General features: G+C 56.2%; 47 protein-coding genes, 4 tRNA genes and 1 riboswitch. Of the genes, 38 read left to right on the top strand and 13 right to left on the bottom strand.

From position 1 onward, the window contains the following. Nucleotides 1–251 precede the first annotated feature (251 nt). The 4 genes from GMST_RS21430 to GMST_RS21415 form a co-directional block, all read right to left on the bottom strand. Complete coding sequence (locus tag GMST_RS21430; protein ID WP_246399994.1) at nucleotides 252–542, bottom strand: transposase; 291 nt, start codon at nucleotides 540–542, stop codon at nucleotides 252–254. Between the two features lie 139 nt (nucleotides 543–681). After that, on the bottom strand, nucleotides 682–1,281 hold the full coding sequence (locus tag GMST_RS21425) for a hypothetical protein (RefSeq protein ID WP_183356752.1): 600 nt from the start codon (nucleotides 1,279–1,281) through the stop codon (nucleotides 682–684). Between the two features lie 106 nt (nucleotides 1,282–1,387). Continuing rightward, entirely contained in the window at nucleotides 1,388–1,855 is a 468-nt protein-coding gene (locus GMST_RS21420) for a hypothetical protein (RefSeq protein WP_183356751.1), read from the bottom strand. A 110-nt stretch (nucleotides 1,856–1,965) separates the two neighbouring features. Next, nucleotides 1,966–2,463 (bottom strand): hypothetical protein, encoded by a 498-nt coding sequence (locus tag GMST_RS21415; RefSeq protein WP_183356750.1) that lies wholly within the window; start codon nucleotides 2,461–2,463, stop codon nucleotides 1,966–1,968. 532 nt (nucleotides 2,464–2,995) lie between these two features. Here GMST_RS21415 and GMST_RS21410 point away from each other — a divergent pair. Beyond that, nucleotides 2,996–3,694 (top strand): transglycosylase domain-containing protein, encoded by a 699-nt coding sequence (locus GMST_RS21410; RefSeq protein WP_308936507.1) that lies wholly within the window; start codon nucleotides 2,996–2,998, stop codon nucleotides 3,692–3,694. A 182-nt stretch (nucleotides 3,695–3,876) separates the two neighbouring features. Here GMST_RS21410 and GMST_RS21405 read toward each other — a convergent pair whose 3' ends face one another. From GMST_RS21405 to GMST_RS21395, 3 genes are read right to left on the bottom strand one after another with little or no spacing between them, the layout of a single operon-like run. Further along, nucleotides 3,877–4,170 carry a hypothetical protein gene (locus GMST_RS21405; protein ID WP_183356748.1) on the bottom strand — a complete coding sequence of 98 codons (294 nt, stop codon included), beginning with the start codon at nucleotides 4,168–4,170 and terminating at the stop codon, nucleotides 3,877–3,879. A gap of 41 nt (nucleotides 4,171–4,211) precedes the next feature. Beyond that, nucleotides 4,212–4,514, bottom strand: a complete 303-nt coding sequence (locus GMST_RS21400) for a hypothetical protein (protein ID WP_183356747.1) — start codon at nucleotides 4,512–4,514, stop codon at nucleotides 4,212–4,214. Further along, nucleotides 4,495–7,527 carry a tetratricopeptide repeat protein gene (locus GMST_RS21395; RefSeq protein ID WP_183356746.1) on the bottom strand — a complete coding sequence of 1,011 codons (3,033 nt, stop codon included), beginning with the start codon at nucleotides 7,525–7,527 and terminating at the stop codon, nucleotides 4,495–4,497. The genes GMST_RS21400 and GMST_RS21395 overlap by 20 nt, the downstream gene beginning before the upstream one ends. Before the next feature lie 227 nt (nucleotides 7,528–7,754). On the opposite strand from GMST_RS21395, the gene GMST_RS21390 reads away from it, so the two are divergent. Next, the gene (locus GMST_RS21390) at nucleotides 7,755–7,892 is read left to right on the top strand and encodes a hypothetical protein (protein WP_183356745.1); all 138 of its coding nucleotides are present in this window, start codon (nucleotides 7,755–7,757) and stop codon (nucleotides 7,890–7,892) included. A gap of 121 nt (nucleotides 7,893–8,013) precedes the next feature. Here the strand turns inward: GMST_RS21390 and GMST_RS21385 are convergent, their stop codons facing one another. Together GMST_RS21385 and GMST_RS21380 are read right to left on the bottom strand one after the other, a co-directional pair. Then, nucleotides 8,014–11,163 (bottom strand): rhomboid family intramembrane serine protease, encoded by a 3,150-nt coding sequence (locus GMST_RS21385; RefSeq protein WP_183356744.1) that lies wholly within the window; start codon nucleotides 11,161–11,163, stop codon nucleotides 8,014–8,016. Between the two features lie 247 nt (nucleotides 11,164–11,410). Further along, entirely contained in the window at nucleotides 11,411–11,776 is a 366-nt protein-coding gene (locus GMST_RS21380; protein ID WP_183356743.1) for a DnaJ family domain-containing protein, read from the bottom strand. Between the two features lie 212 nt (nucleotides 11,777–11,988). Next, a riboswitch (cyclic di-GMP riboswitch) is annotated at nucleotides 11,989–12,065 on the top strand. Nucleotides 12,066–12,133: 68 nt separating this feature from the next. Between GMST_RS21380 and GMST_RS21375 the strand changes: the two genes are divergently transcribed. The 15 genes from GMST_RS21375 to GMST_RS21305 all read left to right on the top strand — a co-directional run bounded on the left by GMST_RS21375 (nucleotide 12,134) and on the right by GMST_RS21305 (nucleotide 26,110). Then, a complete protein-coding gene (locus GMST_RS21375) occupies nucleotides 12,134–12,808 on the top strand; it encodes a hypothetical protein (protein ID WP_183356742.1) in 675 nt (224 codons plus the stop codon). Between the two features lie 201 nt (nucleotides 12,809–13,009). Further along, entirely contained in the window at nucleotides 13,010–13,597 is a 588-nt protein-coding gene (locus GMST_RS21370) for a DNA-3-methyladenine glycosylase I (protein ID WP_183356741.1), read from the top strand. Between the two features lie 1,104 nt (nucleotides 13,598–14,701). Beyond that, nucleotides 14,702–15,262 (top strand): hypothetical protein, encoded by a 561-nt coding sequence (locus GMST_RS21365; protein ID WP_183356740.1) that lies wholly within the window; start codon nucleotides 14,702–14,704, stop codon nucleotides 15,260–15,262. 376 nt (nucleotides 15,263–15,638) lie between these two features. Next, complete coding sequence (locus GMST_RS21360; protein WP_183356739.1) at nucleotides 15,639–16,079, top strand: hypothetical protein; 441 nt, start codon at nucleotides 15,639–15,641, stop codon at nucleotides 16,077–16,079. A 50-nt stretch (nucleotides 16,080–16,129) separates the two neighbouring features. Continuing rightward, nucleotides 16,130–17,860: an ABC transporter substrate-binding protein gene (locus GMST_RS21355; RefSeq protein ID WP_183356738.1), complete on the top strand. Its 1,731-nt coding sequence runs from the start codon at nucleotides 16,130–16,132 to the stop codon at nucleotides 17,858–17,860. A 275-nt stretch (nucleotides 17,861–18,135) separates the two neighbouring features. Beyond that, complete coding sequence (locus GMST_RS21350; protein ID WP_183356737.1) at nucleotides 18,136–18,768, top strand: hypothetical protein; 633 nt, start codon at nucleotides 18,136–18,138, stop codon at nucleotides 18,766–18,768. Continuing rightward, nucleotides 18,765–19,949 carry an ABC transporter permease gene (locus tag GMST_RS21345; protein WP_183356736.1) on the top strand — a complete coding sequence of 395 codons (1,185 nt, stop codon included), beginning with the start codon at nucleotides 18,765–18,767 and terminating at the stop codon, nucleotides 19,947–19,949. Before GMST_RS21350 ends, GMST_RS21345 begins: the two co-directional genes overlap by 4 nt. A 1-nt stretch (nucleotide 19,950) precedes the next feature. After that, nucleotides 19,951–20,661: an ABC transporter ATP-binding protein gene (locus tag GMST_RS21340; protein ID WP_183356735.1), complete on the top strand. Its 711-nt coding sequence runs from the start codon at nucleotides 19,951–19,953 to the stop codon at nucleotides 20,659–20,661. Continuing rightward, a complete protein-coding gene (locus tag GMST_RS21335) occupies nucleotides 20,658–21,122 on the top strand; it encodes a nitrous oxide reductase accessory protein NosL (RefSeq protein WP_183356734.1) in 465 nt (154 codons plus the stop codon). The genes GMST_RS21340 and GMST_RS21335 overlap by 4 nt, the downstream gene beginning before the upstream one ends. Before the next feature lie 486 nt (nucleotides 21,123–21,608). Then, nucleotides 21,609–23,072 (top strand): pyruvate kinase, encoded by a 1,464-nt coding sequence (pyk, locus tag GMST_RS21330; protein ID WP_183356733.1) that lies wholly within the window; start codon nucleotides 21,609–21,611, stop codon nucleotides 23,070–23,072. A gap of 217 nt (nucleotides 23,073–23,289) precedes the next feature. After that, the gene (locus GMST_RS21325; RefSeq protein WP_183356732.1) at nucleotides 23,290–23,646 is read left to right on the top strand and encodes an ArsR/SmtB family transcription factor; all 357 of its coding nucleotides are present in this window, start codon (nucleotides 23,290–23,292) and stop codon (nucleotides 23,644–23,646) included. 114 nt (nucleotides 23,647–23,760) lie between these two features. Next, complete coding sequence (gene hgcA / locus GMST_RS21320) at nucleotides 23,761–24,924, top strand: mercury methylation corrinoid protein HgcA (protein WP_250697419.1); 1,164 nt, start codon at nucleotides 23,761–23,763, stop codon at nucleotides 24,922–24,924. 12 nt (nucleotides 24,925–24,936) lie between these two features. Next, complete coding sequence (gene hgcB / locus GMST_RS21315; protein WP_183356731.1) at nucleotides 24,937–25,227, top strand: mercury methylation ferredoxin HgcB; 291 nt, start codon at nucleotides 24,937–24,939, stop codon at nucleotides 25,225–25,227. Between the two features lie 160 nt (nucleotides 25,228–25,387). Continuing rightward, on the top strand, nucleotides 25,388–25,684 hold the full coding sequence (locus tag GMST_RS21310; protein WP_183356730.1) for a DUF1540 domain-containing protein: 297 nt from the start codon (nucleotides 25,388–25,390) through the stop codon (nucleotides 25,682–25,684). A 237-nt stretch (nucleotides 25,685–25,921) separates the two neighbouring features. Further along, on the top strand, nucleotides 25,922–26,110 hold the full coding sequence (locus GMST_RS21305) for a ferredoxin (RefSeq protein ID WP_183356729.1): 189 nt from the start codon (nucleotides 25,922–25,924) through the stop codon (nucleotides 26,108–26,110). Between the two features lie 497 nt (nucleotides 26,111–26,607). Here GMST_RS21305 and GMST_RS21300 read toward each other — a convergent pair whose 3' ends face one another. Together GMST_RS21300 and GMST_RS21295 are read right to left on the bottom strand one after the other, a co-directional pair. Then, entirely contained in the window at nucleotides 26,608–27,093 is a 486-nt protein-coding gene (locus GMST_RS21300; RefSeq protein ID WP_183356728.1) for a ferritin-like domain-containing protein, read from the bottom strand. A 517-nt stretch (nucleotides 27,094–27,610) separates the two neighbouring features. Next, the gene (locus GMST_RS21295; RefSeq protein ID WP_183356727.1) at nucleotides 27,611–29,848 is read right to left on the bottom strand and encodes a vitamin B12-dependent ribonucleotide reductase; all 2,238 of its coding nucleotides are present in this window, start codon (nucleotides 29,846–29,848) and stop codon (nucleotides 27,611–27,613) included. A 241-nt stretch (nucleotides 29,849–30,089) separates the two neighbouring features. Between GMST_RS21295 and GMST_RS21290 the strand changes: the two genes are divergently transcribed. The 16 genes from GMST_RS21290 to GMST_RS21215 all read left to right on the top strand — a co-directional run bounded on the left by GMST_RS21290 (nucleotide 30,090) and on the right by GMST_RS21215 (nucleotide 44,096). Next, complete coding sequence (locus tag GMST_RS21290; protein ID WP_183356726.1) at nucleotides 30,090–31,157, top strand: sensor domain-containing diguanylate cyclase; 1,068 nt, start codon at nucleotides 30,090–30,092, stop codon at nucleotides 31,155–31,157. Beyond that, entirely contained in the window at nucleotides 31,154–32,299 is a 1,146-nt protein-coding gene (locus GMST_RS21285) for a right-handed parallel beta-helix repeat-containing protein (RefSeq protein ID WP_183356725.1), read from the top strand. Before GMST_RS21290 ends, GMST_RS21285 begins: the two co-directional genes overlap by 4 nt. Before the next feature lie 167 nt (nucleotides 32,300–32,466). Then, complete coding sequence (gene rph / locus GMST_RS21280) at nucleotides 32,467–33,183, top strand: ribonuclease PH (protein ID WP_183356754.1); 717 nt, start codon at nucleotides 32,467–32,469, stop codon at nucleotides 33,181–33,183. Next, entirely contained in the window at nucleotides 33,180–33,785 is a 606-nt protein-coding gene (locus GMST_RS21275; protein WP_183356724.1) for an XTP/dITP diphosphatase, read from the top strand. The genes rph and GMST_RS21275 overlap by 4 nt, the downstream gene beginning before the upstream one ends. A gap of 208 nt (nucleotides 33,786–33,993) precedes the next feature. Next, nucleotides 33,994–34,071: transfer RNA gene (locus GMST_RS21270), tRNA-Pro, on the top strand. A gap of 12 nt (nucleotides 34,072–34,083) precedes the next feature. Next, nucleotides 34,084–34,160: transfer RNA gene (locus tag GMST_RS21265), tRNA-Arg, on the top strand. A 12-nt stretch (nucleotides 34,161–34,172) separates the two neighbouring features. After that, nucleotides 34,173–34,248: transfer RNA gene (locus GMST_RS21260), tRNA-His, on the top strand. Between the two features lie 45 nt (nucleotides 34,249–34,293). Further along, nucleotides 34,294–34,378, top strand: a tRNA-Leu gene (locus tag GMST_RS21255). A gap of 108 nt (nucleotides 34,379–34,486) precedes the next feature. Further along, complete coding sequence (locus tag GMST_RS21250) at nucleotides 34,487–35,935, top strand: site-specific integrase (protein WP_183356723.1); 1,449 nt, start codon at nucleotides 34,487–34,489, stop codon at nucleotides 35,933–35,935. 904 nt (nucleotides 35,936–36,839) lie between these two features. Further along, the gene (locus GMST_RS21245; protein ID WP_183356722.1) at nucleotides 36,840–37,313 is read left to right on the top strand and encodes a hypothetical protein; all 474 of its coding nucleotides are present in this window, start codon (nucleotides 36,840–36,842) and stop codon (nucleotides 37,311–37,313) included. Nucleotides 37,314–37,487: 174 nt separating this feature from the next. Further along, nucleotides 37,488–37,844, top strand: coding sequence for a hypothetical protein (locus tag GMST_RS21240; protein ID WP_183356721.1), 357 nt, complete (start codon nucleotides 37,488–37,490; stop codon nucleotides 37,842–37,844). 243 nt (nucleotides 37,845–38,087) lie between these two features. Next, complete coding sequence (locus GMST_RS21235; RefSeq protein ID WP_183356720.1) at nucleotides 38,088–38,342, top strand: helix-turn-helix transcriptional regulator; 255 nt, start codon at nucleotides 38,088–38,090, stop codon at nucleotides 38,340–38,342. A 99-nt stretch (nucleotides 38,343–38,441) separates the two neighbouring features. Continuing rightward, complete coding sequence (locus tag GMST_RS21230; protein ID WP_183356719.1) at nucleotides 38,442–40,487, top strand: bifunctional DNA primase/polymerase; 2,046 nt, start codon at nucleotides 38,442–38,444, stop codon at nucleotides 40,485–40,487. Nucleotides 40,488–41,028: 541 nt separating this feature from the next. Then, nucleotides 41,029–41,649 carry a plasmid pRiA4b ORF-3 family protein gene (locus GMST_RS21225; protein ID WP_183356718.1) on the top strand — a complete coding sequence of 207 codons (621 nt, stop codon included), beginning with the start codon at nucleotides 41,029–41,031 and terminating at the stop codon, nucleotides 41,647–41,649. A 173-nt stretch (nucleotides 41,650–41,822) separates the two neighbouring features. After that, the gene (locus GMST_RS21220) at nucleotides 41,823–42,095 is read left to right on the top strand and encodes a hypothetical protein (RefSeq protein ID WP_183356717.1); all 273 of its coding nucleotides are present in this window, start codon (nucleotides 41,823–41,825) and stop codon (nucleotides 42,093–42,095) included. Between the two features lie 99 nt (nucleotides 42,096–42,194). Then, entirely contained in the window at nucleotides 42,195–44,096 is a 1,902-nt protein-coding gene (locus tag GMST_RS21215) for a hybrid sensor histidine kinase/response regulator (protein WP_183356716.1), read from the top strand. Nucleotides 44,097–44,187: 91 nt separating this feature from the next. Here GMST_RS21215 and GMST_RS21210 read toward each other — a convergent pair whose 3' ends face one another. After that, complete coding sequence (locus GMST_RS21210) at nucleotides 44,188–44,970, bottom strand: ParB/RepB/Spo0J family partition protein (protein ID WP_183356715.1); 783 nt, start codon at nucleotides 44,968–44,970, stop codon at nucleotides 44,188–44,190. A gap of 375 nt (nucleotides 44,971–45,345) precedes the next feature. Between GMST_RS21210 and GMST_RS21205 the strand changes: the two genes are divergently transcribed. Genes GMST_RS21205 through GMST_RS21185 form a run of 5 tightly spaced genes read left to right on the top strand, consistent with a single transcriptional unit; the run spans nucleotide 45,346 to nucleotide 49,081 of the window. Then, a complete protein-coding gene (locus tag GMST_RS21205) occupies nucleotides 45,346–46,596 on the top strand; it encodes a DNA cytosine methyltransferase (protein ID WP_246399992.1) in 1,251 nt (416 codons plus the stop codon). Further along, nucleotides 46,557–46,937 carry a very short patch repair endonuclease gene (locus GMST_RS21200; protein ID WP_246399990.1) on the top strand — a complete coding sequence of 127 codons (381 nt, stop codon included), beginning with the start codon at nucleotides 46,557–46,559 and terminating at the stop codon, nucleotides 46,935–46,937. Before GMST_RS21205 ends, GMST_RS21200 begins: the two co-directional genes overlap by 40 nt. Further along, the gene (locus GMST_RS21195; protein ID WP_183356712.1) at nucleotides 46,934–47,806 is read left to right on the top strand and encodes an NgoMIV family type II restriction endonuclease; all 873 of its coding nucleotides are present in this window, start codon (nucleotides 46,934–46,936) and stop codon (nucleotides 47,804–47,806) included. The genes GMST_RS21200 and GMST_RS21195 overlap by 4 nt, the downstream gene beginning before the upstream one ends. Before the next feature lie 36 nt (nucleotides 47,807–47,842). Further along, nucleotides 47,843–48,676, top strand: coding sequence for a dCTP deaminase domain-containing protein (locus GMST_RS21190; protein ID WP_183356711.1), 834 nt, complete (start codon nucleotides 47,843–47,845; stop codon nucleotides 48,674–48,676). A 12-nt stretch (nucleotides 48,677–48,688) separates the two neighbouring features. Further along, a complete protein-coding gene (locus tag GMST_RS21185; RefSeq protein ID WP_183356710.1) occupies nucleotides 48,689–49,081 on the top strand; it encodes a cytidine deaminase family protein in 393 nt (130 codons plus the stop codon). A gap of 200 nt (nucleotides 49,082–49,281) precedes the next feature. On the opposite strand, the gene GMST_RS21180 is transcribed toward GMST_RS21185, so the two are convergent. Next, nucleotides 49,282–49,626: a helix-turn-helix domain-containing protein gene (locus GMST_RS21180; RefSeq protein ID WP_183356709.1), complete on the bottom strand. Its 345-nt coding sequence runs from the start codon at nucleotides 49,624–49,626 to the stop codon at nucleotides 49,282–49,284. Nucleotides 49,627–49,936 lie beyond the last annotated feature (310 nt).

Genomic DNA, 49,936 nt, shown 5'->3' with positions numbered 1-49,936 from the left:
GTCGGCCTCCTTGAGAATCGAGACGATCTGCGTCTCAGTGAAGCGTGACTTCTTCATGTAAAACCTCCTGGCGTTAAATAATGCCAGAAAGCTCTACTTTTCAAGTGTCTATCTTCTGGGGGAGCTTACGCCCTCAGCTTTCGTCCATCTCAGGACTAACAGCGGGACGCCCCTGTAATCCTGTAATTCTGCCGAATAGGTTGAAACGAAATGTGATTTTGATACTCCGCACGCAGTGCTTCGTTCGAGAATTACAGTATTACAGGGGCGTCCCCCTGAGACTCACTGTTTTGGAAAAGGTGTCCGGTCCTTTTATGCCTCTTGTTGAAGTTGAGGGCGTGGGCCGTCATCAATCGTTGCATCAGAGTTGCCAAGTGGGTCTCAGCAGGACGTAACAAAAGATGGAAGTGGTTGGACATCAGAGCCCAGGCATACAAGTCCGGTCCACCCTTTTCATTCACCATGTCTGCCAACCGTTCAAGGAACTCATCCCGCTCCTTGTTCAACCGGAAGATCTCACGGCCTTCTATACCGCGCGCCATTACGTGATGAAGTAGCCCTGGAACATCCAAGCGAGGTTGACGAGGCATAAATCCTCCCGTGCGCACCGCCTCTACATTAATATGTTACATATGTTACCTACGTCCCCTCATCCCGTCTTTGAAAACGTGCTATGAGCATCTAAAGTCTTAGATATTTCTTGGTGTACTTCCCGCCAAGTCTGGAAAACTCGTGTAATACATTGCTGTCGAGTCTGTACTGGGAACCAAAATGCTCATTGATTAATCTGCTTGCTGTTTCTACGCTAATTTTGTTTCCTTGTCTGATAGTATCTCTGAGGTAAATTGCCACAGACCGTTCCGTTTGAAGGCGAACCGTTTCCTCAGCATTGACCCATATAGCCATTATTTCGTTTGCTAATTTTGGTGAGTTTGGCATTGGGCCAAGTACCACTTTGTACGGATCAGTTGCAGCCTCAAGGTACGGCTTGTTTTCTTGTTCTCTGAAATAAAAGACGGCTAATGCTTCGGCGCACCAAGAGGTATCGGAAAGAAGGCTCAGCACATGGTAGTCATTAGTATCAGTATTTATACTGTGATACCAATTCAGGTAATTTCTGATAGTTTCCGTATGATGCTTTGTAGACGGGAATGCAACGATGCAATTGAATTTTTCAATTTTTCTAGTTCCATCAATGCCCGAGTGAAAACTTTTTGAAGTCACCTCCACGTGCCTGAAGTACCATTGCTCCATCCCCAGAGGTCTCATATTCTCCACCATTTAGCTCTCCCTTCGTGGCCAACGCCAAGCTCACCTCTCAATCGCAACCACCGACTTCTTCAATCTGCGGAGTCCGCTATAGCCTGTCCCCTTTCTACCATAACAGTTAATATCGAGAAAGCGGGTCGTAATCAGAAACTAAAATTCCAGTGTCAGGGTAGTCCTGAGCCCTGAACTCGCTTTTGCAGGCTTTACACTCATATTTGTAAGGCTTATCATTCCACTGGAGAATGTACAGTTCCTTCTTGACGTAACAGACAGGACAGGCAAATCTTTCAGGCAACCCCTTAAATCTATATAAGTGATCTCCTGCAGATGTTGTATAGAGATAAACCTCTTCTATCTGTTTTTCCCAACTCTCCTTTTCGCGAAGTAACGCTTTCAGGGTATGGTTATCTTCTTGGAGCTTTAGAAGTTCTTCACGAACAAGGAAAAGTTCATCCTGAACCTTTCCAATTTTTTCCATTGCCTCTGAAACCTGTGTATGAACCTTATCATCTATTTTTTGCTCCAGAGTGAACTTAAGAGCGTCCTTAGCAAATTTTAACGCGGTGTAGGCAGCAGTGAAGTCCATAATATCTTCCTCTTGTCACATTCATTGGTCATCGGAACATCGGAAACACTGCTAAGCTTATTTAGCAAAGTGCAGGTACTTAAGTTGCTTTAACAAGGTTCCACCAGAACCTACCTGAATGACGCTACAACCCACTTATAATTTTTTATTTGAGGGGAAATTCCAATATAGATGATTTGCCCGACAAGCATTTGATTAACAGCAAAAACGACTGAACGGCGATTTCCCTCTATAAAAGTGATCACACTATCAGTGCTATTTGTAACTGCTATAAGCTTAGTATCTAGATCTCCACCACATTGGAAAAATGTAATTTTACCCTTAATGTCATTTGCTATCCTTAGCGTATTTTCGTCTTCTGATGCAAGATTCAGCCTGGAAGCCACATCCAGAACGCGAAAGGTTCCTCCCGAGATATCCGTCCAATCACTCGATGAAATGATAAAGAGTCTATCAAGATCTTGAGGTTCAATTTCGGCAAGGTGCCAATTGACATCATCTGGAAGGGGTTCCCTGATGTCACTGCGGAAATCATCATGACTAAAGTTTTCTACTGCTTTCCAGTGATCCCACACTTCCGATTCCGTCACTGCACTTAGTATTTTCACAAGTCCTCCTGGCCAACATGTAATTATGCAGAAGAAACAAGCATCTAATATTATATGCCGGCATCTAATAGTAGATGCTTGTTTATAGTATTAGATGCTTTTGAGGCATCTAATATTATATGCTTTTCTTCTCTGCTCCCGTGCCGGGCTCTTCTGTTCCGAATCGTCGCAGCCGTGAAGATGACGATCATTCGGAAATATATGCGAATGTTTATTGTTTGTAAATTAAAAATATCTTCGTGACCGCTCGGTGGTGTCGCGGGTTAGGCTCTCAATTGTGAGGCGTTCGGCAGGCTGTAACTGTGAAGCTGGAAATGTCGGATTTCAGATATATGCTTCTGGTACGGGCTCAGTCAATACTATGATTCTCTGATACTGATGTGGGCACAATCTTTCGAGGTAAACTCATTTGCGAATTCTAAAATTACTTGCAGCGCTGATGGTTCTGCTTGTGTTGCTCTATGCCGGGTGGATCGGGGTCAGTCTTTACAGGCTGCCGTCGGTCGCGAAGCTCGCGGACCGGTCTGCCAGCATGTCTATCGAGGTCAAGGACTGGAAGGGGAAGGTGCACCCATTTGTGGTCGGACCGGATAACCCTCGCTGGGTTTCTGCGGAACGCATTCCTGCTGAGATGGAGTGGGCGGTCATCGTCGCGGAGGACGCCAACTTCTACGAGCACGGCGGGGTGGATGTTAAGGCCATCAAGGAGGCCATCCGCTACGATCTGGAAAAGAAACGCTTCGCCCGCGGCGCCTCGACGATCACGCAGCAGACGGCGAAGAATCTTTTCCTCTCCCGCAAGAAGACGCTTACTCGTAAGATCGAGGAGCTCTACCTCGCCAAGCGGATGGAGCAGACGCTCACCAAGGGTCGGATCCTGGAGCTCTACCTGAATATCGTTGAGCTGGGACCGATGGTCTACGGCGTGGGGCACGGGGCGCGCTACTATTTCGATAAGCCGGCGCAGGAACTCACGCCGAGAGAATGCTCGTTTCTGGCTGCCATGCTTCCCGGGCCTCAGAAGGCGTACAACCCTTACCGACACATGGACCGGGTGCTGAAACGCTCGAACCAGATTCTCTTTCTCTTGAAACAGCGTGGGGTGCTAAGCGAAGGGGAATACCGGGATGCGCTGGCGGAATCGGTCGATATCTCGGGGATGCAGCGCAAGGTGGACCGGAGTTTTACGGGGCAGGTGAAGAGGTTCTTTCAGAGACTGTTTTCCTTCTGATTTTTTATGTGAGGCGGAGCATGGCTAAATCCCTTCTGTCTCCCCTTCGCAAAGGGGAGGACGTTGGGGCTGCTGCAGCGCTTCGTGGAGCTGTTTCTTCAGGTTTTTGGCATGCCTCATGTCCTTGATCCGGGATTCCCGAAGCACCGCAGCTTTCTGGCGACGGTGCTTCGGGAGGACGGCTACTTCTTTCCGGTCTGGGACTGCAGGCTGCTGTTGAGGGGCTTTAGATGGAGGGCTCCCAGGTGCTCGATGCTTAGGTTGTGAAAACAGGCCAAGAGTAACTGGTTGGCCACCTCCTCGCTGTCCTTGCCCACTACCTTGAGAAGTAATTCTCCATCGAGTGCCCGAAACTCCAGATGAATCAGATCCCCCTGTACCATCAGCCCTATATCTTTCTCTTCAAAGTTGTCGGTAGCAACCTGCACCAGGTGCATCGCCATCGCCTCGTAAAACTGGTCCGTATCTGCGCTCATCCCGCGTCCTCCCATTTAGCGTTCCTTGGTCTGTCTCCTGATCACACAGCCTGCAGGGTGCGCCGCAGTGGGGTCTTGTGCAGTTTCTTCAACTTCTCGATGCTGATCTTGTGCAGACACGCCAACACCATCTCCCAGCCCAAGCCGTCGATACTCTTGGCCGATACCTGAAATTCGACCTCTTTGGCGCTGTTGAGTATCCGCAGGTGCTTCAGGCCGTTTGCCTCGCGGGTCATGAGGTGCTTCTCCCCTTGATCGTCGGTGGCAAGACGAATCAGCCCCCATGCCGTGTTCTCCAGCACAGCTTGAAAAAATTCCGGACAGTTATTCTTCTCCTCGCTCATGCTCTCCCTCCTCGGTCTGTTCTGCGCTTGGCTGCGCTAGGTTGCCGCCGGCTGAGCTTGCCGCTTCCTCTGCGAGCCGCTCTGGCCCGGCTGGCTTCACTACGGTGAAATATTCCAGGTCCTCCAACTGGTGCACGAAAAGCGCGGCGTCCTCCTCGGTGGAATTCTTGGGCAGCAGGGTCCGCCATTCCAGGAGGTTCTCAAGCTCCCGGCTCACGTCCTTGATCCTCAGGGCACTCTTGGTGTCGTCGAACTCCCAGAAGTACGATCTCCTCGGAGTGGCGGTGAACCACAGGCGGCTTGCCGAAAACTTCTGGCTGAACTTGTTGGTAACCATGTTGTAGAGGATTTTCACTCCGCCTACGTCGAGCAGCATGGTCTGGGTCTCGGTGCAGATGTGGGCGAGGTCCGGCATGGTGAAATGCCACACGCTCTCCGCGTTCAGATGCTGCTTGATGGCACGCAGCTTGGTGTTGAGCACGTTCACGATGCCATCCCCCCTCGCGTAGATCAGGCTGTGCAGCCGATCGATACCAAAGGGCTCGACCAGAAAATTCACCCCGGTCCAACCCTGCCCCCTGGAGGTGGTGAAGTTCCCCTCGAGGACGGTCGAGAGGTGTTCGGTCATCACCAGGAAACGATCGGGTTGGTTGGAGAGCCGATGCACGGCGCAGGACTCGGAACCGTACTCGCAGGCCCCGATCACGGTGCTCTCCAGGTCGAGGCTCATTTTCACCCCACGAAAGCGCTCCCCCTCTTGTATGAAGGCGAAGTAGACGTTGTCCTTGACGCTCGACATGAAGAGCCCCATGAAACACGCCCCCGCCCCGTAGAAAAAGTTCTCGTTTATCTCGAACTGCGCCGTGAAACGGCTTTGCTCCCCACAGAGCAGGGTGCGCCAGACGCTTACCTTGTTCTTGACGTTGATAAGGAGAAAAAGGTCCCGGTCCGGCAGGACGTCCATGAGCTCCAGATCTTTGAAGTTCTCGGAACGGTACCTGGTGGCGGCCTGGCGGCGCAGGTCTACCACGATGAGGGTGTCCTCCGCTTCGCGCAATACCAGGTGGTGCTCGGAGGAACCCATGCGGCACAACCCGAGGTCCGGGTTGCGCGTGGAGAGGTCGACGACCAACTCCGGCGCGAAACTGAAATCGATCGGGGTGGCTTCAATATGGAAGGCTGTGGCCACTTTTTCTTCTATCGACGCTACCATGGGCTGGTACCAGGGCTCGCCGAAATACGCCTTGATGCGGGCAGCGGTTGCGGCGTTGCCCAGTCTGAGTGCCGTCTCCAGGTCGCCCAGGTCCTCGGCGTCGGCTGCCGTCAGCTGGGTCAGGGTGCCCTCGGCAGCCTTTCTCAACTCGGCGGCCTCGCCGGCAGGGAGATGGAGCGTCAGCCTGCGCATCTGGGCCACAAGCTGCTTCACCTCTGCAATCGGGGGCTCCTCCTGTTGGCGGAGTTCGTCCAGCCGTTCCAGCAGATTGTAGATCTCCTCCCGCTCGTTTTCCCGCACCTGCTCGAGGAGCTCCTGGTAAACCTCGTGGAACTCCGGATAGCCCTGGAAAAGCGGCTTGAGCTCCTGGGCCAGCTCCCAGCACGCGGTCCCGGTCTCCTCTTCTTCGAGCCGCTTTAGTCTCACGAAATCGAGCCAGCTCTTCTTGATCTCGTCCGGGGAGAGCCGCTGCAGGCGGCGGTTTTGGTCCAGGACCGAAAAAAGCGGCGAGATCCGGCAGGCTCGCGCGAAGTCGGCCTGCTCCGCCTGCCGTGACAAGCGGAGCAGGCTGTCGATGCACTCCTCCCAGTTCTTCTGTGCGGCGAACTGCTCCAGGGCGCGCAGCTGTTCCGCCACGCTCTCCTGGTTTAGCCGCTGTTTTTCCCGGGCGATGAGGTTTTTGACGTTGTCGGCGCCTGCCTTGTCGAGTTCCTGGATCCGTAGCAGCAACTCCAGCCTCTTTGCCGGCACCTCGCAGGACTCGAAGCTCGCCCAGAGATCCGCAAGCCGCGAGCGGGCTTTGCCGGCCTCCACCTCGCGGGCCAACTGGCGCGCCCTCTGGAAATCCGGGTACAGGCTCAAGGCCTGGTTGAGCAGCAGCTCGGTCCGGGGGATGTCGGCTTCGGCGTAGGCTTTCTCGGCCCGGCAATAAAACGGCTCGGCCTCGCGGGTCAGGGCCGTTTCGATCTCCTTTCTCAGGCCCGGGAACGCCGCAACGAAGCCCTCTTTTTCCTCCGAACGCTTCAGAAGATGGTAGGCCTGGGTGAGGTTGCCGTCCTTGAAGCAGAGGTCGGCATAGGCGAGGAGAGCCATCTTGCCCAGGTCTGCCGGCTGCGACTCGCCGAAGAGGGCCCGGGCCTCGGGAACCATGCCGTTGCCGTAGTAGGTAAGTGCCAGGAGTTCGCGGATCGACTTGTCCCTCAGTACCTGCTTCGGTTGGGCCAGGAGGAGCTCGATGGCCTTTGGGTAGGCGCCCATCTCTTCAACCAGCAGGCGAGCGGCTTTCGCCAACAGCGGCAACTCCTTCATGTCCGAGATGCGCAGCGAATTCAGCAGCTCCCCGGCCTGGGGGTATTCGTACTGGGCGAGCAGGGCTTCGGCGTTTGCCAGGGTCTCGCGGGGGGAAGAGTCGGTTGAGGTTTTCTTCCCTTTTTTCTTCCCTTCAGATTGTGCCGGCGCGGCTGTCTGCGGGGAGGGGAGGGCGCCGACGGTGTCGAGGGCCTTGGGGGAAAGTGCCTTAAGGTCGGCATGGCAGGCATCGACGGAAGGGAGTGTCGTGTGCTTGATGAGGATGATGTCCGGGCTAAACGGGTGGTTCACCAGGTGGAAGGTTGCCCCGTACTCTTCCAGCAGCAGATTCTGGAGCCGGTTCTTCACCCGGTACCCCTGCTCCCGCTCTGCCTCGGAGAGCTGCAGGGAGGTCGGGTTGACCCGTTTGATCAGGGTGATGATTTCCTCGCAGGAGGGAATCCGAGGCGAATTAAGGAGTTTCTCCGCAGATTGCAGGGACGCTTCCCACATCAGGCACCTCCTTTTTATCGGCATATGAGATGAGAGAGGGTTAATGGTAACATCCAATTGACGATTGACAATGACGATTGACGATTGGAGGCGGGACGGCGATGGGCAAATGACGATGGACAATGGACGATTGGTATCGACAAGGAGCGGGGAAGGGCGGTGGCGGTGTTTATTCGCTGGCGGGAAAAATGCTACTGTGGGGACAGAAAAGGGAAGGAGGTCCCCATATGAAGCGACTACTTGCTACGCTTGCGGCAGGGCTGGTGGCGGCCTGCTTCGCATCGGTGGCGTTTGCCGAGACTACCACGACTACTACCGAACCGAGCACCACGACCACGACGACTACTACGGTGGAACCGAAATGATAATTGACGATTGGCAATGACGGCAATGGGAATTGACGATTGAAAGTAACGGGCCGTATCCGGACAGGGTACGGCCTTTCTGGTTTTTAGCTGCCCCTGTGCCGTCTCGCCGGGACGGCTCTTACTGGATCTTCTGCAACTCGGCCTGGGCCTCGCTCTCGGTCGGGTCGTAGTCGAGGACTTTCCGGTAATCTGCGAGGGCGGCCTGTTTGTCCCCCTGGTAAAAGTTGCAGGCGGCACGGTACTTGAGCCAGCTGAAACGGTCGCCGTACTGAAGCGCCTTGCTGTACCCGCGCACGGCGGCGGAATAGTCTTGGGAGCGGTAGTACTCGTCGGCCTCGTCGGCGTAAACTCCGCCCTGCAGGGTGTACAGACGCGGATTGAGAGCGGCCTCCTTGAGGGCACTCTTGGCAAAGGCGGCCATCTCACCGTGGGAACCGCCCCAGCGGGGCATGAGCGAGGTCAGGTATTCGTTGCGCACCAGGTAGGCCCGCCGGTCGACTGCCGCGGCCTTCTCGACGACTTCCTTGGGCGACACGGAAACCTCGGAGGCGCGGACTACGGTGCACAGGACGGTGTAGGCCGGGATGAACGCGGGATGGGCGGCGATGGCGATCTGCAGGTCCTGTACGGCGAGCTCGTGGAGCCGGTGCATCTCGTCGAGCTGGGCCTGGGAGGTCTCGCTCGCCCACCTGGTGCCGCGCACCTCGAAACCCTTGTCGGCCTGGTACTTGCCGCGCGCGGCGTAGGCAAGGTACGACCCGGTGGTTTTTACCCAGGCTTCCAGATCTTCCGGGGAGACTCCCTGGGTGGGGGAGAAGATCGCGTAGGCCTCCTGCAGGAAGGTTTCGTACTGGATCTCTTTCTGGTACTGGGCGAGATAGCCGTTGTAGAGGTTCTCCAGGCTCGTAAAGTCGTGCTGGGCGAGCAGTCGCTTGATGCCGGCGGTGTCGGGTTTGCCGAGCTCCATCTGCTGCTTGAGCGCCGCGTTGGCGAGTTGCGCCTGCGCCGCCGCATCCCGGTTTTGCTGGTTTATGAAGCTTGCGCTCAGGCGGCCGACGGCGGCCACGATGACGAGTGCCCCGACGGCCAGGGCCTTGGCGGTGCGGTTGAAGGTGAAACCGCGGGCGGCGCGCGCCGCGGGCGGCCCGGAAACGCTGCCGGCCCGCCGCATCGTGGGCGCCGGCTGGCTGCGGAGTTCTTCGAACTCCCGCTCCGCAAGCTTCGCGAGTTTCGCGAAATAGACGCCGCAGGAAACGCAGATCTCCCCCTTCTCCTGGAGCTGGCCGCACTTGGGGCAGGAAAACTCCTGCGCTGGCGCAGCCTCGCGCACTGCCTGCGCGGCGGGTGCCGCTTCCCGGTAGGAGAGAGCGGGGGAGGGGGGCGCCGCCACGGGTGCGGGCTCCTCTTTCTCGACGGTGCAGAGCGCGCCGGTGTGGCAGATCGCCTCCTTGTACTTCAAGGCGGCGGCGTAGTCGAGGCCGCGCTTGAGGACGGTGGGGGTGCCGCTGCAGAGCTGGTCCACCTTTTCTGGCGGGCAGCGGAACAGCTGCACGAGGCTCGCCTTGGTTTCCGCAGGATCGAAGGTGAAGCCGATGCTGCCGTCGAAGATGAGGCGGTAGGTTTCGGGGGCGGGTTTATCCTGTGGGGCGGCCGCGCTTTCCTGGACCGGTTCCAAGGTCCGGCAGGTCGGGTAGGCGCCGCAGACCCAGAAGGCTTCTCCCTGGCGCGGACCGGAAGTGGGCCGGCGCACGGCCATCGCGGTGCCGCAACTGGGGCAGGAGCGCTCCTGGTTGGCCGGGGAGGCCGCGACACGGGGGGCGGCGCTGCGGGGGGGATGGTACACCTCGCCGCAGGCCCGCTCGCGCGCCTTATCCACCAGAAGGGATTGGGGATAGTCGTGGACGAAACGGGCGAAGCTCGTGCGGGCCGCCTCGAAACAGCTGGTGAACTCGAGCAGGGTGGCGAGCTTGAAGTGCGACTTCTCGCGCTGCGCTGCGGGGAGGTCCTCTTTTTCCACCAGCCGCTCGAGGCAGGTGATGGTGAGCTCGTTCTCGCCGGCCTGCGCCGTGGCTTCGGAAAGGGCGGCGAGGAGCCGGGTCTCGGTCGGGGGCTTCAGGTACTTTCCGAGGTACTCGCGAAACACCTCGACCACCTCGCCCGGCCGCTCCACGAGGAGTTGCCGCAGGGCCTTCTCGTAGTACTCCTGTCCCTCGGGAGTGCAGTGGAAGCGGGATTTAAGGCGCGCCATGCTCAGGAGCGCGTCGACGTTTTCGGGGCTTCGCTCGAGCGCAATCCTCAGGGAACGGTCGGTCCCCTCGAAGCCGATGCTCGCCTTAGCTCCCCTGATGCCGATCTCGAGGTGGCGCTCGCCGACCGCATCTTCGCCAAGCTTCAGGTATCCCGCGATGAGCATCCCGGAGATCATGCCCCCCAGGTGCGCCCAGTGCCCGATCATCGAGTCGGAGCCGTTGATCTGGGCGATCCCCCCGGAGAGATCCGAGAGAAAGAAGAGGCTCATGATGGCAAGTGAGTTCAGCCGGATCTTGAGGCTTAGGGGGAGGATGAGCGAGAAGATCCCCAGGATCGGGATGGGGAAGATCATGCTCTTGAAGTAGCAGCGCACCGCGAAGATCCCCATGATGCCGGCGATGGCGCCGGAGGCTCCCAGGGCGTGGCCGGCCCTGAGGTGGAACAGGAACTCGACGCCGATGAAGACCAGGCCGCCGATGAGCCCGGTGACCAGGTAGAGCAGGAAAAAGCGCAGCTTGCCGACCCGGCGCTCCACCGCGGAGCCGACCACCCAGAGAAAGGTCATGTTCCCCCAGAGGTGCCCGCCGCTGCCGTGCAGGAACATGGCGGTGAAGGCACTCAAAGGGACGTTAAAGAGGTTTGGTTTGTGGGGGAGAAAGATCAGGTTGTCGTTCACCAGCTCCTCGGGGACGAACCCCTGGAAGAAATAGAAGATGAGGACGTTGGCGAGGATGATCCCGTAGGTGACCCAGGGCTTGATCTCCTTGATCCGCTCTTCCTCGGAGCGCATCATCGGGAAGAAGGTGATGTGCTCTTTCAGAAGATCCATGGCGTCGACGCCGCTTGCGGCCGCGTGCAGGCGGATCCCGATCAGGAAGACGACCGGCAGGATCAGAAAGAGAAAGGCGATAAGCCCCGGGAAGAAGTTCTTCACCAGGGTGATGCCGACGGCGAGGGCGAGGGCCTTGGCGATGAAGGCCTGTTCTTCGTGCTGCTTGAAGTAGTCGGAGAGCGACATGAGGTTCCTTTGCCGATGGCGGAGCGCGCCTGGCAGGCGCGCCGCTGCGGCAGGGAATCCAAAGCCCCTTGCCTGTCTGTCGGCGCTCCTGATGCCGGCCCTGCCAAGGAGCATGTTCACAATGTGAGGAAGGCAAATGCTAAACGGGGGAGAATATAGGAGAAGTTTAGGGGGAAGTAAATTAAAAAGGGCTGAGTGGGGCGTCCGGCTTTCGGCGACAAAGGGGCGACCGCCGTTGCGGGCTGCGCTATTTCGACGTGTCCAGGAGTTTGTCCTGGTACTGGGGGAAGAGGTCGAGGCTTACCGGGCGCTTGAGGGCGATCTCGAGTTTCATGAGCTTGAAGTTCAACTCGCGGACCTTTTTGCGGCGCTCCTCGCCGTCATCGAGGTCGAGAAGGAGCCGCCTGAGCGACTGTACCTCGTTAACCAGCTCTACTTCGGGCGGGACGCAGCCGGCATTCTTCAACACCTTGTAGGCCATGCGCAGCTCTTCGGGGATGCCGGAGAGGTCTTCCTGCACCAGCGGCTTGCCGCGGCCGGGGAGGTTGTCGAACTCGCCGCGCGCCATCGCTTCCTGGATCTTCCGTTCCGCTATGCTCGCCAAGATATCCATGTCGAGATTGTCTCAAAGCTTCCCGTTTGGAGTCAACTCGAACCTTGCCGCACCGCGCCTGTTCCCGCTCCGGACCTTCCAGGGCCGCTACGGCGACACCCTTTTATTATTGACTTATTTGGTCCGATTAGAGTAAAAGATCATCTCAATGCCTCCCCGGTTGTTGGGTTGCCGATGCCGGGAAAGACAATTCGGCGCAAGAGCCGAGTGATACACGATAATACTAAACCATCCGCGAGGGTGGGACGGAAAGCCTACAGGGTCTCATCGAGACAGCCGGGTTGCCGAAATATCTCTCCCGATATCGGCAACCCTTTTTTTTTGCCGCGAAGGGGAGGCTATCAAGGAGGTTTCAGCGTGGTCAACAAGAAGAAGGTTATTCTGCAGGGCACCGTCCTGCTTCTGTGCGGGGCGCAGGCCGCCTTCGCCGGCGTCAACGTGAACATCAACCTGGGCGAGCCGCCGCGTACCGTGGTGGTGGCTCCGCCGCCCCAGCCGGTCTACGTACCGCCGCCGGCCCCGGTCTACGTGCCGGCCCCCGCGCCGGTCTACGTGCCGCCGGCGCAGATGATCGAGGTTACCGACGACATCCAGTTCGTCTATCCCGGCGCGCTCGGTTTCTACGTGGCGGTGGGGGTTCCCTACGATCTCTTTTACCTCAACAACAACTACTTCCTGTACCGCGACGGGCGCTGGCTGCGCGCGCCGAGCAGCCGCGGCCCGTGGATGGTGACCCGTTACCGCGAGCTGCCGCCGGGGCTGCGCCGGCACCGCCTGGAGCGGATCCGCGAATTCCGCGCCCGGGAGTACGAGGTGTACCGCCAGGACCGCGACCACTACCGCGGCCGGCATTTCCGCTCCGCGAAGGAAGAGTGGCGCGAACAGCGCCGCGACGCGCACGAACAGCGCAAGGAAGAGCATTTCCGCGAGAAAGAGCAGCGCCGCGAAGAGAAACGCTACGACAAGGAACAGCGTCGCGAGGAGAAACGCGCCGAGAAGGAACAGCGCCGGGAAGATCGCCACAGGGATTAGCAGACGAAGAGATCCGCGCTGCGGCTAACGGCGGGTGAAATCCCCCTGTCTCCTCTTTTCCAAAGGTTCACCCGTGACGTTTCGGATAACGGATCTCCCGTGCGCCCCTTGGAAGGAGTCGGTACCAAGCCGCAGGTTGCCGCTGGACGGTTGCTGTAGCCGCCCTATTGATAAATTTCATATTTCGTGCCGGAGGGGGACGTGACTGAAATCCAGAGACTGCGCTGCGGCTGGGCCGGCAGCGATCCCCTCTACGTTAGCTACCACGATCTCGAATGGGGGGAGCCGGTGCACGACGACCGGCTCCTCTTCGAGTTCCTGATCCTGGAAGGCGCCCAGGCGGGCCTTTCCTGGATCACCATCCTCAGAAAGCGGCCAGCCTACCGCGCGGCTTTTGCCGGGTTCGATCCGGAGCAGGTGGCGCGCTTTGGCGAGGGGGACCTGGCCCGACTGCTCGCCGACCCCGGCGTGGTGCGCAACCGGCTGAAACTCAACTCCGCCATCTCCAACGCCCGCTCTTTTCTCGCCGTGCAGCAGGAGTTCGGCTCTTTCGACTCCTACCTGTGGCGCTTCGTCGACGGCGTCCCGCGCCAGAATGCCTGGCGCAGCCTCAGCGAGGTTCCTGCCTCGACCTCCACCTCCGATGCCCTCAGCCGCGACCTGAAACGCCGCGGTTTCAATTTCGTGGGGAGCACCATCTGTTACGCCTTCATGCAGGCGGTCGGAATGGTAAACGACCACACCGTAGACTGTTTCCGCTGGTCCGAACTGGGCGGAACTCTTCCTTAGTCGGATTTTCGACACTTTTCACCGCGTTATTCCAGACACTTGCAGGGTAACTGCCGAAACTTTCCGCTTATTTTCGGTCGTGTAAAGATTACCGACATCGGGCTTTGGTCGTCTTTACGGTGAAATACGGTTAATATCCTGGCAACTTGAGTCGGCTCCAGTGCCGTACTTGACTGTAAGAATTCTCGACAGTCTTGCTGCGATGCTGGTGAGGCCACGCTTGATGCTCCATCCTCGGTCGATCCGCCTGCTTGCTCCGTTTAGTTATATTGCGTTGCCATTTCACGATGCTTCCGGGAACCAGGAATTCGCCGGAACCGTCCGAACTGCGGGACTTTCTGTAATCTTAGTCCTACTGCGCCGCGACGCTTCCCCCACAATTTCAGACCCGGCACTACGCGAGGTGACCGAGCTACCAAACGAAGCGGCACCGGTCCCGTCCCGCTCCCGGCGTCTTCTTCAAAACTGGCACAGATTCTGATATTTCCAGCTGATCGGCTGAAGAAACGACCGGAGGTCGGGAAGGATCGGACGGATCGGATATCGGACGGGTCGGGCCAGTAGGAAGCAAAAAGATAGGGGGGGACAAAAATGAGCGAAGGCGGTCGGGGCCCCAACTAGCCTGGAAGGGGGGCCTGGTTGACGCGACCGATGTAGGAGCTGCGGCCATGGTGCGCCCCAGTTCCGATTCCTGTGCTGCACCCCGGAAACGGCGCGATCACTGCGCTAAAGGGGAGGGCTGTCTCATTGAAAGACCCAGTACGTTTCGTTAATCATAAAAAGTCCCGCCATTTCAGTAGCCTAGTCGCCAGCCATTTTCTGGAAGGTAAATTTGGAGCACCCTTCCCGACAGGTTCCCGCCGCCGCGCCGCTTGTCAAGTCACGCAAAAAAGGGTAGATAGCAGCGCAGCCACGGCATGGCACGCAACCTGTATTGCCCAGAAGAATGGCGGGGGCGGCAACGGGCACGGCTGGGACCGGGTTCGACCCCTTGCACTGGTCTGGGGCAATGAGTTGAAAATGTGGGTGGGGGAGCACGATTCCCCATCGGGTCTGGGGTGGAGCCGAGGTCACCGGCCATCCGCAGAGAGCAGGAGGAATATCATGAGTACCATCGGCATGATCACGGCAATCGGCGCAGTAGTCATTATGGCGGTCATCGCCCGGGCAGAAACTCCCAAGATCGTGGAAAGCGACAGCGGGATCGTGGTCGAGTACACCGGAACTCCGGACAACGCGCCGGCTGCCGAAAAGGGGAGCGCCGCTGCACCCATCCGCCGCGATGCGCCCCGGCGCTCGGCCTGGCTCAGCGCTGAGATCGAGCGCCTGAGGGCCGAACTGGTGCAGGCCGAGCTGCTCTCGGCCCAGGAGGGGCCGGAAGCCGCAGCCGCCCAGGCGAGTGCCGCGGAAAAGAAACAGCAACTCGAAGCCTACACCCAGGAGCTCTCCCAGCTGAATCTGAACGGCTCCGGCCAGGGCGCTGCCGCAAGCCAGCCCGGCCAGGGGACCGGCAGCCAGGCCAAGGACGGCAGCTCGGACCAACAGCAAGGTGCCGACCAAGGGGCCGCGGTCAAGCCGAGCTACCAGACTTCGCGCCAGGACATGAAACAGCAGATCAGGGCGCTTAAGATGCAGCGCAACATGAACCCGCCGCCACAGCAGTAGATCGCGGCGCAACAGCCGGGAACGGCGTAATCGGTCACGAAGTGCCAGAAGGGCTACAAAATTAACCACGGCTTCGGCATGCGGCCCCTGCCACGGGAACAAAGGCCGCAGGCTCTCGGCAGGCGGCATTTCCGGCAGGACAAAGAGATCTCTGATTCACGAAGTCGCTATTTTTTCGGCTTCGGTCCCTTTTGGTGGCCCGCTGTTTTGCTTATTCGGATATCCCGCATTGTCTCGCGATTTGTGCGGGAATTTGGCTTGACACTCATATGATTTGCTGTATAAACACGACCTGATTGGCTGATGAAGTCTTTCATATCAGCCTCTGAGTCCGATGTCGTCATGAGTCGTGCAGCTATGACAGGGAGTGCTAACGATGAGAGTATTACTTGCGGCGCTACTGTTGGCGCTTGTTGTCTTTGAGGTTCACCCCGCCGCGGCCCTGGCCGCCAATCCCTCCCTCGCCAAGCGCGACTTCCAGGTACTCCCCAAGCCTGGAGAGAAGGTCCCCCTGGGTCCCCGCCACTACTTCACCTACGCTTTTGCCAAGCCCCCCAAGCTGGGGAACGCGGTGATGCGGGTTGAGATCTTCACCCGCGAAGGGGCGCGCGACACCTCGTTCACCGTGAAGGGGGACGCCGACATGCCCTCGATGCGCGGCGCCCACGCGGCGGGGGACCAGAACTTCGCCCTGTCCAAGAAGGGGGTCTACCTCTTGCCGGTGCGCCTGGTGATGCCGGGCGACTGGGAGGTGAGCTTCGTCTTTCAGAAGGACGGCAAGACCGTGCTGCGCGGCTGCTACCTCTTCGACCTTTAGCAGTCGTTCTTAGAGCCGGCGCCCGACGCGCCAGAAGGAGACCACCACCCATGACCGACCGCACCTTCAGGACGCGCCTGAGCTCCCTGCTCGTTGGCTGCGCGCTTGCCATCCCCCTTGCCTTGGCAGCTCTGCTCCCGGCTACTTCGGCCCAGGCTGCAACCAAGGAGGAGCTCAAGCAGGGCGAGCGGATCTACCGCGAGGGGATCCTCCCCTCCGGCGAGCGGCTGCGGGTGAACCTGCACGGCGAGCCGGCGGCGCCGGGACTCACCTTCACCTGCGCGAGCTGCCACCTGCGCAGCGGGCTGGGCGCGTTCGACGAGGGGGTCTACGTTCCGGCCATCAACGGCGACAAACTCTTCAAGCCGCTGCCGCGCACCTACAAGGGGATCGTCTTGAACGAGGGGACCGAACCGCCGCTGCGGCCCGCCTACACCGAGGCGACGCTCATCGAGGCGCTGCGCCACGGCAAGGACCCCGGCGGCCGCCAGCTGAGCGCGAGCATGCCGCAGTACCAGCTCGAGGAGAAGGACCTGAAGCTTCTGGTGGCCTACCTGAAGACCCTCTCGGTCGAGTTCTCCCCGGGGATCAGCGAGGACCGGATCCGGCTCGCCACGGTGGTCTCCGAGGATCTCCCCCCGGCAAAGCGCGATGCGCTCTTCACCACGCTCACCTTCTTCTTCAACCTGAAAAACGGACAGATCAAGGGGTTTGGCAACCCGCGCAGCGGCGCGAAATCGCGGCTCATGGCCGAGAACATGCTCCCCTCGCGCGAGCTGGTCACCAAGTCGCTTTCGCTGGGGCGCTGGGTTTTGCGCGGCTCCCCGGATACCTGGCGGGCCCAGCTCGAGGAGTACTACCGAAACGATCCCGTCTTCGCCCTGGTGGGTGGCGCGGTGAACGGGTCCTGGCAGCCGATTCACCAGTTCTGCGAGCAAAACGGCATCCCGAGCCTCTTCCCGGCGACCGACCTCCCGGTGCTTTCGGAGAGCGACTGGTACACGCTGTACCAGTCCAAGGGGTTCTACCAGGAAGGGGAGAGCGCGGCGCATTTCCTGGCGCAGAAGAACCTGAAAGAGGGGGCGCTGGTCGAGATCGTGCGCGAAAGCCCGCAGGGGAAGGCGCTCTCTGCCGGGTTCCGGCATGCCTGGCAGGAGCTGGGACAAAAGGCGCCGGTGACGGTTCCGCTGCCGGCCGGCCAGAAGCTGGACCGCGACTTCCTCAAGCAGGTGCTGGAAAAGGCCGGGAAGGGGGAAGGGGAGCTGCGCCTGCTCGTCTGGGACGACGGTTCCGCGCTGCCGGCCCTGGAGCTCTTCAAGGAAAAGCAGCACCCGGAGGTCATGGTCTTTTCCGCGCGCTACCTGGGGGAGAGCCTCTGGACGCTGCCCGAGCCGGTGCGCGGTTTCTCGTACCTGACCTACCCCTATATATTTACGCCGCTCCCCAAGCCGGTGATGGGGCGGACCCTGATCCCCGAGGACACCAAGCCGAACCTGCGCAAGGCCGAGGTCCCCGTGCGCTCCGAGACCCAGCAGGTGATCGCCCAGACCAACGTGGTCACCCAGCTCTTGTCGCTTTTGCTCATGGACCTTAAGGGTAACTACTACCGGGACAACCTCCTGGATGTCGCCGGGATGATGGGCGACCAGCCGCACCCGCTTTTCGGGCGGCTCAACTTCGGGGCCGGCCAGCGCTACGCCTCGAAAGGGTGCTACGTGGTGCAGCTCGGCCCGGGTACCAACCCGGAGCTGGTGAAGCTGACCGGCTGGACCGCGCAGTAGGGAGGCGGCGGGGCGGGGATGTAGCGTAGGAAGTGTTTCCAGGTGGCGACCTGGTCAAAATCCCCCCTGTCCCCCCTTCGCAAAGGGGGGGCGCGGGGCCGACTGCAGATGCTGGACAGGGACCTTCTCGAAGCTTCCCCGGATATCCCGGAGGAACCTTCGCGAATTCGGGAACACCTGGCTCCTGCGGTGCTTCGCGAAGATCTTTCCTCGTGGGCACGCTCAGGGCTTTGAGGTTTCCGGCAACAGATGTGTTTCAACGTGATGAGGTAACCATGCGTTCCATTTGTATAAAAATTCTGCTGCCGCTGCTTTTGCTGTTCTGGTCCACGTCGGCCCTGGCAGCCGTCGGGTGCGATCTAAATAACCCGGACCGCGACGTGCCCCGGCTCTTCCCGGAATCGACCAGCTTCAAGACGGTCTACGTCTCCATCCAGAAAATGGGGGGACCCGCGCTTTTGAAAAAGATCGAAGGCCGCCTGGGCGCCCAGAACATCGCACTCTACGCACCGGTCGACGTCCCCTACACGCTCTACGAGATCTACAAGGACAAGAAAAAGGTGGGCTACATCCACGGGGTGAACCAGAAAGGGCAGTTCGGCGGCATCCAGGTCTTCATCGCCCAGGACCTCTCCGGCAAGGTGAAGACCTTCTACCTGCAGAAGATCACCGGCGCCGCGGCGAGCAAGTTCCGCGAGGCCAAGTTCGCCCGGAAGTTCGAGGGGGTTACCCTGAAGGACTTCGACCACTACGACCCGGTGCGCGGCAAGGGGAGCGGCAGGATCGCCGATGTTCCCAACCCCTCGCCGGATCTGGAGACCGACTACTACGGCATCCTGCGTGGCTTGAAGAAAAACCTGGTGCTCATGGATGAGTTCGTCTTTTCCGCGGAAAGGGGCAAGCCATGATGATCACCCCTTTCCAGATCGCCTACAAGAACCTGTTGCGCAAGAAGGTGAGAAGCGTGCTCACCCTGATCGGGATCATGCTCTCGACCTGGGTGCTGGTGAGCCTCTTCGGCTTCAACCGCGGCTACGAGACTGCGCTCAATCGCGACATCGAGAACATGGGATACCAGCTCATGGTGATGGCCAAGGGGTGCCCCTACGAGGCGGCCACCATGATGCTGCAGGGGGGGAAGGGGCTCCGCTACATGGACCAGTCCATGGTGGACCAGATCACCAAAGAGCCCGAGGTGGACAAGGTGACCCCGATCCTGATGCAGGCCTTCTTCGACCCGAACAAGGGGGAGAGCGGCGGCATTGCCGGCTTCTACGGGGTGGACGCCCACAGCTACCCGGCCATGAAGCCCTTTTTCCGCTTCAAGAAGGGTGGCTGGTTCAAGGACAACGCCGCCGACGAGGTGGTGATGGGGTACGAGGCGGCGGAGCTGGAGCAGCGCGAGGTGGGAGACGAGACCATCGTTCCCGAGAAGAACGTGAAGCTCAAGGTGGTGGGGATACTGGAGCGTACCGGGAGCCAGGACGATGGCACCACCTTCGTCCCCTTAAAGACGCTGCAGAAGATCTCCCAGGTGGACCAGATCACCACCATCGGGATCAAGGTGAAGAAGGACGCTGACATCACCGGCCTCGAGAACAAGCTCTACCAGTTGAAGGACGTGCAGGTGGTGAGTTTCAGCCAGGTGAAGCAGACCATCATGAAACTGATCTCGACGGCGCGGGTCATGGTCTTCTCGATCGCGGTGGTGGCGCTTTTGATCGCCATGGTGGGGGTGATAAACACCGTGCTCATGTCGGTGCTGGAGCGCCGCCAGGAGATCGGCATCCTGAAGACCATGGGGGCGATGCCGGGCGACGTGTTCCGCCTGGTCTGGACCGAGACCCTGATCCTGTGCAGCTTGGGCGGCGTCGCGGGGATCCTCCTCGCCGTCCTCTTCTCAAGGTTCACCGATCTCTTGGCGCGCAGCATCCTCCCCTACGCACCGAAGGGTGGGCTGGTGGCGATCGACCTGAAGCTCTCCTTATTGACCCTGGTGATCATCGTGGTGGTGGGACTTTTAAGCGGGCTCTATCCGGCCTGGAAGGCGGGGCGCATCCGGCCGCTGGAATCGATCCGGGGGGAATGACATGACGACGAACGGCTGGTCATTACAGGCGCGGGATCTCACCAGGGTCTACCGGCGCGGCAGCGAGGAGATCCAGGCCCTGGACGGCGTATCGCTCTCCATCAAGAAGGGGGAGTTCGTCTCCTTCGTGGGCTCCTCGGGAAGCGGCAAGACGACCCTCATCAACCTTTTGGGGTGCCTGGACAACCCGAGCTCGGGCGAACTGGAGCTGGCCGGGAAGACGGTCTTCGGCAAGGGGAAGAGGCTCGGGGAGAAGGAGCTGACCCAGGTGCGCCGCGAGGTGTTCGGCTACATCTTCCAGAACTTCTACCTGATCCCGACCCTGACCGTGCAGGAAAACGTGGCGCTGCCGCTCGCCTTTTTCCGCAAGCCGGGGGGCGAGGAAGAGGTGGAGCGGCTTTTGAAGATGCTCGGCATGGAGCACCGGATGAACCACCTTCCCGGACAGATCTCGGGGGGGGAAATGCAGCGGGTCGCCATCGCGCGCGCCCTGGTGAACAGCCCGGAGATCCTCTTGGCCGACGAGCCGACCGGAAACCTGGACACCAAAAGGGCCGGCGAGATCGGCGAAGTGCTCACCGAACTGAACCGCAGCTCGGGGCTTACCATCGTGATGGTGACCCACAACCCGGAACTGGCACAGCTGGCGGGGCGGCGCATCGAGATGCGCGACGGCCGCGCCTTCGAAAACCAGGAAGGAGTAACAACGTGAGACGCCTCTTTTTGCCGCTCATCCTCATCTTGACCGTCATCGGTTCGGCCTTTGCCCTGGAAGGGGCGGATAAAACCGTCGACTGCGTGCGCTGCGGCATGGACCGGGTGTTCTTCGCCTACAGCCGGGCGCTGGTCCGCTACGCCGACGGCAGCGAGACCGCAACCTGCAGCATTCACTGCGCCGTGGAGGACATCCTGAAGTCGGGGAAAAAGACCGCCTCGCTCAAGGTGGCGGACTTCTACAGCAAGGAACTCGTCGACGCCGCGAGCGCCACCTGGGTGGTGGGAGGCCGGGCGAACGGCGTGATGACCTCCCCGGGGAAGTGGGCCTTCGCCCGCCCCGAGGACGCCGGGCGCTTCGTCAAGGAGCAGGGGGGCGCCATCACGGCGTGGGAACAGGTGCTGAAGTTCTTGAAGGACGAGGTCGCCGAGATGGACCAGCCGGCCCCGGCGGAATAGCCGAGAGACGGTTCTAAGTTCTATGTTCTAAGTTGTAAGTTATATGTTTTAAGAAGAGGGGCCACCTGAGTTTTCAGTGGCCCTTTTTTGCATTCCTTCCTGCTGCTGCGCTTCTTGTTCCCTTTGTGGCGCCTGCCGACGGGCGGGGGGGATTATTCGCCACTGACCGCTCTTTCCGAGATTTCCCGAGGAGCCCACAAAACCCCGAGAACGCTCACGCGACGCAACTGACGGATCTGTTTCGCGGATGTCCCGCCGCTCTTCCCGGAGCGTCACGGCTGGTTTACCACTGCGTTACATCTTCTTTCATGAGCCCAAAAAGGATTGTATATTTCGACTTTCTGGTGTAACGCTTAAGCTATCGAATGGACGAAAACGGTCCCTTTGGCCTGACTTGCCGCGTAACCGCCGCGAGCCTTGCCGAGGCGGCCGCGCCGGCTTTAGCGTGGGATCACGCTCTGACTACACCACTGAAGGAGTTACCGTATGTTGCGTCGCACCAAGATTGTCGCCACCGTAGGCCCGGCCTGCGATTCCGAGGAACGTCTCAATGCCCTGATGCAGGCGGGAGTCGACGTCTTCCGCTTGAACTTCTCCCACGGCGAACAGGCTGCCAAGTCCGCCATCATCCGCACCATCCGCGAGCTGTCGCGCCGTAACGAATGCGCCATCGCCATCCTGGGCGACCTGCAGGGGCCCAAGATCCGCACCGGCAAGATGGACGGGGGCGCCCTGGAGCTGGTCCAGGGGCGCGAGGTGATCATCACCACCCGTGACATCATGGGGAGCGGCAACCTGATCCCCACCATCTACCAGGGGTTGCCGGGTGACGTGGTCCCCGGGGACCGCATCCTGCTGGACGACGGACTCATGGAGCTGCGGGTGGTCGGGGTCGAGGGGGAGGACGTCCACTGCACCGTGGTAAGCGGAGGGATCCTGAAAGACCGCAAGGGGATCAACCTCCCCGGAGCCAAGGTCTCGGCGCCGGCCCTCACCGAGAAGGACCGCGAAGACCTGGAGTTCTGCATCCGGGAGGAGCTCGAGTACGTGGCGCTCTCTTTCGTGCGCCAGGCCTCGGACGTCCAGGAACTGAAGGATATCCTCAAGGCGCACCGGTCGGAGCTCAGGGTGATCGCCAAGATCGAGAAGCCGGAGGCGGTGGAGAACTTCGACGCCATCCTGGACGTCTCGGACGGCATCATGGTGGCGCGTGGCGACCTGGGGGTGGAGCTGAACCCGGAGAAGGTCCCGCTGATCCAAAAGGGGATCATCCGCAGCTGCAACGCAGCGGGGAAACCGGTGATCACGGCGACCCAGATGCTGGAGAGCATGGTGCAAAACCCGCGGCCGACCAGGGCCGAGGTCTCCGACGTGGCGAACGCGATACTGGACGGAACCGATGCGATCATGCTCTCGGCCGAGACCGCCTCGGGCAAGTACCCGGTGGAGGCGGTTACCATGATGGTCCAGGTGGCCCACGACGTGGAGGGGGACCCGCAGCTTAAGACCCAGGTCTTCTACCCGATCCCCGAGAAGGACGGGCTCCCCTGTCTCGCCGAGGTGATCGGTCAGGCTGCCTGCCGGGTCGCCGAAGGGGTCAAGGCCGAAGCGATCCTCGCCTTCACCCAGACCGGGAGCACGGCGCAGCTCGTCTCCAAGTACCGCCCTGCATCCCCGATCTACGCGGTGACCCCTTTTGCCAACGTGCGCAACCGGCTCGCCCTCTACGCGGGGGTGCACTCGCTCCTGGTCGTCATCGAGGGAAATACCGAGGCCCAGATCAGCTCGGTGGAAAACACGGTCTTGGCAACCGGACGGCTCAAGAAGGGGGACGTGGTGGTGATCACCATGGGAAGCCCGCTTTCCAGCCCCGGCACCACGAACCTCATGAAGGTACACCGCCTGGACAACGACGACTTCTACGCACCCTGTGAGGGGGAAGGGGATTGATCCCCGAATGACGTCTGGCAAAATAAAAGGCGGCCGCGATGGCCGCTTTTTTTCGTTTTCCGGATCTGTCGGCCACAGCCGTCGACGGGGGGACTTCAGCGCCGGCTGCGTTTCCTCGTATATCTGCGACCCTAACTGACTGAATCCGTCCGGTGACGACGGTTTTCTCCTGCTCGCCTGCTTGACTATATCCATTTTTACGGATATAGTCCCCGCCATGGAAAACATGGCACTTCTCTTTCAATCCCTCGACGACGTGACCAGGCTGCGCATTCTGGCCTTGCTTCTTGAAGAGGAGGACCTCTGCGTCTGCTATCTTGTGGCGGTGCTGCAACTCCCGCAGTCCACGGTCTCGCGGCAGCTCGGCGTCCTGAAAAGCGCCGGCTGGCTCAAGGACCGCCGCGAAGGGGTCTGGATCCACTACTCGATCAACCGCTCGCTGGGGGCGATCCAACAGTTCCTGGTCCCGGTGCTGCGCACGTTCCTGCTGGGCACTGAAACTGCCCGTGGGGATCTGGAGCGGCTGAAAAACCTCCCCCGCGAAGGCGGCGCAGTGCTGCCGGGAACCCGCTGAGCAAAAAGACACCTGCACCTGACACCGCGCCCGGAACAGCACGCGCGAAGCAGATCCGATAATGGCGGGGGGCGGCGTCTACCGCGATTTCCCCGTTAATGGAAGGAGAACCAGATGGAAAAGCCGGTAAAGATGCGGCAGTTCAAGAAGATCGAAGTGGCCAAGCCGAAGGCCGCGCCGGGCGGGTGCGTCCCGAGTGCCGACCCGGATGCGCCACCCTGCTGAGGTCCCCGCACTTCCGCCGGGGGCGGAACGATCGACGAGACGGTGCCGGGATTCGAGGGGTGGCTGGATACGCCGGCCGGGCGGGTGCCCCGGATAAGGACTGCCCTCACCGTGGCCGACCATCTCGGCGCCTGCATGGCACGCTGGGGCATCAACCGGATGGACTTCCTGGTGCCGCCCGGGCTGTACGCTATCGGTGCGCCGACACCGGAGGCGCCGGTACTGGTGACCGCGAACTACCAGATGACCTACGACCTGGTGCGCCGCGCGCTTGCGGGAAGAAACGTCTGGCTCCTCGTGCTGGAGACCTTCGGGATCAACGTCTGGTGTGCGGCGGGTAAGGGGACCTTCGGGACTACGGAGCTGGTGCGCCGGGTCGCCGAGAGCGGCCTCGCCAAGGTGGTGCAGCACAGGCGCCTCACCCTGCCGATCTTGGGCGCCCCGGGGGTCGCCGCCCACGAGGTGCAAAAAGCGACCGACTTCTCGATCACGTACGCCACCATCCGAGCCGAGGACATCCCGGAATACCTGGATAACGGCGAGCGTACCACGCCTGCCATGCGCGAGCTCAGCTTCACCCTTTACGAGCGCCTGGTGCTGGTGCCGGTGGAGATCGTCCTGGTCCTTAAGACGCTTCTGGTGCTGGGGGGCGGGCTCTACCTGGTGGCACTTTTGGCGGGGGGGAGCGGCGCCGCCTTGACCACCGTCTTGGGGTACCTGGGCGCGGTGTTCACCGGCATCGCTGTGGCGCCGGTCCTGCTCCCCTTCATTCCCGGGCGCAGCTTCGCCGTCAAAGGGGCGCTGGCCGGCATCGCCTTCAGTGCGGTTTTTTTTGCCCTGGCGGGGGGGGCGCTCTGGAGCTGGCCCGTGCAGGCCGCCTCGTTCCTGGCCTTTCCCGCGGTGAGCTCCTTCTACACCCTCAATTTCACCGGCTGCACCACCTTCACCTCGCGCTCCGGGGTGAAGAAGGAGATGCGGCTCGGCCTGCCGGTCCTGGGGGGCGCCCTGCTCGTGAGCCTGTTGCTGGTGCTGGCGGGAGCCCTGGTCTACTAAGGAGATACGGAGATGAAAGGTTTTCGCTACCTGTCGAACGTCGCCACCCTCGAGCTGGACCAAAAGCGCTGCGTCGGCTGCGGTCGCTGCCTCGAGGTCTGCCCGCACCAGGTGTTCGCCCTCGAGGCGAAACTCGCCCGCATCGTCGACCGGGACGCCTGCATGGAGTGCGGGGCCTGCGCCGGCAACTGCCCGGTCCGCGCCATCACGGTCGATTCCGGCGTCGGTTGCGCCACCGGGCTCATCAACGAGTGGCTGCGCGAGAAAAAGATCCCCGGGGTGGGGGGGGGCGGCTGCGGCTGACGCCCCTGTTCCGGAGTCGCCGGCCGCGCCGCGGCGCCGCATGGAGGCGAGTTGAAGGCCGGCCGCACCGTCTGCTCCTTGACCTTTTGCCTGCTTGACTATCGGTTAGGAACTGTTAAAGAATCCTAAGCGAGAAGGGGGCGGGACAAAGGAGAACACTATGGAGAAACAGATGGTAAAAATCACCTCGTGCGAGGTAACCGACTGCGCCTACAACAAGCACAACGCCTGCCACACCCTGGCGATCACCGTGGGAGGGCCCTCGGACCCCTGCCCCAGCTGCGATACCTATGTGCACGCAAGCCAGCGCGCCGGGATCGTCGACGTACAGGGCGGCATCGGCGCCTGCAAGGTAGAATCCTGCAAGCTCAACAGCTCCCTCGAATGCACCGCCTCCAGCGTTACCATCGGCAAACATGAGTCACACCCCGACTGCCTGACCTTCACCCCCCGGTAACCTTGGATCCACCCAGCGGTCCCGCCCCCTTCTCAGCTTTTATCCCCGCTTTTCCCCGCTTTCCGGGCCGCCGGTCGACTTTTTGCCCTGCTAAGGTATGCTATGAGCGGCTCCGGTTCCGTCCCGGCGGCCGGATCAGCCGGAGCCAGAGCCGGTTTCGCAGCGGGGGAGCTTGCCGCTTCCCCGCAGAGGCACCGGCAGATGATCATTAAATGACAGCAGTAACCAGGAGGAGTCATGGCACGAGAGGTATACGTAGATCAGGATGTTTGCATCGGGTGCGGGCTGTGTGAAAGCCTGGTTCCCGCGGTGTTCCGCCTCAACGACGCAGGGGTGTCGGAGGCCTACGACCAGGAAGGGGCGGATGAGAAGAGCGTCCAGGAGGCGATCGACAGCTGCCCGGTAAACTGCATCCACTGGCGCTAGTCGGGGTGCGGGGGAGAGGATATGACTGCAGCGCTGCGTACCGAACGAGTGGAGGAGTTGAGCGAGAGCTCCTACCTTGTGCTGAGGAACACCTACCACGTGCTTCGCGAACTGAAGGGGATGGTGGACCGCCTGCACGGCTCGACAGTGCAGGGTGCACCGACGTCTCTGGACCAGGTGGCGGCCTCAAGCTCACCACCGATCGCCTCTACGACGAGCTGGAGCGCTACCTGCGCCCGGAATGCGACCCGGACAGCGCCGACGACGCGGCACGGACCGAGACAGGGATGGACGGGATCATTAATGACTAACAGGGATGAATGGAATGGACGGGATGAAATCAAAAACTTTGAATGACTGAAGACCTGAAAGACTAAAGACACGAAAGGCTAAAGCGTTAAAAGGCAGTTGGTTTTATCCTGTTAATCCCATTCATCCCTGGTTTCGAAAGAAAAAAAAGCCCGCACCGCGGGCTTTTTTCGTGTCGCACCCTCTTCTCAGAGGTCCTTCAGGTTGCTGAACTCACCCCAGGCGAGGTAGGTCTTGGGAGCCTCGACGAACTCGTAGATGTTCTCCACCACGCTCAGGTGCCGGCGCTCCTCTTCGGCGAGCATCTTCAGGCAGTTGCGGGTGGCCGGGTCTTTGGTCTTGGCGGCGAGCTCCTCGTAGAACCGGATCTCCTCTTCCACTTCGCGCATCGAGAGCTGGTACAGGTCGTGGTCGTCTTTCACGATCTCCAGCAGTTCGCGCTCGGTAAGCAGAGGCCGGAACGAGCAGGCGGCCCCATCCATCGCGTCGGCCTTCGCAAGCTCAGGTGCCAGGGTCGTTTTCAGGTTTACCAGCTGGTCGCGGAACTCTTCCTCGGAGGCTGCCAGCATGGTGAACAGGTGCTTCATATCGGGCTCGCTGCTCTGCGAGCTTATTGTTTCGTAGTACTTCCGGGCTTCCTCTTCTATCTTTATGGCACAGTCGAAGACGTTCATGGCTATCTCCTTTTCCGGGCAGGGCCCGTACACCGCAGGGAGAAGATCTGGATAGCACCAGTATATCAAAAAACGACGGTATTAAAAGAAGTTGTCGGTCAGATGGTGTTTTAAAACAGGGGCCGCCGCCGGCGTCTTTCATTTGCCCGGAGCGCTATGAGCGGCAACGGGGGCGGCTTTGCCTTTGCCGCGTTTCCTGTGTCAGCTCCCGGCGCCGATGCTTACTTTTGACGCAATGCTCTCTGGTTACTGCGCCTTCGCTCTGACTGTGCCCTGCCAGGTGATGACTCAACCGGAAAGAGAGGGAGCAAGGCGCAACGGCTCGGGGTGCCGCACGAAGTTTGCTGGTGCCTGAACCGGCCTTCAGGCGCGGGCCCCTCGATCGGCCGGCTCCTAAGGTCGCAAGGGGAGGGCGGAGCCGTCAGCCAGCGCACTAAAAAAGCCCCGGAGAGGTCCCCGGGGCTTTTGCTTTGTTATCTACGTTGTTATCTATGCTGTGCCGGTATCCGGCGCCCTACTAGGCGCACTCGGAGTAGCCGCAGACGCGGCAGACGGCGCAGCCGCCCTCGTGCTCCACGACGCCGCCGCACTCGGGGCAGGCGCCCTTGTCGAACACCGGTACCTCGACGATGTCGGCGTGGCCGGTGAGTGCCAGGTGGGACTGGATCGCCTTCGCTACCGCGTCGGCGCAGGAGAGCACCTTGTTGTCGCCGAAGCCGGACGGCGAGTGGCAGGAGATCCCCAGGAGCTGCTTCACGACGCTCCTCCCCTGGATGCCGCTTCTCCAGGCCAGGGAAACCATGCGGCCGATCGCCTCGCACTGGCTGGCCGCGCAACCGCCAGCCTTGCCCATGGTGGTGAAGACTTCGAAGAGACCGGTGGCGTCCTCGTTGATGGTGATGTAGAGCGGGCCGCAGCCGGTCTGCATCTGGTAGGTCCAACCCTTGAGTGCCTTGGGGCGCTCGCGCTTCACGGCGCGCTTCTCATCCAGGACCGGGGCCAGCACCGCAGCCGGTGCCTCTTCCTTCTTGCCCACCGAGAGGACCTGCTCGTCGCGGGAGCCGTCGCGGTAGATGGTGACACCCTTGCAGTTGGTCTGGTAGGCGAGGCGGTAGACCTTCTCCACGTCCTCGACGGTCGCGGTGTTCGGGAAGTTAACCGTCTTCGACACCGCGTTGTCGGTGTGGCGCTGGAAGGCGGCCTGCATGGCGATGTGCTCTTCCGGGGTGATGTCGTGCGCGGTCACGAAGATGTCGCGCACCTGCTCGGGGATGTCGTTGATCCCGTGCACGGTGCCGTGCTCCGCGATCTTCTGCATGAGCGCCTCGGAGTAGAACCCGTCGGCCTTGGCGATCTTCTCGAAGAGCGGGTTCACTTCGACCAGGATGTTCTTGTCCATCACCTGGCGCACGAAGGAGACCGCGAAGAGCGGCTCGACGCCGGAAGAGGCGTTGGCGATGATCGAGATGGTGCCGGTCGGGGCGATGGTGGTGACGGTCGCGTTGCGGATCGCCTCCGCGCCAGGACGGTCGTAGATCGACCCCTTGAAGTTCGGGAAGGCGCCGCGGGTCTTGGCGAGCGCGCGGGAGGCCGCGTGACCTTCGTCGTTGATGAACTTCATCACCTGCTCGCCCAGGGTAACGGCCTCGTCGGAGTTGTAGGCGGTCCCCAGCATGATGAGCATGTCCGCCCATCCCATGACCCCCAGGCCGATCTTGCGGTTGGAGCGGGTCATCTTGTCGATCTCGTCGAGCGGGTAGTTGTTCACCTCGATGACGTTATCGAGGAAGTGCACCGCGGCGTGCACTACTTCCTTCAGCTTGTCCCAGTTCACCCGGCCGTGGGTCACCATCTTGCCCAGGTTGATGGAGCCCAGGTTGCAGGACTCGTAGGGCAAGAGCGGCTGCTCGCCGCAGGGGTTGGTCGACTCGATCTCGCCGATGTGCGGGGTCGGGTTGTCCTTGTTCAGGCGGTCCAGGAAGATGATCCCCGGCTCGCCGTTCTCCCAGGCCTGCTTCACGATGCGGCTGAAGACCTTGCGGGCGTTCAGGGTGCCGGCCGGCTTCTTGTCGCGCGGGTTCATCAGGGTGTAGTCGCGGTCCGCGTCGACCGCTTTCATGAACTCTTCCGTGATGCCGACCGAGATGTTGAAGTTGTTCAACTGGCGCTGGTCGTTCTTGCACATGATGAAGTCCATGATGTCCGGATGGTCCACGCGCAGGATCGCCATGTTGGCGCCGCGGCGGGTGCCCCCCTGCTTGATGGTCTCGGTGGCGATGTCGAACACCCGCATGAAGGAGAGCGGACCGCTGGAGATGCCGGTGGTGGACATGACCACGTCGTTGGCAGGTCTCAGGCGCGAGAAGGAGAAGCCGGTGCCGCCGCCGGACTTGTGGATCAGCGCGGTGTTCTTCACGGACTCGAAGATCTCCTCCATGGAGTCCCCTACCGGCAAGACGAAGCAGGCGGAGAGCTGCCCCAGCTCGCGGCCGGCGTTCATCAGGGTCGGGGAGTTGGGGAGGAACTCGAACGAGGTCATCAGGTTGTAGAACTTGTCGGTGAGGGCGTTGAGATCGGCCTTCTTGTCGAACGTGGCGTCTGCCGCGGCGATGGCTGCCGCTACGCGCCGGAACATATCCGCGGGGGTCTCCAGGGTCTTGCCCGTGGTGTCGCGCTTCAGGTAGCGCTTCTCAAGTACCGTCAAAGCGTTCTTCGAAAGCCCCGGAATGGTCCCATTGTCGACTGATTTTTTCATAACGTTCCGATCTCCTTGGATAAAATAACATGCCTAACATGTTGGGGTCGTCGATACCACATTTAGTGGAAGCGGTGGGAATAAACCACAAGATGTATGGCAGAGTCAAGAGTTTAAAGATTAAAATTTGGGGGCCCGGAAAATTGTTTTGCGGCAAGTGGGCTTACGCCTTGGCCATTTACAACAGGGGGCACCCTGTGCTAAAAATAGCAGCTTACCTTAACCGGAACCGGAGTGGCCGATGGCCGAGTGTGATGACAGCAAAACCGCAGAGCTTGAATCGCAGGTAAAGGCACTCAAGGACCTGATCGAGGTCGCCAAAGCGGTCGTCTCCACGCTGGATCTGGACACCGTGCTGCAGGCGATCCTCACCAGCGCCATGGGGCTCGCCAGCACCCCGGCCGGCAGCGTCGCCCTCTACAACGAGGAGCGCCAGGAGCTGAGCCTGCACGCACACGCCGGTCTCACCGCCGACTTCGTCAAGAAGGAGCGCTGGACCGTGGCGCCGGGGGGGCTCACCGACCGGGTGCTGAAGGCCGGCGAGATCTCCTTCATCGAGGACACCGCGAAGGCCAGCTTCTTCAAGAACCCCATCGCCATCAACGAAGGGATCCGCTCGCTCATCTGCGTGCCGCTCGTGTTCCAGAGCCGGATCATGGGGATACTCTACCTGGACGACTTCGAGCCGCGCCAGTTCGACCGGGACAGGCTGAACCTCCTCTCCATCCTGGCCTCGTTTGCGGCGATGGCGATCCACAACGCCACGCTGCACAAGCGCACCAAGCTGATGGCGATCACCGACTCCCTGACCGGGCTGCACAACCACCGCTACTTCAAGCAGTTCTTCAAGCAGGAGATGGGGCGCGCCAAGCGCTACCACAAGCCGTTCTCCATCATCATGATGGACGTGGACGACTTCAAGAGCTTCAACGACAGTTTCGGCCACGCGGTGGGCGACGAGCTCCTGACGGTCCTCGGCACGGTGATCCTGGAGACCATCCGGGGGGTGGACGTCGCCTTTCGCTACGGCGGCGAGGAGTTCATCGTGCTGCTCCCCGAGACCCGCCTTGATAAGGCGATCCTGGCCGCCGAGCGGCTGCGCGCCGCGGTGCAGACCGGCACCGTCAACAAGCTCGCAGGCTCCGGCGGGCGCGGGGTCACCGTGAGCATCGGCGTGGCGAGCTACCCGGAGAACGCTGACAAGATGGACGAACTCTTCAACATCGTGGACTCGCTCTTGTACCAGGCCAAGCGCTGCGGCAAGAACAAGGTGTACCACCAGGAAAGCCTGCACATCCCCTCTCTATGACTAGAATATTCCCTATTGCCACCCTGGGGCTGCTTGCTGCAGCTCACCTTTTCGCCGCGTCCTCCTTCGGGGCCGGACTCCCCGCCGGCGCGTCCCCGGCCGCCTCGCTCCCTGCCGCGGCCGTCGAGCCGGCCCCGCGCGCCGAACTTCCTTTCCGGCCGCAGATCGTCTACGGCAGCCGTGTCTTGAACGAGGACACCACCTGGCGCGGCGAGGTGCTGGTCGACGGGGTGCTGGTGATCGCCCCCCAGGCGACGCTCACCGTGGAACCGGGCGCGGTGGTGCGCTTCAGGCGCAACGGCAGCCAGGGCGCCCAGCTCGTGGTGCAGGGGCGGCTCATCGTTTCCGGCACCCGCGAGATGCCGGTCCTCTTCGGCAGTGCGCTTGCCGACCCCCAGCCCGTCGACTGGCAGGGGATCCTCCTTCTGGGGAGCGAGAAGAAGAACGTCCTGGAGAACTGCCGCATCGAAGGTGCCGAAACCGGTCTCGAGGCGCTCTACTCGACGGTGACACTTAAGGGGGTGAAGGCTGGGCGCTCCCACACCGGGTTCCGCTTCCAGGACGCCCTGGTCACCATGGAGGGGGGCGGGGCAGCCGACTGCGACGCGGGGGTGCGTCTTGCCGAGAGCGAGGCGACCCTGCGCGGCGTCGTCTTGAGCGGGAACCGCCAGGGGATCAACGCGCTGCACAGCTCGCTCTACCTCTCCGAGGCGAACCTCTCCGGCAACCGTTCCGCCGGTCTTGCCGCCGACGGCTGCCGCATCAAGTTCCAGGGGGGGCAGGTCTCCGGCAACGGCAGCGGCGTCACCCTTTTGGGGTGCGAGGGGAGTATCCTCGGCGCCAAACTCATGAAGAATCGCGAGTTCGGCCTGTCGCTTTCGACCTCGCGGGTCAAGGTTGTCGGAAACCAGATCTTCGGTAACGGCAACAACGGGGTCATCGTGACCGACGGTGCTGCCGCCGCCTGGGACAACGCGATCTACGACAACGCCGGCTACGACCTCTACCACAGCGGCCTGGACGAATTCCGCGCGCCCGCCAACTGGTGGGGGGGCGGCCAGCCCAAGATCTTCGATAACAACGGGCGCGGCCGGGTGCTCTTCTCCCCGGTTTTGGGCGCCAAGCCGCAGTCGATGCGCTAGCTCCCGGGGACCCGGGCCCCCTGCCGTGCGTTCCCGGCTACTCCAGTTTAGCGAAGCTCACCTCAAGGTATTTCTCCAATCTCGGCGGCCGCCTCTTCGCGTCCGCCCTATATCAAGCACCGAAGGCTCCAAAGGGGCCTGCACAGGAAAGGGAAGGTTTTCTTATGATGCGCAGAGACGGCCGCGCGGCCAACGCCTTACGGCCGGTAAAAATCACCAGGAACTATCTGAAGCACGCCGAAGGGTCGGTGCTGGTCGAATTCGGGGACACCAAGGTCATCTGCAACGCCACGGTCGAGACCAGGGTCCCCTCGTTTCTCAAGGGGAAGGGGACCGGCTGGGTCACCGCCGAATACTGCATGCTGCCGCGTGCCACCCATACCAGGAACCAGCGCGAGTCGGCCAAGGGAAAGCTCTCCGGCCGCACCCACGAGATCCAGCGCCTGATCGGCCGCTCGCTGCGCGCCGTGGTTGACCTGGAGCTTTTGGGTGAGCGCTCCATCCTCATCGACTGCGATGTGATCCAGGCCGACGGCGGCACCCGCACCGCCTCGATAACCGGCGCCTACGTGGCCCTGGCCGATGCGCTGAAGACCCTGATGGAGAGCGGCGAGCTCGCCGCGAACCCGCTGCGCGAGGCGGTGGCGGCCGTGAGCGTCGGCATCGTCGAGGGGACTCCGTTTCTCGACCTCGACTACCCGGAAGACTCCAGCGCCGAGGTCGACATGAACTTCGTGATGACCTCCTCGATGCGCTTTGTCGAGGTGCAGGGGACCGCGGAGGCCGAGCCGTTCACGCTGGAGCAGATGGACGCCATGCGCAGCCACGCCATCGAGGGGCTGGCCCGGCTCTTCGAGATCCAGCGGGAGGCTCTCCAGGCATGAAACGGCTCGTGGTGGCATCCGGCAACAAGGGGAAGCTCCGCGAGTTTGCCGAGCTTTTAAAGGGTGTGGTGGAGACCGTCCTTTCCCCCGCCGACTTCCCCGGTTTTCCGGACGTGGTCGAGGACGGGGCGACCTTTGCAGAAAACGCCTTGAAAAAGGCGCGCTCCGCCGCCCAATTCACCGGGCTGCCGGTCCTCGCCGACGACTCGGGCCTGAGCGTCGAGTACCTCGACGGTCGTCCCGGGGTCTACTCGGCGCGTTTTGCCGGAGAGGGGGCGGGGGACGCGGCAAACAACGCGCTTTTGCTGAAGGAGCTCGCCGGCGTCCCCGCTGAAAAGCGCGGCGCCGCCTTCCACTGCGTGATCGCCCTGTGTCTTCCCGACGGGACCCGCCAGACCTTCGACGGCTCGCTCCCCGGGGCGATCCTGGAGGCGCCGCGCGGCAGCGGAGGTTTCGGCTACGACCCGTTGTTCCTGGTCCCCGAGTACGGGCAGACCTTCTCCGAGCTGCCCCTGGAGATCAAGAACCGGATCAGCCACCGCGGCCGGGCCATGCAGCTCCTCAAGGCGGCACTCGCCGAGGCCGGCGAGGCATCCCGCTAGGGGTAGCCGCCGCTTGGTGCTGGCTCGGAGGCGGACAGCGGTAAGCTCTATGCGGGAGGGTTTCTCCTGCCGGCTGCCGGCGCCGGGCGCGCCTTTCCCTCCGCGGCCACGAGATCGGTTCGTGCCCCCACTTGGGAGACTTTAATCGTCGAGTGGACGAAAAAGCTTGCGCCGCGATATCCCCTGTGTTATAAGGTTGTTTCTTGAACGGGGTGTAGCGCAGCCTGGCTAGCGCACCTGCCTTGGGAGCAGGGGGCCGGAGGTTCGAATCCTCTCACCCCGACCACTCAAGCGCTCTGCGCCTGTAGCTCAGTTGGATAGAGCAACGGCCTTCTAAGCCGTAGGTCAGAGGTTCGAACCCTCTCAGGCGTGCCAAAACTGAATATGGTGGCTATGGTGAAGCGGTTAACACAAACGACTGTGACTCGTTCATACGTGGGTTCGAATCCCACTAGCCACCCCAAATAAAAGAACCCCGTGCAAGCGGGGTTTTCTGTTTGTACCGCAAGCGAGAGTGGCGGAATTGGCAGACGCACCAGACTTAGGATCTGGCACCGCAAGGTATAGGGGTTCAAGTCCCCTCTCTCGCACCAACCATTGTAATAAGGCTGCTATCTAGTTAAGATTGCAGCCTTTTTTACGTCTACGTACATGCCAATTCCTATATATGTCCCAAAACTTTGCCACACTGGGGACATAACATGGCACATTCCTTACACTTATACCAAATCAAAGACACTTACTACTTCCGATGCAGAATACCTGCTGACCTCAAGCTCTGGTTCGCTGGCAGGGATGATATCAAGCGCACCTTGAAGACCAAGAGCTTAACCCAGGCGAAGAAGCTGCTTAAGGTATGGAGCTATAAAGCCGAGCGCCTGTTCACCCTGATACGATCAGGAGCGCTAACACCTGTTCAGGCACATAGGTTGGTCCAGGAGTTCAAGTGCAACGACCTGAAGCTAACTGATAACATGGAGCATCTATCCCTGCCAGAGGCAGGTGGTACTGTTATCTGCCTGGGTGGTGAAAGCAACCCAGTTAGGGCGGTGCAGGTAGATCTGCTATCAGATGTCGTGGAGAAATACATAGCGGAATACAAGGCTACCCAGAAAGCTGGCGCTCCGTCCATATACGAGCTGGAAACCAAGTGCAGGCAGTTCGTTAGGCTAGTTGGAGATATGGATATTAAGCGAATCACCAGGGACACGGTGCTGGGTTACCTTGACGTCTTGCGGAAGCTACCCAAGAACATGGCGAAGACCAAGAAGTACGCTGGCAAGAGTATTGAGGATGTCGTTCGCATGAAGCCGAAAGATATCATGAGCGATACAACCCTGAATAACTACATGGTCAGGATCAACAGCTTTTTTACATGGGCGGTCAGGGTAGGTTATGTAGACAGGAACCCTGCTGATGGCGTTAAGCATGGTAAGACCAAGCTTGTAAGACCCGATGAGCTAAGAAAGGCATACGCTAAGAGTGATCTTGCTCAACTGGCGACCGCATATATCGGTATGAAGCCTGGCGAGAAGGCTAAGTTAGCTGATAGCCCAGATCGGTTCTGGTTGCCGATGATCGCTCTTTACTCAGGGATGCGGCTAAACGAGATATGCCAGCTAAATACCCACGATATCAAGCAGGACACAGAATCAGGGGTATGGTATTTCGATATAGATATCTCCGAAGGCGACGAGAAGATGATTAAGAGTGCTGCTGCTAGGAGGAAGGTGCCGGTGCACAAGGCGCTAGTAAGTCTAGGGTTGTTGGAGTACAGGAGTCGGATGGTCGATAGGCAAGCTCCAAGAATGTGGATGAACCTAAAGCTGACTGGCAGAGGTTACCACAAAAGTTTCGCCAACTGGTTTCTTGGCAACGGAACCGGTAAAGGTTTTCTGCGTAAGTACGTTACCACCGATGAGAAGTTGAACTTTCATTCTTTCAGGCATACCTTTATTGACACCCTGAAGCAGAAGCGCGCCGATGAACTGATCGTTGCTGAGATCGTTGGACATAGCAACAAAAGCATGACAACAGGCAGGTACGGTAAGCCTTTCGGGTTAGTGGATAAACTGGCGATCATGCATATGGTGGAGTATGGCTTGGAGCTAGAGACTCTTCAGGAATTGGCAGGCGTGACCATAGGGTAGGGTTAGGGTAGGGCTGTAATAGAAAATGCTTGTAGTGCGTGTTGTCGTTCGTTTAAGCACTGGTTTCCTGCGTGGCAGGGGTAAGGCGGGCTATGCACTCGGGACTACTGTGTAGGGTTGGGTAGCCCTCTTACCAAATGACGCTGCCAGGATTGAACGTGTGGCTTCAACATGGGTGCTCTACGGATACTGGGTAGGTGTGCCAACATGGCTTCAGCGGTTAGGTCGATGATCTTAGGTAGCATCGTAATAGCTGGTTGCGAAGAAACCCGTTCCGCTTTTCAATCGTTATCTATAAGGCAGATAACGATTTCAAACCGGGCCTAGAAACCCGTCATAGCAAAGAGATATGTAGCCCCTTTTTCCGCATATTTCGACAAACTCACGTTATCAATCCCGTTGCAAATCAATAACTTCCTGTGTTTCAACACTTTAAAACGGATGGACAATCCGTTTGAGGTGCAAAACTGCCATGTTTGTTAGGCCGTTATGGCTGTTGTGGAACATGTGTCGCTAGTGCTATCGGTATCCCTACCCACTTAGAGAGTGTATCAACGTTATAACGGTGTTAGCGCCCCATCAAGGGTTGGAGAGGCGTATGGACTTGAATTTCCACAAGGCGATACCCGCTACCTGTCCATCTAAATGGGGCTGGTCTGGAAGCTTCGATCTTTGCAAGATACGTATAGCCCGATATTGTGCAAGCGGATCTTAGTTGTTGGTTGGTTATGATGCCTAATCTGGAGTCGGGCAAGAGGTGTGATCTGATAAAAAGCCTTTTGTATTATCACCTTATGTGCGGAGATGAAATGTTTTACATGGCTATGGAAAATAATGCTTGACCCGATGGCGGTATGTCGGTATATATGGTGTCCATGGCGCACGGAAAACTGAGGAGGAACTGATGCCCAAGAAAACGTTCTACCTGTCTGAAGATGATCTCGCCATCTACGAGAAGGCGAAAGGGATTGCCGGTGACTCCGTGTCATCGGTGATCATGCAGGGGCTGAAAGACTACGTGGTTAAATGGGAGATGTCAGAGTTCGACTACAACACAGTTCAGCTATTCGAGGGTTCGGAGGTACACCCTGACGACGTTCGCCAAGGGCAGTACTTCAAGTTCGTCGGTAAGCTGCTGGCGGAAGACTACCGGGAGGAGTTGGGGGTACTCACGATAAACTATCAGCTTTACGCGACCCGAAAAGGGAAGTACCTCTTGTACACCGCGCTTGATGATGAGCAGAAAGGTGTCAAGACCTACTCGAAGGTCATCAAGGATGATGTCGCAGGTCTTAGGGAGCTTAACCTGCCACCTGAGCTGCTTGCAAAGGCAGACAAGAACATGCCGGATCTCTTCGTTGAGGTTCTTGATATATAGGCTTGAAGGATAACGCTGATCGGAGGCAGCAACAAGAAAGCCCCACCACCTGCGCCAACAGGTGATAGGGCTAGGTCAATGAGGCTTGGGACCCGAACATTAACCTTAGCCATTATGGAGAATATGTCCCCGTAATGCAATAAGAAAGACCGGCCTAAAGGAGGGCCGAAGGGAATGGACAACTCACAAAGATTACGTGATGCACTCGCACTTGCTCTTGCAGACGACGACTTCATGGGTAACAGCACAAAGGTCAGGAAAGCTGTAGAGGCTTTGACACCGAAGTCCACTGTCACTGCAACCTTTAAACGTCTTCAGGGGAATGCCTTGGGCGACTACGCCTTGAAGAAAGAAAATGGTGTAGCTGGTTACAACAACGAAACCAAAGCCCAAAAGGTTAAGGAGTACGTGCACGACAGGTTCAAGTCCTACATGGTTGACCCCAGAACCTCAGTTGAAGCAACTAAGCTGTTCAATGCAGCATACCCTGAGCCTGTCCCTCAATCGGACGGCCAGGGGCACGCCGCGTAGGCCGGCTGACCCCGCCAAATCACTCCATAAGATAGCCTGAAGAAGGCACCGGAAGCCCTCAAGGTCGAAAGATCATGGGGGCTTTCGTGTTTGTTGGTTCATCATGGCAACGGCTTAGTTCGGTAACTTTCTATGGACTTCTCTACAATTCGACCTAGCCGTTATTATCAAATATGGAGCTGGTAATCGCCAGCCGCTGCTCTCGGATGGGAGCAAGAATCAAATATGGTACGGGAGATAATTATGGAAAATCTTGAGGCCCTTAAAGATGACAGCCTGTTTTTGGCAAGACTGCTTACGCAAGAAGAAGTCGCTAATATGCTGCATATATCGCCAAAAACATTGGAATGCTGGAGGTGGAAAAATATTGGACCAAGGTATGTAAAAGTTGGTCGACTTGCTCGATATAGAGAGGCTGATATTCTGGCCTTTATTTTAAGTCTGGTTGAGGGGGGTGGTTCGCTCGATACTATCAATTGTCAACGGGGTAATTGCTAATACAAACAGGTAGGAAAAAAGATAAGAAAGGAGTGCCTATGGCCAAAAAACAAAAAGCTCCGGCTAGGGAGCTAATCATTTTAAGCAGAGGTAATTGTAATGGAAAATGTAAACATGAGAGAGGAAGCACTTAAATATGCAGAACAGGGGATAGCTGTATTTCCCCTAAGACCTAATGCTAAGACGCCGATCACCTCCAACGGGTTCAAGGATGCCACCGTGGATGTAGGTGTTATTAACGAGTGGTGGACAAAGTTCCCAATGGCAAATATAGGGATACCAACGGGAGAGATCAGTGGTTATTTAGTTCTTGATGTCGATGACAAAAACGGGGTGTCTGGTAGTGAGTCTTTAAGGGAACTGGAAGAACAATTTGGCGAGGCACCACAGACGCGAGTACACAGAACACCCTCAGGTGGAAGACACCTTATCTATAAACACCCCAGGTGTCATGTGCCGATCAGTCAAGGTGTTGTTGGTCCAGGTCTGGATATCCGGTGTGATGGAGGATACGTGGTAGCGCCACCGTCTATAATCGATAGTTGCAGGTACGAGGTCGTTGATACGACTGCTGAGGTCGCAGAAGCTCCAGGCTGGTTGGTTCGTAAAGCCCTTAAGCACGATAACACTAATGCCAACTGTGGGGAGCCTATTAGTGTAGGGGGGCGAAATGATCATCTCTTTAAGCTAGCTCTTCAGTGCAACAGGCAAAGTGTCTCCTATCAGGAGGCAGAAGCTGTTGTCATGGAAGCTAACAACAGATGTGTGCCGCCCCTCCCACAACAAGAGGTGCATAAAACGATTCATAGTGCATACAGATATGACGTGGGTGCCATCCCCAAAGAGATCGAAGACTTGAATAAAGCCCATGCGGCGATCAAGATGAGTGGCAATTGTTACGTGCTTGAAGAGATAACCTGTCCAACTTTCAATCGGCCAGACTTTGAATTGTTAAGTGTCAAAGGGTTCAAAGACTTTTACTGCAATCGTTATGTCGAGATCGACGGCAAGAAACAGAAGCTTGGCGAAGCATGGTTCAGTCACCCTAACCGTAGGCAGTATCAGGGACTAACCTTCAATCCAAGGACTACGCCAGAGGGCTATTACAACATCTGGAGAGGGTTTGCTGTGGAGCCAAAGGAAGGAGATTGCAGCCTGTACCTGAAGCACATTGAAGAGAACATTGCCAACGGTGACAAAGCGGTTTACGACTACCTGATAGCATGGATGGCCCAGGTGGTACAAAGACCAGACGAACTAATAGGTGTTGCTGTCGTAATGCGTGGATCAATGGGAACAGGAAAGGGTGTCTTCGTGAATGAGTTCGGGAAGCTGTTCGGCCAGCACTACATGCTCTTGAACGATAGCAGTCAGCTTGTAGGGAAGTTTAACGGTCACATGAAAGAGAAGTGTCTGTTGTTTGCGGATGAAGCGTTTTGGGCTGGCGATAAGGCGGCTGAGGGTAAGCTGAAGTCGATGATCACCGAGCCGACTATTAATATAGAAATGAAGGGCAAGGATGCCTTTACCATAAAGAACAACCTACACATGATATTCGCTACCAACAATGATTGGGCAGCTCCAGCAGGGCCACGTGAACGAAGGTTCTTCATTATAGATGTTGGAGAAAAGCACCAACAGGATCATACCTATTTTGAGGCGATTAGTAGGCAGATGGACAACGGAGGCAGGGAAGCACTATTGCATTACCTGATGACATATGATATCTCAGCCATGAACCTAAGACTGTATCCACAGACAGCAGCCTTAAGAGAAGCGAAGCAATTAAGCTTCACGCCAGTTCAGAAGTTTTGGCATCATGTGTTAGAGGCAGGATGTTTGCACTATTCAATTGAAGGTTGGGGCAGTGGAGTCATTCAGACCGAGTTATTGTATCAATCATATCAGAAGTTTGTCCAAGACATGGGCATTAAGCACAAGGCTACAGATGTTGAGTTGGGGATGCAACTGAAGAACATGTTGCCCAAGGACGGCTTTAAGAAGGGAAGAGCATCCTTTGAGGTGAGTGGTGTGTATGGTAAAAAGACAATAAGGAAAAATGCATATATTTTCCCATCATTGGCGAAATGCAGAGAAGCATTCAACAAGTTTGTAAACACGGAAATGGAATGGCCGACGGAGTAATACTCATCATAACGTGAACCACCAAGGCACCCCCTCTAGAAATGGAAGGGGTGTTTTGTTGTCTGAAGCAAGATCATATGTCATAGCTGTCCCACCCTCAGAATCAAGGTATGCCAGCGCAAACCCGCATGAATACAGGCTCTGTCATAGGTGTCATACCTGTCATACCCTATATTAGTGAAAATAAAACATATATAATCCTTCACATATGTCCTATGCTTCCATATATTAGCGAATAGGAAAAAAGGGGTGACACCTATGCCAGCTATGCCAAACCCGCATGAATACTGGGATTGTAGCTGACATACCTTTGATCCTAGCTATGCCACATGAGCTGAGGGTAGGCCCACTTTGATCGGGGGCAGCTTGAAAAACTAGCATCACCTACCCTGTATAAGTAAGTTCTCCAGTTCCCCTGCCCCCTAAAAAACATTGGTCAGAGAGGGAATTAGGAGCTTATAGATGTAAAAACTTTCCCTTAGGCATGGTTCATGTTATAAGGCAAAGGCAGTCGTCAATTTCATTTCTGAGGATAATTGACATGCCGCCTGTCAAACAAATCTACCAGTTCAAGATTACCCTCCAAGGTGTCAAGCCTCCTATCTGGCGCAGAATCCAAGTCCCATCGACATCCACTTTCTATGATCTCCACGTTGCCATTCAGGATGCAATGGGGTGGCATGACTATCACCTACACGAGTTCAGGATTCGAGCTAAGACTGGCGAGACTCTTGTGTTCGGCATACCCAGTGAGGATGATGATTTCCTGCTTGTAGACGAGCGGATGCTTGTTGGCTGGAGACACAAGATATCCAAGTACGAGGAGATCATCCCCTCTTCCTTTGTCTACGTCTATGACTTCGGAGATAATTGGACCCACAAGATCGACTTTGAGGAGATCAAGCCTGCTGAGCCTGGCGTAGCATACCCACGATGCATTAAAGGGAAACGTGCATGTCCACCTGAGGACAGTGGAGGAGCATGGAGATATCCTGACTTACTGGAAATCTTAGCTGATCCTCAACATCCAGAATATGTAGATACTGTTCAGTGGATTGAGGCGCAGAAGGGAGACATCTTTGATCCAGAGCACTTTGATCATGCCGAAGTTGAGTTTGATAACCCTAAGGACCGACTGAAGAGCTTACGGGATTCAATGTGATGTAACTGGTAGGGTAATTATCTCTACGCGGAACAGATGCAAGGGCGCTGATGGGTGGTCTGCTCACTTACAGGAGGATGCATATTCGGCAGGTTTGAAGAAGGTCTGTAGATTGTTTTCTTTGCTCGACTCTCGTTTGATTCATAGTGCACATGCGTTTGAGGAGTAAATGTATGAAATGTTTAAATATTAATACTCGAAGAATGCTTGTTGCTGATTCAATAATCAGGCGAACCTGGGCTGTAGCTACAGCAGCTGGGTTGGACGTTTCCTGGGTGGGGATTGACTATGGGTTGCCAATAGAAGAACGCGGACGTCATGTGCTCGGTTTGGTTGTGGGGGCAATTTCGGTTCAACTCGAATTTAAGGACTATCTCTTGTTTGATGTGGATGGTATGGGAATGATGAATTCAAAAATTGATTGCCTTGTAAGTAGATTGAAATGATGCTCTGAATTCTAGAACAAGTACGCACCTATTCTATCTGTTGGCAATAAAACCAATAAGGTTGGATTTTGCTGTTGTCCACTAATGCTGGGAGTCGATATGGAAAAGGTTCTGAAGGACTGGAGTGATCACCTAAACAAAGCAATTCTCCAGGACTTCCCGTTTGCTGTATGGATAAAAGACAAAGAAGGCCGATATTTGGCAGCTAATAAGCGCATGGCAGAATATCTTGGGATAAATAGCCCAGAAGAATTATTAGGTAAGACTGTGCATGATTTTTTGCCAAGCGAAGTTGCCAATGTGATTTCCCATGAGATCGATGCTGTATTAACGTTTGGTTCGCCAGTCCATAGTGAGAAAAAATACCCTGTTAAGGGTGGTAATAGATGGTTTGATGTGTACCAATCACCACTGACTAATGGTAGCGAGGTATTGGGCGTTATTGGATACGCTTGGGATATTACTGAGCGAAAGCTAGCGGAACATTCTCTTGCTGAAAGTGAGGACCGCTACAGGCGGGTAGTAGAGGTTTCTCCAGAAGCAATATTCATTCATTGCGACGGCTTGTTTGTTTACTTGAATCAAGCTGCCGCTAGGATGCTTGGGGCGAGTAAACCAGAAGACCTTTATGGTAGGAGAGCACTCGATTTCGTTAGGTCAGATATGCAAGACGTTGTAGCTAAACGAATTGAAAATGCTTGGTCGCACAATGACAATCCACTGATTGAAGAAGAATTAGTCCGGTTAGATGGCTCCATTGTATATGTAGAAATGGTTTCAGTGTATTTGAGTTACAACGGCAAAGATTCTGTCTTGGCAATTGCACGCGATGTTTCGGAACGGAAACAAATGCAAGATGCCCTTGTAAAAACCCAAAAGCTTGAATCCCTTGGAGTGCTCGCTGGTGGGATTGCTCATGATTTCAATAATGTGTTGATGGCGATAATAGGAAATGCTGACTTAGCATTGCATAAGCTAAACCCTGAGTCACCTGTCATCGACAACCTGCGCAGGATAGAACAAGCAGCTCTAAAAGCTGCGGATTTGGCAAAGCAAATGCTTGCTTATTCAGGAAAAGGTAAGTTTGTTATAGAAAAGCTCAACCTAAATAGGTTGCTTGAAGATATGGCGCACATGCTTGAAGTCTCAATTTCCAAAAAGGCAGTTCTTCGTATGCACCTGTATTCTGGCTTACCTAGCGTCGATGGGGATGCAACTCAACTGCGTCAAGTAATAATGAATTTAATACTCAATGCATCTGAAGCTATTGGGAATAAGAGTGGCGTTATCACAATTACTACTGGTTGCATGGATTGTGATTCTAACTATCTAAAGGATGTCTGGTTGATCGAGAATATTAAGGAAGGATTGTATGTATACTTGGAGGTAGCTGACACTGGCCATGGAATGGATCACAAGACGTTAGAAAAGATATTTGAACCCTTCTTTACTACGAAGTTTACAGGTCGTGGTCTAGGTTTGGCCGCTGCCATTGGAATTATTCGTGGACACAAAGGGGCTATCAAAGTTTACAGTGAGTTGGACAAAGGGACTACATTTAAAATTCTTCTTCCAGCATCTAACAAACCAGCCGAGGTCTTTAATCATGTGTCAGAGAATGATGGCTGGAGAGGAAGCGGCACCGTTTTGCTTGTAGATGATGAAGAGACTGTTCGTGGCGTTGGGAAGGAGATGTTGCAGGAACTGGGCTTCTCCGTGCTTACTGCTAGTGATGGCAGGGAGGCTGTTGACATATTCAAAGCCACCCCCAATATAACTGTGGTCTTGTTAGATTTGATAATGCCGCATTTGGATGGAGAACAGTGCTTTAGGAAGCTTCGTCAGATTGACAAAGATGTTAAGGTTATATTGTCTAGTGGGTATAACGAGCACGAAGTCAATCAGAAGTTCTTAGGGAAGAAGCTTGCTGGCTTTATTCAAAAGCCATACAAATTGTCGACCTTGAGAGATGTGCTTAAAAATGTGTTTCGAGAGAAGTAATGGCATTGAGTGCAAGTAGGCCCTACTGTACCCACCTAGTAGGGCTTCTCTTGTATCTGCTCACCTAAGAGTATCGGTACGCCGATACAGCCTAACCCTCTATACTGCTTAGCTTATTTTGAATCTCCTGCATTAATTCTTGTAGCTTGGAAACCACTACATCCCTATCATCACCAAGGGCTTGAAGGTCTATGCTCTTGATACACTTGAGGGTGTTATCGGTAGAGGTAATAGCCTTCTTAGTGATAGTAAGCCTAGGTCTCTTGATCTCCTTCCTCGGCATACCAAGGGAGGCTATAAGAGCATCATAAGCCTTCTTCTGAGACGTAGCCCTATTGATCCTAGCAACCATCAACAAAGCTCCTCGGCTTAGTTCCTTCCTGCATCTAGCATCCTCTCTAATCTCGTCTGATAGCTTCATCAGGGCCAAGATGTCGGAGACTGTATTCTGTGCTTTCCCTACTAAGTTACCAAGCTGCTCCTGGCTATGACCATACTTGACCTTGAGGTTGTTGACAGCCTCAGCCTCATCTATGGGTGATAGCTCTACTCGCTGGATGTTGTCGATCAAGGCGATCTCATCGTAACGGTCGCTATCAACCCTCATAGCGGAGATGGTCTCTTTGCCTAAGTCCCTACACGCTTTAAGCCTTCTCTCTCCAGATACAAGGATAAGGTTGTCGTTCTCGTCTACTCGGAAGAGGACGGGATAGAGCAGACCCTTGTCAGCAATCGACTTCTTGAGGGCTTCATGCTCGTCCTGGTCGAAGTGCTTGCGAGGCTGGTGAACGTCCCGGTGTAGCAGGTCAAGGCTAATATCGTGTATCTTACCTTTCTTGTAGGCTTTAGTTGTTTCTTTGGTCTCGGCTGTCATCGTGCATCCTCCGTTGGGAATGAAATGACATGCAATATACTTGTTTTGCTATTTATTTCAAGGTCTAGTTGGCTGGCTTAGGCTGATAAAGACGGCTTGCAGGTCAAATATGGAAGCTGGACATTCGCTGTCCACTACGTATGTCTGGAACCCGTGCGAAGCTGCTTTTAACTCTAGGAAGAAACCTTCTAATATTAATCTACAGGCATTGGACCCTTGTAGGCTATCCGCTATCCCGGCTAGGTTCTAGGGGGGGCAGGGTCTTGTTGATTTAAGGGCCTTGATGTGGTATTGGTGGACGGATAACTGCCAAGCTAGAAGGCCCTATTTTCCGGGTCTTAAATGTAAATGCCTGCTAAGGGACAAGACGATAAAATGCGAGTCACTGAAGAAGAAATCTACCGAAAACGGATATCTGGAGTACTTAAAGAGTACAAGTTCGGTCCCAAAGTTATTGATCTGTTTGCTGGCGCTGGAGGCATGTCTCTAGGGTTCTCTCCTTTCTTGGGGCATAACTTTGAAGTGGTCTGGGCTAATGATTTTAATGAGTATGCAGCAAATACCTATAACATGAACTTCGGTAAGCACTGTAATGTAGGCGACATCGTTGATATATTAGAGGACCCAAAAACAAAAGTACCTAAAGCTGATCTTGTAATCGGGGGGCCTCCGTGCCAAGGATTTAGCCTGCTAAATAAGTTCAAGGATGGAGACCCACGAAAGCAACTGTGGCGACCGTTTATGGAAGTAGTCAAGCGGTCTGGCGCAAGTGTATTTGTAATGGAGAATGTACCTGAGCTGCTAAGTTCATTCGAGTGCGGTGAGATCTATGGTGTCGCTCAATCAATGGGGTTCAAGTTAGCGAGTGCCAAGCTGTGTGCTGCCGATTATGGAGTTGCACAGCTACGATGGCGTGCCTTTATCGTCGGTTGTAAGTTTGCAGACCCATCGGAAGTATTCCCTCCGAAAAGAACCCATATTGCTCCAGAAAATGGTGTGCGACGCAGATTTTTAGAGAAGGATGTTCCCTATATTGACGATGCAAAACCATATAAGACCGTTAGGGATGCCATAGCCGACCTTCCGCAACCTAAGGGAACTGAGATCCGTAAGGAGAAGGCCCCTTTAGATCTGCACTTTGGTAGAATGCCTACAGCAAAAAGCTTGAAACGTTATATGGCTATACCTAAGGAAGGAATGAATCGTTTTGATTTACAAAGGCTGGCACCAGAACTAACCCCTGATTGCTGGATACGTAAAAAGACAGGAGGCACAGACCTTTTTGGAAGGTTATGGTGGGATAAGCCTTCTGTGACTATCAGGACAGAGTTCTACAAACCTGAGAAAGGAAGATACTTACACCCTGAGCAGCATAGGCCAATCACCCATAGAGAGGCGGCTAGGATACAATCGTTTCCTGATAAGTTTGTCTTTACTGGTAGCAAAGTTGAAATAGCAAGGCAAATCGGAAATGCAGTACCGTGTGAACTGGCTGCTCGCGTTGCAGATTCTGTATTCGCACTTCTTCTATCTAAAAGGGATATTGAGTGTCAGACATCTTCTCGAAAGAAAGACGTAGCACCATCATGTCTCGAATCAAGGGAAGCAACACAAAGCCGGAAATAGCTGTAAGGAAGCTTCTGCATTCAATGGGTTTCAGGTTTCGCCTTCACGACAAAACGCTACCTGGAAAACCTGATATTGTATTACGGAGGCATAAACGAATCATATTCGTTCATGGCTGTTTTTGGCATGGCCATGAAGTTTGTACAAGATCCAAAAGACCATCAACCAATAGTCAGTTTTGGGACGACAAGATATCCAAAAATGTTCTACGTGATCACCAGGTTGCGACATCATTGAAGCAGTTAGGTTGGCAGGTACTTGTAATCTGGCAATGCGAGATGCGTGACAAGTCAGGACTTGCCAGGAAGATAGATGGATTCATGAGGTCGGAGGAAAGATGACAGCTTCATTGCTTAAGGGCCTTCGTACAGAGTATCATCGTAAGATTTGTTGTGACATCTTTGGACATCGAGGCGGGACAGTCATATTTTCTAATGCAGACAACAGTAGCAAGGCAAGTGTTGATTTAGCCCGAGGTATGGCAGATAGAATATGCCAGCCAATATGTGGCAACCCGCCTTCAGGACAGCTAGCGGGGTCGCTGTTCACTCGTTATACAAAAGAGTTTTTAGATGAATCGTTCAAGCTAATACAACATATTAGACCTGGAGAATGGTCTTTCTCAACAAGTCAGTCGCGTATTGGTATAGCTTCTTTCCATCAGTATGAACACTTGGCCGAGTTGAAGAGTGTGCTTGACACCCACACAGAGCTAAAGGCAGCTCTTGGTGGTGACTACCTGATAACACCAGATATTATCGTTTCCAGGTCACCTGTTAATGATAATGATATCAATGGGCACGGTGGGCAGGTTGTTTCTGAAAATGAAAGCATAGCGACTCTCACTCCGCTAAGGTCCTCTAATTACGAGAAAAGCTGTGAAATACTACATGCGAGTATTTCATGTAAATGGACAATGAGAAGTGATCGGGCACAGAACACTCGCACTGAAGCATTGAATCTTGTGAGGAATCGCAAAGGTCGTACTCCCTGCATTCTAGCTGTTACCTTTGAGCCATTGCCTTCACGAATAGCTTCTATTGCATTGGGTACTGGAGATATAGACTGCACCTACCATGGAGCATTATATGAGTTGGTTGATGCTGCTAAGTCGAGTAGCCACAGTGATTCATATGAAATGCTTCAACTGCTAATACAAGGTCGTAGATTGCGTGATATTAGTGATATCCCTTTTGACCTTGCTATTTAGTTGCAACTTATTCTTGATGAATCTTTAGGGGGACGGATGAACGTACTGTCTAGGGATGAGCTTATTGCTTTATTTAACGCAAATGAGCTGATAATTGAAGATTCGGATGGATTTTTTGCGCAATGGGCAGGGCAGTGCTATGCATGGAATAGTCCATTTCAACAATGTTCAATAGACCTTCGTGTTGGGAAGATATATGTGCCAGAAACTCAACCTAATGAGTTGGGTGGTTCGTATAACCCTAAACTAGATGAGCATGTACTCGATACTGGCCATACTATCATGATAAGGACAAAAGAGAAAATAACATTGCCAGATGATATCGGTGGTATTTGCTTTTCTCCCTCACGCCTTGCATTAAAGGCAGTTCTGATAACTAATATGGGACATGTCGATCCCGGCTATTCTGGACATTTACATTTTACTGCAATTAATATGGGAAAAGAATCGTTCACTTTCAGAGGTAAAGACATAGTTTGCTCGATGATATTCTTCAAGCTCGGGAATAGGGTGGCACCATTTGGAAACGAGCATTTCACGACAGTAAACAACGGTAGTGTGCAAATACAGATTCCGACGGTGGTAGCCAACTATTTTCCTAAGCTTGCAAAGGATTTTGTAGATGTATCAAAACGTGCACAGGCGATTGCAAAGGCAGAAATCAATGACACTAAGCTTTGGCAGATAGGTGTGCCTGCTTTAGCCGCGGCTCTTGCTGTAATCGCGGGTGCAGTTCAGGTATATATCAATAAACCTTGGGAACGAGAAATATCACAGCTCAAGTCAAAGATAGAAACACTTGAAACAAAACAGAACTATGAGTCTAGAATTATCGAACTTGAAAAGAAAGTATTAAAACCTAAAAGATAGGAACTACTTAGTATGGAAATTTCTTCGATTGATTGGGGTATCTTGTCAAATCATGCGTGGGCTTCAAGAGAAAATGCATATGTTATTGGTAATACGACTGTCGGTGCAGCCTTGATTACGGCAGACGGTAGTATTTTTACAGGCTGTAATGTCGAGCATAGGTACAGGGTGCAAGATGTACATGCTGAGGTTAACGCAATAACTAATATGGTTAATAATGGTTACAAGTCATTTGTAGCCATAGTAGTTGCGGCTAATCGAAAAAGGTTTACTCCTTGTGGAAGTTGTTTAGATTGGATAATACAATTCGCTGGTCCTAAGTGCTACATCGGTTATCATACTAACAAAGATGCTGAGATTATTATACACACAGCTCACGAATTAATGCCATTCTATCCCGAGTAATAGCATTAATTTAATTATCATGATATCCCGTTGCGGAGTGTGATGTGGAATCCAGTCATCCCCTTAATGGATTTAAAACTTCTATAGCATCCGAGTCGCCAGATTGACTATTTGAACCCAAAGTTGTCATAACCGGAATCCCGGTGGGTCCAATAGAACCATGGTTTTAACTGCATCATGGCAGTATTTACAACACGGAGCTACCTTGCTCTCCTATTTGTATTGTCCACTAGCGTCAGAATGCACTCCCTCAGCTCACCGCTCTTAACCTTCCTGAATGCCTGTAGAAGACGATCCTCTTCAACAGTAAGCCTAGCGCCTTGGATAGGTGCTGCTGTGAAGAACTCTATCACCGACACCTTAAGGGCTTGAGCTATCAGCTGGAGCTTGGTCACGTTAAGGGTCGTCTGCCCATTCTCATACTTCTGAACCTGCTGGAATGTAACGCCTACCATCTCTGCAAGCTTCTCCTGGGATAACCCTGCTTTCTGCCTTAAAGCCTTAATCTTTAGACCAATATCCCTCGATGTAATGCCTGGTTCCATAGCAATGTCTCCTTATCGGGAGATTACAACTATGGGTAGGTGTTCACTACGCAATCAAATTAGAAAACATATGTCTTGAAAGTTCTAATATGAGGTGGTATAGGTCACGGGGGATATGGCTTACGCGGGTATGGATGTGTCAATATCTATTGAAATGGAGGGGCGCGTGGTTAAACATTTCGTAAGCTCCCCCAGAAGATAGACACTTGAAAAGTAGAGCTTTCTGGCATTATTTAACGCCAGGAGGTTTTACATGAAGAAGTCACGCTTCACTGAGACGCAGATCGTCTCGATTCTCAAGGAGGCCGAC

The organism is Geomonas silvestris, from assembly GCF_014193515.1.
Classification (GTDB): Bacteria; Desulfobacterota; Desulfuromonadia; order Geobacterales; family Geobacteraceae; genus Geomonas; species Geomonas silvestris.
This window is presented reverse-complemented; position numbering and strand designations above follow the sequence as displayed.

Bases quoted from the DNA above. Each gene is read 5' to 3' on its own strand.
- GMST_RS21430 (WP_246399994.1), bottom strand. From the start codon at position 542: ATGGCGCGCGGTATAGAAGGCCGTGAGATCTTCCGGTTGAACAAGGAG.
- GMST_RS21425 (WP_183356752.1), bottom strand. From the start codon at position 1,281: ATGGTGGAGAATATGAGACCTCTGGGGATGGAGCAATGGTACTTCAGG.
- GMST_RS21420 (WP_183356751.1), bottom strand. From the start codon at position 1,855: ATGGACTTCACTGCTGCCTACACCGCGTTAAAATTTGCTAAGGACGCT.
- GMST_RS21410 (WP_308936507.1), top strand. From the start codon at position 2,996: ATGTCTATCGAGGTCAAGGACTGGAAGGGGAAGGTGCACCCATTTGTG.
- GMST_RS21405 (WP_183356748.1), bottom strand. From the start codon at position 4,170: ATGAGCGCAGATACGGACCAGTTTTACGAGGCGATGGCGATGCACCTG.
- GMST_RS21400 (WP_183356747.1), bottom strand. From the start codon at position 4,514: ATGAGCGAGGAGAAGAATAACTGTCCGGAATTTTTTCAAGCTGTGCTG.
- GMST_RS21395 (WP_183356746.1), bottom strand. From the start codon at position 7,527: ATGTGGGAAGCGTCCCTGCAATCTGCGGAGAAACTCCTTAATTCGCCT.
- GMST_RS21390 (WP_183356745.1), top strand. From the start codon at position 7,755: ATGAAGCGACTACTTGCTACGCTTGCGGCAGGGCTGGTGGCGGCCTGC.
- GMST_RS21385 (WP_183356744.1), bottom strand. From the start codon at position 11,163: ATGTCGCTCTCCGACTACTTCAAGCAGCACGAAGAACAGGCCTTCATC.
- GMST_RS21380 (WP_183356743.1), bottom strand. From the start codon at position 11,776: ATGGATATCTTGGCGAGCATAGCGGAACGGAAGATCCAGGAAGCGATG.
- GMST_RS21365 (WP_183356740.1), top strand. From the start codon at position 14,702: ATGAGTACCATCGGCATGATCACGGCAATCGGCGCAGTAGTCATTATG.
- GMST_RS21360 (WP_183356739.1), top strand. From the start codon at position 15,639: ATGAGAGTATTACTTGCGGCGCTACTGTTGGCGCTTGTTGTCTTTGAG.
- GMST_RS21355 (WP_183356738.1), top strand. From the start codon at position 16,130: ATGACCGACCGCACCTTCAGGACGCGCCTGAGCTCCCTGCTCGTTGGC.
- GMST_RS21350 (WP_183356737.1), top strand. From the start codon at position 18,136: ATGCGTTCCATTTGTATAAAAATTCTGCTGCCGCTGCTTTTGCTGTTC.
- GMST_RS21345 (WP_183356736.1), top strand. From the start codon at position 18,765: ATGATGATCACCCCTTTCCAGATCGCCTACAAGAACCTGTTGCGCAAG.
- GMST_RS21340 (WP_183356735.1), top strand. From the start codon at position 19,951: ATGACGACGAACGGCTGGTCATTACAGGCGCGGGATCTCACCAGGGTC.
- pyk (WP_183356733.1), top strand. From the start codon at position 21,609: ATGTTGCGTCGCACCAAGATTGTCGCCACCGTAGGCCCGGCCTGCGAT.
- GMST_RS21325 (WP_183356732.1), top strand. From the start codon at position 23,290: ATGGAAAACATGGCACTTCTCTTTCAATCCCTCGACGACGTGACCAGG.
- hgcB (WP_183356731.1), top strand. From the start codon at position 24,937: ATGAAAGGTTTTCGCTACCTGTCGAACGTCGCCACCCTCGAGCTGGAC.
- GMST_RS21310 (WP_183356730.1), top strand. From the start codon at position 25,388: ATGGAGAAACAGATGGTAAAAATCACCTCGTGCGAGGTAACCGACTGC.
- GMST_RS21305 (WP_183356729.1), top strand. From the start codon at position 25,922: ATGGCACGAGAGGTATACGTAGATCAGGATGTTTGCATCGGGTGCGGG.
- GMST_RS21300 (WP_183356728.1), bottom strand. From the start codon at position 27,093: ATGAACGTCTTCGACTGTGCCATAAAGATAGAAGAGGAAGCCCGGAAG.
- GMST_RS21295 (WP_183356727.1), bottom strand. From the start codon at position 29,848: ATGAAAAAATCAGTCGACAATGGGACCATTCCGGGGCTTTCGAAGAAC.
- GMST_RS21290 (WP_183356726.1), top strand. From the start codon at position 30,090: ATGGCCGAGTGTGATGACAGCAAAACCGCAGAGCTTGAATCGCAGGTA.
- GMST_RS21285 (WP_183356725.1), top strand. From the start codon at position 31,154: ATGACTAGAATATTCCCTATTGCCACCCTGGGGCTGCTTGCTGCAGCT.
- rph (WP_183356754.1), top strand. From the start codon at position 32,467: ATGCGCAGAGACGGCCGCGCGGCCAACGCCTTACGGCCGGTAAAAATC.
- GMST_RS21275 (WP_183356724.1), top strand. From the start codon at position 33,180: ATGAAACGGCTCGTGGTGGCATCCGGCAACAAGGGGAAGCTCCGCGAG.
- GMST_RS21250 (WP_183356723.1), top strand. From the start codon at position 34,487: ATGGCACATTCCTTACACTTATACCAAATCAAAGACACTTACTACTTC.
- GMST_RS21245 (WP_183356722.1), top strand. From the start codon at position 36,840: ATGCCCAAGAAAACGTTCTACCTGTCTGAAGATGATCTCGCCATCTAC.
- GMST_RS21240 (WP_183356721.1), top strand. From the start codon at position 37,488: ATGGACAACTCACAAAGATTACGTGATGCACTCGCACTTGCTCTTGCA.
- GMST_RS21235 (WP_183356720.1), top strand. From the start codon at position 38,088: ATGGAAAATCTTGAGGCCCTTAAAGATGACAGCCTGTTTTTGGCAAGA.
- GMST_RS21230 (WP_183356719.1), top strand. From the start codon at position 38,442: ATGGAAAATGTAAACATGAGAGAGGAAGCACTTAAATATGCAGAACAG.
- GMST_RS21225 (WP_183356718.1), top strand. From the start codon at position 41,029: ATGCCGCCTGTCAAACAAATCTACCAGTTCAAGATTACCCTCCAAGGT.
- GMST_RS21220 (WP_183356717.1), top strand. From the start codon at position 41,823: ATGAAATGTTTAAATATTAATACTCGAAGAATGCTTGTTGCTGATTCA.
- GMST_RS21215 (WP_183356716.1), top strand. From the start codon at position 42,195: ATGGAAAAGGTTCTGAAGGACTGGAGTGATCACCTAAACAAAGCAATT.
- GMST_RS21210 (WP_183356715.1), bottom strand. From the start codon at position 44,970: ATGACAGCCGAGACCAAAGAAACAACTAAAGCCTACAAGAAAGGTAAG.
- GMST_RS21205 (WP_246399992.1), top strand. From the start codon at position 45,346: ATGCGAGTCACTGAAGAAGAAATCTACCGAAAACGGATATCTGGAGTA.
- GMST_RS21200 (WP_246399990.1), top strand. From the start codon at position 46,557: ATGTCTCGAATCAAGGGAAGCAACACAAAGCCGGAAATAGCTGTAAGG.
- GMST_RS21195 (WP_183356712.1), top strand. From the start codon at position 46,934: ATGACAGCTTCATTGCTTAAGGGCCTTCGTACAGAGTATCATCGTAAG.
- GMST_RS21190 (WP_183356711.1), top strand. From the start codon at position 47,843: ATGAACGTACTGTCTAGGGATGAGCTTATTGCTTTATTTAACGCAAAT.
- GMST_RS21185 (WP_183356710.1), top strand. From the start codon at position 48,689: ATGGAAATTTCTTCGATTGATTGGGGTATCTTGTCAAATCATGCGTGG.
- GMST_RS21180 (WP_183356709.1), bottom strand. From the start codon at position 49,626: ATGGAACCAGGCATTACATCGAGGGATATTGGTCTAAAGATTAAGGCT.